The sequence below is a fragment of the Psychrobacter sp. M9-54-1 genome (assembly GCF_016613355.1).
Taxonomy (GTDB): Bacteria; Pseudomonadota; Gammaproteobacteria; order Pseudomonadales; family Moraxellaceae; genus Psychrobacter; species Psychrobacter faecalis.
Window position 1 is genome coordinate 1 of record NZ_JADGFW010000017.1, and the last position, 57,671, is coordinate 57,671.

Genomic DNA, 57,671 nt, shown 5'->3' on the forward strand with positions numbered 1-57,671 from the left:
ATGTGAGAGTAGGTCATCGTCAGCTCTCTATTCTAAGAAGAGTCATCCTTAACCGGGTGGCTCTTTTTTTTATTCTAATTTCTTTGTGACCTACTATGCAGAAAATCCCCCCTAAGGGATTTTCTCTTGCGCTCGGGTCAAAGCACTGCTTTGACTATTTCCTCGCTCAGGTCATCGTCAGCTCTCTATTTCTAAAAAACCCCCTTTGATAACGCAGAGGGGGCTTTTTTTTATGCTTGGTTTTTAGTTTTATAATTTATATATATTATGCTAATTTGATTCTCACAAATTGTTAGTTAGCTAAAGTTAAGTTGACTCTTGTATTTTATGCTATAAAGTATAAGTTATGGATAGACTTTACATATACAAATGATTGAATAATATAGAGTGAGATTTCATGCTATTTAAAACAATTCAAATCGATAATATCGGTCCTATATTAAATTTATCAGTTGAACTACCTAAAAAAAATGGTAAACCTAAGCCTTTAGTTATAGTAGGTGAAAACGGTTCAGGTAAAAGTATACTTCTATCCCATCTAGTTAATTCACTAATACTTGCAAAGCAAGAAGTTTATACAGATGTTGAAGTTGATAAAGGGAAGCTCTTTAAATATAGGAGCCCAAACTATATCAAGTCTGGGTATTACTATTCATTTTCAGAGGTAGAATTTGAACAGAAAGAAAAAGTGCAAGAATGGCAACTTCTTCTTTCAAGAGGTGATTTTGAAGAAACTTTAGGGTTTACACCTCTAAACCAAGATTGGAATTTGATACCTATTGAAGAAGGTTCACACTTAGAAGTATCCTTTATAAATAACTCTTCGAAAATTAAAAATATCTTTGAATCTCAGTGTTGTCTTTATTTCCCAGTTAATCGATTTGAAGAACCAGCATGGCTAAATCTAGAAAACCTTCGATCAAAAGCAAATTATAGCGATTTAAAAAGAATCTCAGGCTATTCAAACAGAGATATCATATGTACTTCACCACTTAAAAATAATATTAATTGGTTGCTTGATATAATTTTTGATAGTCAAGCATTTGAAATGTACTTTGAAGATACTAATTTTCTTCCCATAGGGACGAATGGTTCTACAATACCTGTTTTTAAAGGATTTAAAGGTAGAAGCTCAAATATTTATGAAGCTGTATTAGAAGTAATACGTTTAATACTAAACGTTCAAGACAATATTCGCTTAGGGGCAGGAACAAGACATAATCGACAAATTTCTGTTATGAAGAATGACAAAGTTTGGGTACCAAACTTATTTCAGCTTTCTACTGGTGAGGTTCAGCTGATAAACTTATTTATCTCAATTATTAGAGACTATGATCTTTCTAATGGAGAATTCAATAGTCTGAATGATGTGAAAGGAATAGTTATTATAGATGAAATAGATGCTCATCTTCACGTAACTCACCAAAAAAATGTTTTACCTAAATTGATTAAGTCTCTCCCTAATATTCAGTTTATTATTACCTCGCATGCTCCGCTTTTTCTTATTGGTATGGAGTCAGAGTTTGGTGAGGATGGATTTGAAATTTTGAATATGCCAAATGGTGAAAAGCTCTTAGCTAGCGATTTTTCAGAATTTGTAGCTGCTTATGATGCTTTTAAAGTAACAACTATTCATAGACAAGAGATATCCAGCGAAATTCAGCAATCTACCAAACCTATTGTTTTTGTTGAAGGCGATTATGATATCAAATATTTAAATAAAGCTGCACACTTGCTTGATAAGAACTCTATCTTAGAACGTATCCAATTGAAAGACGGAGATGGATTTGGTAATTTAGACAAGATATGGAAGAGTTATAATAACTCTATGTCAGAAGTAGTACCCAATAAAATAATACTCCTTTATGATTGTGATACTAGGAAGCAAGAGGCTCATAAAAACTTAATTTACAAGCGTGTGATACCTCCTATTCAAGATAACCCTATACAAATAGGAATAGAAAACCTATTTCCTGAACATACCATCAACAGAGTCGAAAGAGAAAAGCCTCAGTACATCGATATAACTCAAGCATCGTCAACTAGAATTCGAGGAGAACAGATAGCAATTCCTGAATCACGAGCAGTTAATAAAGATGAGAAAGGGAATATGTGCAATTGGCTTTGTGAATATGGGACTGCTGATGATTTTCTAAATTTTGAAACTGCATTCGATATTATAGAAGAAGTACTTGCAAACTCCTAAAACAGGTTGCTGCTAACGCATGATTTACTCCTGCATATATAGATAACAGTATCCGAGGAAAGTGAATAAGTCGTAGTTTAATAGAGATTAAACCCTTACTTTCTCTTACCAAAAAAAGCCCATATTAGCGAACTAATACGGGCTTTAACATTCAATAGAGTAGTTAACAAACTAGTCTAACCACTAAGCACCTTCACCAAATTTACCACTTTGGAAGTCAGTAACTGCTTGCATGATTTCTTGCTGACTGTTCATGACAAAGGGACCGTATTGCACAATCGGTTCGCGTAGTGGGCGACCAGTGATTAAGATTACTTTGGTATCCTCACTACTATCGGCTGTGATTGTAACACCATCGGTATCTTTATCATTTTTCAAGATAGCCATATTTTTAGTCGGTACGGTTTCGCCTTCGATTTCTACTTTACCACGATAGACAAAGGCAAACGCATTGTGATCGGCTGGAATCGCTTGGCTAAAGCTCGCTCCTGCTGGGAGATGAATATCCAAATAAGTCGGCTCAGTAATGTCGCGGGTGACTGCACCTTCTACGTCGTGTGATGTACCCGCAATGACCGTAACGTTTACGCCATCTTCAGTTGTGTATTTAGGCAAGTCCTCACTTTGGAAGTCTTTATACCAAGGGTCATTCATTTTATCTTTGGCAGGTAGATTAAGCCACAGCTGAAAGCCTTCCATCGCGCCGTCTTCTTGTTCCGGTAGCTCTGAATGAATAACACCGCTAGCCGCCGTCATCCACTGCACGCCGCCGTTTTGTAATAACCCTTCATTACCCGCGCTATCACGATGGCGCATACGGCCTGTAATCATATAAGTAATGGTTTCAAAGCCGCGATGCGGGTGATTGGGGAAACCGGCAACATAGTGGTCTGGATTATCGCTTTTAAAGTTGTCTAACATCAAATACGGGTCAAGACGCTCTTGTAGCTGCTGGGTCAGTACCCGTGTCAGCTTAACCCCAGCACCGTCTTGGGTATCTACGCCAGCGTAAAGGTGTTCAATTTGGCGCGAGTTTTTCACTGTGTCTTTTATATCAGGCGTGACAGTATGATTCATTATATTATCCTTAAAAAGCATTTGATTTATCAATATTCATTTACTTATATATAGTGATAATAAAATAAATTTCAATAGGATACTATGTAGTTTTTTTACATTACTACCTTGTAATATTAAGTATATATTAACCTTTCATTTTTGTTAAAATAATCTTCCTGGCTCTATTGACTCATCAAAATCAAAGCCCAATTGCTCGCCTTTACGCTGTCGTAGCTGCTCGATACGTTGCCTACGCCCTGCTATAAGCCTTAGTACTTCGCGGCGCTGTTCGGTCGTCATCTCATGCCATAGCTGGCGCTCAGGACGGCTACGCAGGCAGCCAAAGCAGTAGCCCTTTTTATTGCTTTGGCAAACACCAATGCATGGATTGGCAATCTCGAACAGTTCAAACTGCTGATTCATGGCGGCTCCATCGCTATTACGTTATTCCTTTAACTTGCCCGATTGCTTGTCTCGTCTCACCGTAAATACTAGTATGGCGCAAATAGCGAATAATACTGTGCCATTTTATCGTTACTGTTTTTGTGGCGTCAGTGCTATGCTAAGTTTTGCACCGCCCTATATAGCAATCATAACAAAACCAATCAGTGAGATTCTACGTGAATATTATTTATATCCATGGCTTAGACAGTGATGCCAACTCAACAAAAGGCAGATTATTGGAGGATTATTGCCAAAAGTATCATCCCGATATCAAGGTATTACGACCAGATTTGAACAAGACCCCTGAGCAAGTTTTTAAGCAAATACTCTCGTTAATTGAACGTTTAGACGGTCAAAATAAAAAGGCGCAAGATAAGCCAAATAAATTTTTTCCTACCGTACTGGTCGGTAGCTCCTTAGGCGGTTATTTTTCTACGGTGGTTAGCAATCATACCGGTTACCCAGCGCTATTATTAAATCCCAGCATCCAGCCGCATATTACTTTGCAGCGGTTTGCCAAAGATTTTGCGCTAAAAAACAATATCAAAGACGAGGATTTGGGCAAGCAGGTTATTCATTCGACAGCGGGCGGTTGGAATATTACTCAAACAGATTTGCAATGGTTTGCAGCGCACCAACTATCAACCGTTAATTATCCTAATAAAATTGCTGTCCTCATCAAAGAAGGTGACGAGCTGCTCAATCCTGAACTGTCTAAACAGTTTTATCAAACACAAGGCGCAAGCGTAACGATGCAAGTGGGCGGCGATCATCGCTTTAGTGACTTCAATGAGCAATTACCTACGATAATTGAGATGTTGCAGAAACTCGTATGGATTTAAATAGACGACATTATCTGACGTAAGCAAATGAGTATTGACCTTAAGGCTACTATTTTTCGTTATAATGGGTTAATAGAATTAATCGTACATGAATAATTAAGGATGCATTTGTGAGTCAATATAATGCGCAATCGTTAGAAGTTTTAGAAGGGCTGGAGCCTGTCCGTCGTCGTCCTGGAATGTATACCGACACCACGCGCCCCAATCATTTAGCCCAAGAGGTCATTGATAACTCAGTCGACGAAGCGTTGGCGGGCTATGCAAAGACCATCAAGGTACAGCTGCATAGTGATGGCTCGCTATCGGTCGAAGATGATGGCCGCGGTATGCCAACTGATATACATCCTGAATTTGGCCAATCAGGGATTGAGCTGATTTTGACCCGTCTACATGCGGGTGGTAAGTTTTCAACTTCCAACTATGAGGTATCGGGTGGTCTGCATGGTGTGGGTATCTCTGTCGTTAACGCACTTTCAACGCGAGTTGAAGTAACGGTTTGGCGCGATAGTACGCAGTTCGAGATGGCCTTTGAGAATGGCGCAGCGGTGACCTCTTTAACCGAAACAGTAAGCCCCAATAAACGTAAGCGTGGCACTAGAGTTAAGTTTTGGGCCGATGGTAGTTTTTTTGATACGCCAAAGTTTAATGTTAAGCAGCTGAAACACAATCTAAAAGCCAAAGCGGTATTAGCCGCTGGTCTGACGATTGAGTTTGTCGATGATATCAATAATGAAAAAGTGGTTTGGCAATTTACCGATGGGGTGGTTGAGTATCTAAACGAGCAGCTAGATGGTTTAGAAACCTTACCAGAAGCACCATTTTATTATAATCATGAAGCAAAAGCTGGTGAGCGTGCGGCTATCACCTTTGCTTTGTCTTGGTTGCCGGATGGTGGCACGCCGATTCAAGAAAGCTATGTCAATCTTATCCCAACCGCGCAGGGCGGTACGCATGTTAATGGCTTACGTACCGGTATTTTAGAGGCCCTACGTGAGTTTTGCGATATTCATAATCTACTGCCTCGTAATGTTAAATTAACGGCCGAAGATGTCTGGGACGGCGTCAATTATATCTTGTCGCTGAAGTTTTCTGAACCGCAGTTTTCTGGTCAAACCAAAGAGCGGCTTTCTAGTCGTGAAGCGGCGGGCGCGGTGCAAACATTGGCAAAAGATGCTTTTAGTTTGTGGCTCAATCAACATGCCGAGATGGGCACACAGATTGCAGAATTGGCGATTAATAAAGCGGGTCGCCGCCTAAAATCAGCCAAAAAAGTGGCGCGTAAAAAAATCACTCAAGGGCCAGCACTACCTGGTAAATTAGCGGACTGCCGCGGTGATTTACGGGATGGCGCAGAGCTGTTTTTGGTCGAAGGGGACTCGGCAGGCGGTAGTGCCAAGCAAGCGCGCGACCGTCATTATCAAGCGATATTGCCATTGCGCGGTAAGATTTTAAATACGTGGGAAGTGTCGTCAGATACGGTATTATCAAGCCAAGAGATTCATGATATTGCCATTGCCATTGGGGTTGATCCAGCGTCGGATGATTTATCTGAGCTGCGCTATGACAAGATATGTATTTTGGCAGATGCTGACTCTGATGGTCTCCATATTGCCACGCTTATTTGTGCCCTGTTTGTTAAGCATTTTCCCGCTTTAGTCGATGCAGGTCATTTATTTGTCGCGATGCCGCCGCTGTACCGCGTTGATGTCGGTAAAGAAGTACATTATGCGTTAGACGAATCTGAGCTTGAGCACATATTGGCCAATGTACCGGGCAATAAAAAAGCCCAAATTACGCGCTTTAAAGGTTTGGGTGAAATGAGTGCCGAACAGCTGCGCGAGACCACCATGAACCGCGATACCCGCCGATTGGTACAGCTAGATATGGACGATATGATATTGACCAATAGTGTCATGGATATGCTGCTCGCTAAAAAACGCGCGTCTGATCGTAAGTCATGGCTTGAGCATAAAGGTAATTTAGCAGTTATCTGATATCAGCAGTGCGTGATGTATCGATATTACTTTTCACTCACTATATATAAGTAGATAAAAAACTAAGCTGGCAGGCGGTAAAAATCTATAAAATTCAATGTAGTAGCAGACGCTTAATGGTATTATAGAGGTATCTTTTACTATATGGTGCCGTCATGACATCAAAATTTTTTAAGCGTTCTAAAGCGGCTGCTTCTAAACCTACGCGCTCAAAAGTACTACCAAGTTTGAGCAAAAAGCAGTTAGGTGATTTAGTACCAAAACGTGGTAATAAGTTTGCGCCAAAAATTGGCTCGGCATTGTTAAAAGCAGCAGGTTGGCGTACCGTTGGCGAGATTCCAAATATCCCGCAGGCGGTGGTTTTGGCGCTGCCGCATACCTCCAACGTCGATGGTATTTATGCGATACCAAGCTTATTTGCTCTAGATTTAAAAATTAGCATCATGGGTAAGCATACGCTGTTTAAAGTGCCGGTGTTTGCACAGCTGTTAAAGTGGATTGGCGTCATTCCTATTGACCGTGGTAATAAAGGTTCGGTGCTGCAGGCGAGTATTGATAAATTTAAAACTGGCAAACCGCTATTTTTAGGCTTAGCGCCAGAAGGTACACGCCAATATACCAAAGACTGGAAGACTGGCTTTTATTATTTGGCATTAGGTGCCGGCGTGCCGATTTTACCCGTAGCGATGGACTATAAAACCAAAGAAATACGCTTTATGTCGCTCGTCTATCCGACAGGAGATATCGACGTCGATTTGCCAAAAATATATGCGCAGTATCGCGGCGTTGTACCGCGTTATCCTGAGCGATTATCGCAACCGCTACAGGATATCAATCATTTAGCTGAGTAACGCTTTTGTGATTTTTAATAACGATTGCAACCAAAAGCCTCTGATAGCCCAACTATCAGAGGCTTTTTTAATGTTAAACATTTAAGTTTGCTATTAAGTGGTTCTAGTAGGTGATTGGCTACTAAAAATGTGGTTGTCCATTAGAGGCACTGATTCCACCATCAACGGGCAAATTAACACCGGTAATCATAGCGGCGTTGTCACTGGCTAAAAAAGTAATGGTAGCGGCGATATCTTCTGGTTTCGCCATCCGCTTAAGTGGGCAGCGGTCTAAGAATTTATCAGTTTTGCTGTCGTTATCTTGAATAGCGGTGGTCATCTCGGTTGCCGTTACGCTTGGATTGACGGCGTTGACACGTACGCCATCGGCACCGTGGTCTAGCGCGAGCGTACGCGTTAGGTTGCTGATACCGGCTTTGGCCGCATTATAAGCCGCCATATTCCAATCGCCACCGACGCCAGAAAGCGACGAGACATTGACTATATTGCCTTTACTTGCAATCAAATGCGGCATGGCAGCCTGACAGACATAAAAAGTGCCATTTAAATTGACATCAATCGCCAATTTCCAATCTTCAGAAGACAGCTCAGTAATTTTGCCTTGCATGGCTTTGCCGGCATTGTTTACCAAGACATCAATTTTGCCAAATTTATCGACGACTCTTTTCATCATTTCTTGTACTTGAGCCTCTACGCTGATATCACAGACGATGGTCAAAAAATTGTCGGTATGAATCCAAGTGCGATCTTGTGGGAACGCTTTTGCTGTTTCCTCTAGGGTGGCAGCGGTGCGTCCAACTAACACCACATTGGCGCCTTCTTGAGCAAAACGAATGGCGGTTGCGCGGCCGATACCTGAACCTGCGCCTGTGACGATGACGGTTTTTTCTTTAAAGCGTTTCATGATGTTCAGTCCTTGTTATTATACGAGTGTTATTATATAAATAAAAATATTAAGCAAGCCCACAAGTGCTGTGGCAATTGATAGCTCAGCAACCGAGGCGTAAACGTGCTAGCTTTTGTGTCATCATAACAACTCACTGCGATGAATGCGACTAGGTATAATGGCGTTTATGTTGTTTAAGTTGTCGTCAAAAGTTATGACAGGGTGTAAATTGCCATATTTATTTTATAAGAAAAGGTTGCGGCTGTGTCCAATTTGACTAGGGTGAGGTCTGATAAAAGCTATCTTGGCGATGAGTTGGCTTGTTACCTGCAATCTGAGGTATCGACGCTTGTATTGCCTGATTTGCAAGCGCTTGCGACTGGCTATAACGGCCAATATAAGGCGCAAAAATTTGACTATCAATTGCCACTAGGTAGGTTGCAACTAATAGAGTTGGTGGTCTATTTGCCTAAGGATATTGTCGCAGGACATATTGAAAACGTACGTAAAACGGCTATTGAATCGATTTCGGCATGGCGCAACGACTATTTAACTAGGTACAAAGATAAGATAGAAGCGACGACCTATGCTGCGGTTTTTGATATTCAATTTAGAAACATTTATCAGAATACAAAAGAACGTTTACAGCATGAGTTTAGAGACGGTTTAAGTTCAGAAATACATGCAAGCGAACCGCCATTGCAGCTGTTTGGCTGGCATGATTGGCAATTGATATTAAGGGCGCTACATACGCCATGCGAGCTATGGCGTTTTTTACAATATCGTTTAGAGCAGACGCAATACAGTGCTAGTAGCCATGTATCTAATCTTAAAACTGAAGAGTTGATGATTAATGGTTTCCTAAATGACCCTGCCGTATTTGCGCAAGCTATCGCTATAGACAACGCGCTGATTAAATATAAGATGCAAGATAAGCCAAATTCCGCCTTGATTGCGATGGCACTAGCGCAAAAAAGTCAGAGTACCACCAGCCAAATGTATCAACAACGTATGGCGCAAGCGGCTGTGTTATGGTCGCAAATGATTAGCCAAATGTTAAAGCGGTATAGCGATAATGGGCAAAAAAAGAATAAGCAAGATTTCTCGGCAATAAATCTTGCTTATTGGCAGCAGCAAATACTCGATGAGTCTTTATTTTCACGGCATGAGCTGATTCGTACCTTGTATCGCCATCCCAAACAACAACAGCAATTACGAGAACAAGGCTATGTCGTCCATCATCATTCTTATGAGTCTTTAGGTCGGCATTATATGCTGATATTTTATGGGCAAGATGTCAAAGGGCAACATAGTAAACAAACCATACAGCCAAACCTTGCGAAAATCGCTTTGGATGTGGCCACGCGCTTACCGATAGCGGAGCTGCATCACGTGATTGTACTCGGTATAGATTTCATTGATGAGGCGAATGAGACCTTTATCGATATTGATTTATGGATACAGCCAGTTGCTGCCATGAGCCAACGCGAGCGCCAGCTGACCAAACAAATACAGCAGCTGCAACAGCAAAATCTAAACCGATAGTGGGAGCAGAACCAAACATAAAATGCGCTTTGTTCTAGCTATAGTTAAAATATCCTAAAAACGCTAAGGTATTGCTGATATCAATTTTTTGTAGCCTCTGTCTGCGCAGGCACAGCAAGCAAGAAAAATTAATATCAGCAGTGAATGATGTATCGATATTGCTTTTCACTCACCATACCTCGTTAGAAATATTTATAAACGCGTATAAAAAAAGACAGCCTAGGCTGTCTTTTTTGTACTTAAAATATAATCACTGCTTATTTATTATTGGTATCGTCGTATAAACCGCTACCAGGCAAGATGTTATTGTTAGCAATATCATCATCAGTGATACTACCGTCATTAACGTTGTTGTTTACACCTGCATTGTTTACACTAGGATTGTTTACGTTAGTATTGGCAGTGTTGTTGATGTCAGAAGTATTGATAGTGTCCGTATTCACTCGTGTTGTATCAACGATATCGGTATGAATATCAGGAGTTGATGTAGTCGCAGGCTTAGCCGTTGGCGTATTCTCACGTACTGACGCGGCAACTTTATCTTGCGTCGATGAGTTTGGCGTCAGAGCAGATTTCGCTTTTGCTTCGTCACGTTCTCTGTCCATCTTATCTTGCATTTTACGGAGGAAGCGAGCAGCTGCTTCTTGACCGCCAAGACCAAATGATAGGGCAAATGCAACCGCAACCGCACCTAAGGTTAGACCGAATGCTAAGTTAACGATAGAATCAGCGATACCCATCGCTTTTAGACCCATCGCCAATACTAGGCCCATGATTAAGACACGTACAATGTTTGCTAAGAACTGCGAACCTTGTTCAGAGCGCTCAACGACCCCAGCGATGATATTGGCAAGCCAAAAACCAATAAACAGAATGATTGCGCCCAAAATAATATTGGCACCAAAAGCAATAAACATAGCGATGATGGCTGAGATAGGCTCGAAACCTAATAGATCAGCGGCGGCAATCGCAGCAAATAGCATGGCAAAGAAGATAATTGCATAACTGACAAGATCAGAAATCTTCTTATCACCCATGGTTTCTTGCAGACCAACTTTCGCAGGTAATTGGTTGATTTGAGTATTTTCGATCAAACCTTTGATGATGTTAGCGACCATACGTACTACATAGAAGGTCACGATTAAAATCGCTGCTGCCATAAATATATTTGGCAACGCTTCCATGATTTTGTTCAACATATTGGTTGCAGGGCGCGCAATCACATCGATTTTTAGCGCATTTAAAGCGGCAATAATCGTTGGGATGATAACCACTAAAAACGCTAATGAACCTGCGATATTAGGCAAGCTGTTTTGTTCGCTTAGACCTGCTTTTGATGCAAGCTTCTGTACATCGAAAGTAGAAACTAAGTTGGTCACAATGCCGCGTACGACTTTGGCGATGATATAACCCACCACAAAGACCACACCAGCAATAAGAATATTAGGAATAAAGCTAAAGATTTTATCAACCATATTGGTCAATGGCGCAAATAAACCATCAAGCTCTAACTGACCAAGTACCATGGTCAATACAACCAACAGGATGAACCAGTAAACCATATCAGCAATGGTGCTGCTCATTGGTTTTACGCCAGCTTTAGCACTTAAACGCTCATCCATCGAGGTTTTTGCTAATGCTGCGTTAATGGCAGTACGCGCAACGGTCGCAATGACCCAACCAATCACACCAACAGCAATCGCGGCGATAAGGTTTGGAATAAAGGTCAAGACTTGATTGACCATGTTGGCAAATGGGGTCGAAATAGAGTTTAGATTAAGTTGATTTAAAGCGCCTGAAATAGCGATGATGAAAATAAACCAAAAGACGATTTTTGAGATAATGCCTTCTAAATCGTAGCTTTTACCGGTTGAAGAATTCATGCGTTGGTTAAGATTTACTTTTGACAACACACCACGCACAAGGGCAGCGATACCCAGTGCCACAAGCCAACCAATGATAAAAATTAAAATAGCGCCGATGATGGAACCAATAGGGCCACCCAGATAACCGTTGAACGATGTATACATTGGATTCATCCTGTCCTCCTTTAATGATCATGCACCCGTGGTCCAACAATCTTTGCTATATAATATAAGCCTGATTATTGGTAGCGAATACATACCTAATTATTAATATTTTTAATTGATATTATTCAAGAAGCGTTTTTTATAAGACCCTAACTAACATTCTGTGCAGATTGTTAACAAAATCTACGTTCTGTTACTTCTTACCTTAACCAATTTAGCTTAGCTGATGTAATGCAGTATTTAAAGACAGAAAGCTTAACGGCTTACTATAGTTGTGTGATAAGTTGTTAATTTGGCGGCGAATATTAACATAGACTGTACATTTGACCGATAATTTCAAGGGAATCGTAGCTCCTAAAACTAAGATTTGCTATGATAGAAGAATGTGACATCTCGCCACTATCCCTACAATTTGAGAGTATTCTATGAAAAAAATTACTACCTTAAGCATTAGTGCCCTTGCTAGTGCGATGTTATTGGTTACCGGCTGTAACGCTAGTAATGGTAATAAAGAAAGCGCCAGCAAAAGCGTTTCAGTGACCGAAAAAAGCCCAGCCAATGAAAAAGTGGGTTATAGCTTGGGTTATATGATGGCAGAAGGTAATAAAGAAGCGGTTGGCGATCTGAATCTTGATACCTTTGAAAAAGGCTTTCGTGATGGCTATGAAGGTAAAGAATCAGCATTGACGCAAGAACAAATGCAAGAAGTATTGATGACTTATCAAAAAGAACAAGAAGAGAAATTCGTCAAAGAAATGGAAGGTAAAGCTGAAGATAACAAAACCAAAGGTGCGGCATTCTTAGCAGAAAATGGTAAAAAAGAAGGCGTGAAAACCACCGCTTCTGGCTTACAATATAAAGTATTGACGGCGGGTACTGGCAAGTCGCCAAAAGCGACTGACGTGGTCGAAGTCAACTACGAAGGCAAATTGCTTGATGGTACGGTATTTGATAGCTCGTATGAGCGCGGTGAGCCAATTGAATTCCCACTTAACCAAGTCATCGCTGGCTGGACAGAAGGTCTACAGTTGATGAAAGAGGGCGGTAAGTACGAGTTTTATATTCCATCTGACATCGCTTATGGCGAAGCGGGTAACGCAGGTATCGAGCCTAATAGCACGCTTATCTTTACTGTTGAGCTATTAAAAGTAAAATAAGGCGTTAGCAGATTTTTCACCCTTTGAATTTAAAGCGGTTAAAGACAATAAAAAAGCCCTCATCATATATGAGGGCTTTTTCATGCGAGGTAGTTAAAGGTTATCAATTGGTTAATGAATGAAGGGCTAGCTAACCAATTAACTCGCGGCTTATAAAGTTATTTTGAATTATAAAGTCTTTTGGAACACTTTAGAATTACGACCATTATTATATTTTTCACGGCGCGCCTCCGGTAAAGCAGCAGCATCAACTTCCGCAAAACCTTGCTCGACAAACCAATGTGCAGTACGAGTGGTTAAGACAAATAATTTGTGCAAACCATGGCTACGCGCTTGTTGCTCCAAAAACGCCAGCAGGTCAGCACCGCGGTTGCCACTACGATATTCAGGATGAACCGCCACACAAGCGACTTCGGCTGAATCTGCATCCAGTGGATAAAGCGCGGCACAACCCAAAATCATACCATCACGCTCAATGACGCTATAGTGGTCAATTTCTTGTTCTAAGCGCTCGCGCGAGCGGCTTACCAAAATACCTTGTTGTTCTAGCGGGGTTAGTAGTTCAAGCAGTCCAACCACATCGTCGATATCAGCACGGCGAATCTCTTCATACGGGTCATGACTGATCAAGGTGCCAGAACCATCACGGGTAAATAGCTCTTCGAGAAGCGCGCCATCTTTGGCATAAGAGATGATATGGGTGCGATGCACGCCTTGACGGCAGGCATTGCTAGCACAGCTTAAGAAGTAATTAATCTCACAATTTAAATCACGATCGCGTAAAAAGCGGTCGACTTCATTTGGAATCATCTCACGCAACAAGCGGTCGTCATGATTGATGCCGGCTTCTTCGCCTAAGAATATCAGCTTATCAGCACCGAGCGCCACAGCCGCACTAAGCGCTACATCTTCCGCCAATAAGTTGAAAACTTCACCCGTTGCTGAATAACCCATCGAGCCTAAAATCACAATATGGTCATGTAACAGGTTATTTTTAATGGCTTCGACATCGATTGAGCGCACCTCACCAGTCATCTGATAATCAACGCCGTCACGTATTCCATAAGGCCGGGCGGTGACAAAGTTGCCCGAAACCGCGTCAATACGCGAGCCGTACATGGGTGAGTTTGCTAAGCCCATCGACAGTTGGGCTTCGATTTGCAAACGAATTGCACCAACCGCTTGTAAGATAGCGGGCATAGCAACGCGCGGGGTCACGCGAATATCTTTATGTAAGGGAGAAGTAATCTGCGCATCTTTGAGGTTTTTTTCGATTTGTGGTCGCGCGCCGTGTACCAGTACCAGTTTGATACCCAAGCTATGCAATAAAGCAAAGTCATGAATCAAGGTACTAAAATTGGGATGATTGACCGCCTCACCGCCAAACATAATCACGAAAGTCTTACCGCGATGGGTATTAATGTAAGGGGCAGAGTTGCGGAACCAGTGTACGTATTCAGGATTAATTTGTGGCATGGCGCTAGTAGTCATAATGGGTGCAATAGTTGTTAGAATAAGAAAAAGAGCGTGACAGCAAAAGCGTGTCGCTAATGAATTACCATAGCAAAAAACACCGTTATGAGCTATCTTTTATTTTAGCCACTTTAATGAATCTTGGTAGCAAATAGATGATATACACAACCTCAACACGGGATTGGTGTACCGTCAAACACTTTTTGTTATGCTAAGCGCTATTGCTTTAGCACCAGCTTACGCAGATAATTGATAAAAATAACCATGTTGTTGACCGATGCTTTATTAACAAATTGTTTTACCGCTATACTGTTTTACCGATACATTAACTAGGGATAATGAATGTCATGAAGAAAAGTAACCATTTTGCAAACCCATTCAGTGCGTGGAGCGGCCACCGCTTATTTCATGTTGTCGCTGGTACGCTCGTTGGCGTGATGGCAGTGACGCAGGCTTCAGCAATGTTGCCAACGCCAGAGCAAGCCGTTGATAATTCAGTGGCAATCCAGTCGAATGCCAACCCAGTCAGCACTTCAACGGCGCAAGCGGTCAATAGTAAAATCACCGCCTCATTGATTAGTGTTGATGCAAATGGTCAGGAAGTACTGGTTCCAGTCAATGCCAATACGCGCCTGCAGTCAGGGAATGTCTTAGAATATCAAGGCTACTTTACCAATACCAATGCTGATCGCGTACGTAAAATGACCGTCACTATGAGTATTCCTGAGCAAGTAGAATTGCTACGTGCCGTTTCTCCTGACTTCCCTTATGGTAGTGCTGACGGCAACACCTTTGCCCGTATGCCATTACGCGGTAAGGTTGATAATCAATTGCAAGAAATTCCGTTAAAATACTATAAAGCGGTACGTTGGGATTTAGAAGGCGTTGGTTTGAATGATACCGTCGTGGTTAAATATCGTGCACGCGTTAAATAAGTCTGTTTTTTGATATTTATCTAATGCCTGCCGAATCGAAAAGCACCACAGTCTAAGGTCTAGGCTGTGGTGCTTTTTTTATAAACAACTTACTAACTCAGATTTGGTAAAATGGCTTTTACCAGCTGAAGGTGCTTTTGAAATTAAAGCGTGGCATATTTACTTGGCAGCTTTTCTACAAGACCTTTTTCTTGCTGGGCTTTGTCTTTTATAAGCTGTTTAATGGCAGCAATCTGCGGGGTGGTGGCTTGCATACCAGCTGTCATTAGCGCGCGTCGTTGGCTGGTATCTAGCGAGCTAATATGACCGATATCGGGGATAATAATAATATCAGCGCGCTCACGTTCACGGCGCATTGCTGTCGAACGCTTGGTGCTTGCTTGGCTAACACTCGTAACATTGGTTGCGTTAGAAAAATTGGTGACAATATTGCTTTCAAGAAAACCCCAAAAACTACTTAATGAATTGATAGTCGGTATCTTATTATTAGCAGGACTATTAGCATTCGCCGCTGTCACATCAACGGCGATGATAATATCGGCCCCTAAATCACGGGCGGTGTCGACTGGTACTAAGCTGATCACGCCACCATCGACATATTTTTTACCAATCTTTTCAGGAATGCGCGGCGCGATAAAAATATTGGGTACGCTGCAAGATGCTTGCACCGCAAGTCCGGCATCGCCACTGCTAAAAACGGCCTTTTTTAGCGTGTGTTTTTCGGCAGCGACGGCGGCAAAAGATATTGGAAAATTTTCTATAGCACGTCCGCCAACTTTTGCATTAATAAAGTTTTTAAGCTTAATGCCTTCGATAAAGCCTTGATTGGATAAGGTGAAGTCTGTCAATTCGCTATCAGAAGTATTTAACGCCATTTGTTCAAGCTGTTTGGCGTTATAACCACTGGCATATAAGCTGCCAATCAGACTGCCAATACTGGTGCCGATCACTAGCGTTGGCGTGATACCGTTTTCTTCTAAGGCTTTAATCACGCCAATATGGGCAAAGCCCTTGGCACCGCCGCCGCCTAAGACTAATGCGACCTTTGGCTGCTTGTTTAAAGGTGCGACGGTTTCAATAACTGGCGGCAAACTTTGGCAAGCACTAATAAACACGCCCAATATGCCAAGCATACTAAATCGCAGCAAGCGTGCTAAATGACGATAGCCATTATAATGAGTAGATAAAAACATACGCGAAAATCACCATAGAGCAATAAAGAGGTATACGATAAGCCATTCATCAGTCGCTTACTGAGAAATCAGCTAGACGCCATATCGTTAAATAGCTTAGCATAGGCAAGTCGCTTGTCAGTTATAATCATCTTGATTAAATATTTTATAGAGGTTGATGATTATAGCTTTTATAAGACCAAATATACGTTAAATCATAACCATCATTAGGATTATTGATGCCAACATCGGTTAGCCGCACTCCTACCTTGAACTCAGCAGACGCTATAAGGCCTGAGATGCCCGTTTCCGCGCTTGATATGCCGGTGACGGCACTGGCGGGCGTGGGGCCAAAAGTGGCGGAGCAGTTGTCCCAGTTAGGTATCGAGCGCATTTTTGATTTGCTGTTGCATCTACCGCGTGATTATGAAGATCGTAGCCGATTGGTATCGATAGCTGATGTGGCGCATGGGCAAGCCGCTTTGATTACTGGGCGGGTGGTGCATGTCGATACCAAGCGCAGTGGTATGACCGTGGTGGTCGATGATGATACTGGCACGATATCGCTGCGTTTTTTTAAGGTCTATCGTGGCCTTGCGCAAACGATGAGTATTGGCACGCAGCTACAATTATTTGGCGAAGTAAAGGTCAGTCGTTACGGTAAGCAGATACATCATCCTGAATATCAAGTGATCAGTAGCAATGAAGCCATCGTCAATACAGGGTTACAGCCGATTTATCCAAGCGTGAAAGGCTTACATCAAAATAAGCTGCGCACGCTCATTAAGCTTGCGCTGCAAACGGTGCGCACCCAAGGTCTACCCATGACCTTGTTTACGCCTGCCGACTTTGGGGTGGTTGCGGATTTACCGTTAGCGCCTTTTGAGCCTGCTAAATTGGCAATGGCAGAAGATGATTTTCCAGACGATATATTCTCAACCCTTGCGCGTCGTGTGCCTGACAATTCAATAAGCAATATTGGCAACACAACTGCAGTTAATGACATGGCTAATCAAAACGTTTATAACCTAACGATATTTGAAGCCTTGGTATTGCTGCATACGCCGCCGACTTATACCGATGCAGGACGACAATATCAGCTGCTTACGCAACTAAGCGCCCGCACTCATGCTGCCTGTCAGCGTTTAATCATTGAAGAATTAACCGCGCATCAACTGAGCCTATTATACCGCCGTCAGCAATTGCAACAGCATAAAGCGCCCAAATGTACGATGAATAGCCCGCTTGCCGATAAGCTATTTGCCGCATTGCCGTTTGATTTAACTGGCGCGCAGCAACGCGTCATGAAAGACATCACGGCAGATATGGCGACTTCTATTCCGATGCTCCGACTGGTACAAGGAGATGTTGGCGCAGGCAAAACCTTGGTTGCCGCAGGAGCGGCGGGCTATGCGCTCGATAGTGGCTGGCAAGTGGCGGTCATGGCACCAACAGAAATCTTAGCAGAACAGCATTTGGTCAATTTTAAAAACTGGTTTGAGCCGTTAGGGGTCGGCGTTGGTTGGCTGGCTGGTAAACAAACCGCCAAGCAGCGCCGTGAAGCGTTAGAAGCGGTGGCAGAAAATACGGTACAAATAGTAGTTGGTACGCATGCCTTATTTCAAGAGCAGGTGCAATTTGCTAAATTGGGCTTGGTCATTATTGATGAACAGCACCGCTTTGGCGTTGAGCAGCGTATGGCCCTGACCAATAAGGGCGTGGCCAATAGCACGCCGCATCAGCTCATTATGACGGCAACCCCGATTCCGCGTACGCTGGCGATGAGCGTTTATGGCGATATGGACACCTCTATCATTGATGAGCTACCTCCGGGGCGTACGCCAATTACCACGGTGACGATTGACCGTAACCGTCGCGACGAAGTGATTGAGCGTATTGCGGTGAATTGTGAAGCGGGTAGACAGGCGTATTGGGTTTGCTCATTGGTAGAAGAATCAAGCGTGCTTGATGCGCAAGCAGCAGAAGCCACTTATGAAGATTTAAATGAGCGCTTAGATATTCGCATTGGCTTGGTACATGGCAAAATGAAGTCTGCTGACAAGCAAGCCATCATGCAAGAGTTTAAAGCGGGCAACTTAGATTTATTGATTGCGACAACAGTCATCGAAGTTGGGGTTGATGTACCTAATGCCTCACTCATGGTGATTGAGAATGCTGAACGTTTGGGATTATCGCAACTACATCAGTTGCGCGGGCGGGTTGGGCGTGGTTCGACCAAAAGCTTCTGCGTACTGTTATACCAAAAGCCGCTGTCGGAGACGGGTACGGAGCGCTTAAATGTGCTGCGTGACAGTACCGACGGTTTTGTGATTGCGCAAAAAGACTTAGAGCTACGCGGCCCCGGTGAGCTGTTGGGCAAACGTCAAACCGGTAACGTCGGCTATTATTTGGCCGACCTTATCCGCGATGAGCAACTATTTGCCATTGCGCAGCGCCTAGCGAAACATCTTATCTCTGACCCAACACGTAAAGCGGACGTCAGCCAACTTATCCATCGCTGGATGCCAGAAGCCAGTCGGTATACCAATGCTTAATAATTAACGCTTGCTTAGTAACTGAGCCAATTCTCTGTCATCAACTCTCCTAAAAAAGCCATTATTTTGTTAAAGATAATGGCTTTTTTTTATGGGCTTTATAAGTTATTTATTAGGCTTAATTAACACTCTATTTTTATTTTCATCAACTAATATTGACTCGGCTGTTCTCTAAACTTTCTTGATATGACGATTGAGGTATGGCAGTTTACGGCAGTGAAGCGTAACTATGCGCTTTATCTCTTTACTAGAATTCTGCTGTAGATGTATTTTTTGGTGAAAATAAACCTCTAAAAACAGCACATTTCTAGTCGTTTTACCGATTCTAACAGGACGTTAGGATAGGAGTTTGATTGGCTTAATTTTGCCAGCTTTGTCTGATTTGCTTCGTCATTACTGTGCCATTCATGCTTTTAATTAACGGCCTGAATTTTTTACAAGGATGTATCATGAACAAGATGTTAACCCTCGCTTGCGCTATCGCCGCACCATTATTATTCAGCCAATCCGCTGTTGCCGAGTTTGATTATTTCAAAACCGATGGTAGTTTCAAACGCTTTTCTGTTTCGGCTGGTTGGTTGCACGCTTCTCCGCAAGGCAAAGCCAATCCAATGCAAACTACAACCGCTGCCAAAGATGGTACGGTTGCCGATAATGGCAGTGTAAAAGTAAAAACGGTGCGAGAGGTATTGGTGAAAGATCAAGACCGTTTCGGCTTCATAGATGGCACATTAAAGGGTTTAGGAGCGGAAACGGATTTGTCCGACGTTACGATATTAGGTGACGTTTCTGGTACGACCAAAATTAATGGCTTAGAGAGTTGGACCAGTGCTGGTACTGGACTTGAGGCCGATGATGTCGATACGTTTGGTCTGTTATTTAACTATTATATGAATGATCATTGGTCGATTGAGATCAAAGCGGGCATACCGCCCAAAGTCGATATTTTAGGGCAAGGGCAAGTATATGCACCGCTCTCGGGCAAAGTCAGTCCTAGCGGTATTGCAGGCGGATTATTGGGCGATTTTGATATTTCCAAAAATATTCCCATTACTGATTTAACCCAAGGCGGCGGGGTATCTTCAAGCGCTCGCGCGTGGCTGCCAGCAGCTGGGGTGCAATATCAATTTGGCAAATCTGGGGTCAATAAATTTCGCCCCTATGTCGGCGCAGGGGTGATGTATGCTTATTTTAATGATATCGAGCTCAATGACGGTATTCGTAACGATTTAGAAATGGCTGGTCATCAAATCCAAAATATTAAGGATGGGAAAGCGGGCGCTGCATTAGAAAATGTAAAATCGGGTCAGGGCATGAGCGTAGATGTTGAAGCAGACAGCGCCTTTGCACCTATCGTGACGCTTGGCGCGACTTATGACTTTAATGACAAATGGTTTGGCGTTGGCTCTGTATCCTATGCAAAACTCGATAGTGATACGACCATCACCGTTCAAAACGATAGTGGTGAAGAGTTGATTCGAGCGAAAACCAACCTTGATATCGATCCGTATATTACCTATCTTGGCGTTGGCTATCGTTTTTAATAAACGAGTTAAGAAACATTAAGTTAGTAGCATCTTGATAAATATAGCGCACATTCTTAGGGATGTGCGTTGTGCTTTTTAAAAGTTAAAAAAGAAGTTTGATTTAGACAAATTTATCAAGCAGTCGTTTTACTTAGTTATCATTTTTATCCGCTTCGCTTTGCCAGTTTTACGCCCATCCTACTATTAATAGAAGCAGACTTACGAAGCTAAAACACGATATATAAAAATAAGATGATGACTTAATATATGTTATCCTCAATAAATTTATAGACTATTGTAATCATAAATAGCCCCTTTTTTAGCTATAATTTTCTAACTTTATACCCTTTCTAATTGCCTGTATTGACAGAGAGTTATCATGAGCGATGTTGAAGACAACAAGCTGCCAGTTGAGTCTGAGCTACCACCTTACCGCCAAGCGGACGCACGTGCGCCCAAATCATCATCGAAATATCCTTGGTGGTTATTGCCAGTATTAGCCGTAGTCCTTGTGATTGGGGTTTTGGTCGGTAAGTATTGGGGCGGCGATAAAGATGCGAGTGTTGATTCACCAGCGGCTAACAAGGCACAAAGCGCAAATGCCGACCCAAAAGAGAGTAGCAATCAACAGGCAGTGCTTTCGGTCGAAACGGTGATGCCAAGCCAAGACAGTATTGGCAATACCTTAAGCGCTGACGGCACCATCAGTGCCAAAGATGTTGCCAATGTCAGCCCTAAAGTAAATGGTGTGGCTATCGAGCAGGTGTTGGTTGAAGAAGGCGATCGGGTCAAAGCGGGGCAAGTCCTGGCGATATTTGATACCGATGCTATGCAGCAGCAAGTCTTGCAGGCGGAAGCCGATGTTGCCGAAGCCGAAGCAACGCTTGCCAATGCAACTGCCGATGCCGCTCGTGTCCTACCGCTGATTGAGATTGATGCCATTAGTAGGCAAGAAGCGGATCGCTATCGTACCTCAAAGCTACAGGCAGAGGCGGCCTTGCAAGCGTCGAAAGCGCGTCTTAGTACCCAACGCTTGAGTGTGAAAAACGCCAACGTGGTTGCGCCGGTCAGCGGTGTCATCAGTGAAAAAATGGCGGAAGTCGGTATGGTTGCTGGTGGTGAGCCATTATTTACCATTATTAAAGGCGGTATTTTAGAGTGGCGTGCTGATATCGATCCTAAGCTGCTAGGCGAAGTGAGTGTCGGTACGCCAGTGCGCGTCAGCTTGCCAGCCGGCGATTCGGTTATGGGTAAGGTTAATCGTATTGCGCCAACGGCTGATGATAATCGCCAAATCACCATTTATGCTAGCCTTGCGCCAAACTCAAAAGTACGCGCGGGCATGTACCAAACGGGCGAGTTTTTATTGGGTAGTACCAGCGCGCAAACGGTGCCCAATAGCGCTATCGTCAGTAATGACGGTTATGATTACGTGATGCTAGTGACCAATATTAAGAGCCAAGACGGTCAAAACATTGGCCGTATCAAGCAACAACGCGTGAGTTTGGGTGAGCGCTTTGGTGACAATGTGGCACTAACGAAGCCACTATCAGCAGACAGCCAACTGGTAAAGCAGGGCGGTAGCTTTTTAAATGATGGCGACTTGGTACGTATCGTTGATGGTTTAAATACCGCCAATGATAAATCAGGCAGCCAAACTGGAAAAGTTGCAAACACTGCAAACACTGCAAACACTGCAAACACTGCAAGTACGAGCACAGCCACGCAGGCACGCTCATGAGTTTAAATGTCTCCGCTTACTCGATTAGAAATCCTTTAGTTGCCATCTTACTGTTTGTGCTGCTGACCTTGGGCGGCATCTACGGTTTTATGCAAATGAAGGTGCAGCAATTCCCTGATATTGACCTGCCAGCGGTGGTAGTCACCGTCACTTTGCCGGGTGCCGCGCCATCGCAGCTCGAAAACGACATTGCCAAAAAGATAGAAAATAAGCTCACCAGTATTGAGGGCGTTAAGCATATTCGTACCACCCTACAAACGGGTGCCGCGACCATGGTCACCGAGTTTGTCCTAGAAAAAGACATACAAGAAGCAGTCGACGATGTACGTTCGGCGGTCGGTGAGGTACGTGGCGATTTGCCAGCTGCGGCCAATGATCCAATCATTACCAAAGTCTCAACGGCCGGGTTTCCCGTCGTCACTTACTCTGTTGCCTCTGACAATATGAACGTCGAGGACTTATCTTGGTTCGTCGATGATACGGTCACCAAGCGTTTATCCGATATTCCAGGGGTCAGTACCGTTAGCCGCATCGGTGGTTTGCAACGTGAAATCACCGTTGCCGCCGACCCAATTGCGTTGAGCGGTTTGAAATATCCTATCGCCCAGTTATCAGAACAAATCACCGGTATTCAACAAGACAGCTCAGGCGGTGAAGCGGAAGTAGGCAAGACCACCCAGACCATTCGGGTACTTGGTGCGGTTGAACGTGCCAGTGATTTAAACAATTTACAAGTCGCGGTGCCGACGGGTGGTACGCAAGCGCTTGGACGTATGGCGCAAATCACCGATGGCGCTGCTGACCCAAGCTCGATTGCTAAGCTTGATGGGCAAACAGTGGTGGCATTTAATATCACCCGTTCGCGCGGTGCCAGTGAGGTTGAAGTGATGGAGCTGGTTGACGCCGAGCTTGCCAAGCTGTCAGCCGATGTCGGCAATATCGATATTGAAAAAGTCTATGATCGTGCTACGCCAATCGCTGAGGATTATCAAGCGTCGTTACGCATGCTAATAGAAGGCGGTTTACTTGCAGTCGTCGTGGTGTTTTTATTTTTACGCAATATCCGCGCGACCTTTGTGGCAGCCGTGGCGTTGCCGTTGTCGGTTATTCCTACTTTTTTAGGGATGTACTTATTTGGCTTTAGCTTAAATATTATTTCCTTATTAGCATTGTCATTGGTCATCGGGGTCTTGGTCGATGATGCGATTGTAGAAGTTGAAAACATTATCCGTCATTTACGCATGGGCAAGACGCCTTATGAAGCGGCGATGGAAGCAGCTGATGAGATTGGTTTAGCCGTTGTCGCGACTACTTTTACCCTAATTGCGGTGTTTTTACCGACAGCTTTTATGGGCGGGATTGTTGGGCAGTTTTTCCGCCAATTTGGTTGGACTGCCGCCTTATCGATATTTGCGTCGTTAATGGTCGCGCGCCTAATCACCCCGATGATGGCTGCTTATATATTGCGCCCAGAAAAAAAACACGTTGAAAAACAAAGCGCGCTCATGGATTGGTATCTAAAAGTGGTCTCATGGACGCTGCATCATCGCTGGCTGACGATGGGGGCGACGCTAATATTATTTGTAGCATCACTTGCTTTGGTGAAATTACTACCAACGTCCTTTATTCCTGATAATGATATTGACCAAACGCGGGTTGAGATTGAGCTAACCCCAGATGTGGCGCTAGAAGATACCGAACGTGTGGCGGCGATGGCTAGTGAGCGTATATTGGCCATGCCTGATGTGACCCATATTTTTACCTCGGTAGGCGAAGCGCAAGCGGCAATGGAGGCCAGCTCAGGCGGCAAAGCTGAAAATATCGCAGGCTTAGATATTGTACTGGCTCCGCGCGCAGAGCGTGCCTCTAAGCAAGAGATTGAACGGCAAATAAGCAGCATGCTCTCAGAAGTACCCGGCGCACGCTTTACCGTTGGTTTATCGAGTGGCGGTGAGACCGGTTATAATTTTTCTTTGACCAGTACCGACCCGCGCTTGCTCGAACAAACCGCTCAGCAAATAATGGCAGAGATTCGCGCGTTACCTAGTGCTGGTGCTGTCACTAGTGATCGCAGTCTACCGCGCCAAGAGCTGACGGTGACACCAGACAGACTAGCGATGGCGGATAAAGGCGTGACCACGCAAGATATCGCCACCACCTTACGTGTGGCGACTGTTGGTGACTATGAGCAGCGGTTATCTAAGCTCAATCTCGATACACGCCAGATTCCTATCGTAGTGCGCCTACCAGATGTTGCCAAACAAAACGTCAGCCAATTAGAAGGCTTATATGTGCCAAGCGCCTTACCGCCGGGCCAAGGCGTGCGAGTAGGTGAGGTTGCATCGTTAAACTTTGGTACCGGACCTGCACAAATCAGCCGCCTTGATCGTGAGCGGGCGATTAGTATCACCGTGCAGCCTGCTAATGGTGAGCTTGGCGACTTGGTGCAAGCGGTAAAGGCCATACCCAGTATGCAGCAACTGCCAGCTTCTATTACTATTATCGATCAAGGACAAGCTGAAAACATGGCCGAGTTATTTAGCGGCTTTGTGATTGCGATGTCGGTCGGTGTGGTCTGTATCTTAGGTGTACTGATTTTATTATTTGGGCGGATATTGCAGCCATTTACCATTTTGATGGCTCTACCGTTGTCTATCGGTGGCGCTTTTGTCGGCTTAGTGATTACCAAAAGTAGTCTGTCGATGCCATCGATGATTGGTTTTATCATGCTGATGGGCATCGCCACCAAAAACTCTATCTTGTTGGTCGATTACGCATTGATTGCTCAGCGCCGAGGTTTGGCGCGTTTTGATGCCATTATCGATTCTTGTCGTAAGCGTGCGCGGCCAATTATTATGACCACCATTGCGATGGGCGCTGGCATGTTGCCATTGGTCTTTGGTTGGGGAGATGCCGATCCTACCTTCCGTCGTCCGATGGCTGCCGCGGTATTGGGTGGTTTGGCCACCTCAACCCTATTAAGCCTCGTAGTCATTCCCGTGGTTTATACCTTGATGGACGACTTATCAGGGTGGTTTGGCAAATGGTTGATACCGCATGGTAAAGAGAAGGAAAGCGTCGTTATTGGAAAATAATTTGTACTAGTAAAGCTTTTGGGTCAATTACAAAGGAAGGGGTTGATCTAAGGTTTTGTATCCTGTTAATCATAAGGACTAGGATTACTATCGACTTTCCAGAATATTGCCAAAACTTAAGGCATAGCCCAAATTAAAGCCATGCTGACTACAACATATCTAGAAACCTAACCGCAAGCATGGCTGTTAATATAAAAATTAGAGCGCTCACGCATAATGCCTGCCAGAGAAATTTTTTATCATCCATAATTAACTACCCTACATTTTTTTATATGAATATAAAACGTTAATTATTTTCTAATGCAAAAAAATCACTCAAAATATCATTATTCATAAAACCTTCTGCCACGCTCCTAGTTATCAAGTCCTATTCCATAACCTTGCCTCATCAACGTGAATTTAACTCATCTTAAATTTAAATAGTATCATTTTTATTCATGATCGCGTTCGGGTATGATTTATCTCATATACAAATTTGGTTTTATCTCACACAATGAGAATAGGGTAGCGGATTATCATGAGTAAACAATTTACATATTCGATCTCGAGCATTCGTTTTGATGAAAACTATCATCCGGCAGATAGCACGCGTCTGACCACGAACTTTGCCAATTTGGCGCGCGGTGAGCAGCGTGAAGAAAATCTGCGTAAAACACTAAGAATGATTAATAATCGTTTTAACGCTTTGGCGCATTGGGATAACCCAACCGCCGACCGTTACTCTGTTGAAGTTGATATTATTTCAGCAGATTTAGATATTGAAGGTAATGGCGATACTTTTCCGGTCATCGAAACGCTAAAAACCACGATCGTCGACCATAAAGACAATACCCGTATCGACGGTATGATTGGTAATAGCTTTTCCTCTTATGTACGCGATTATGACTTTAGCGTTGTCCTATTAGAGCATTTCGATAAAAACCCGTCATCGCCACCGCCGGCAGATTTTGGTGACTTACATGGCAAACTGTTTCAGTATTTATTGAATTCAGAAGCCTATCAAGCTGAGTTTAATAAACAGCCGGTGATTTGCCTAAGTGTATCGACCAGTAAAACCTATCATCGTACGATTAACCAGCATCCGGTGTTAGGGGTTGAATACCGACAAGACGAATATTCTTTAACTGACGATTATTTTCATAAAATGGGCTTAACCGTGCGCTATTTTATGCCTGCTGGTAGTGTTGCGCCTTTAGCGTTTTATTTTGCCGGTGACTTGCTGACTGATTACACTGACCTTGAGCTCATCAGTGCGATTGCAACTATGGAAACCTTCCAAAAGATTTACCGTCCTGAAATCTATAATGCCAACTCGACGGCGGGACAGGTATATCAGCCCAGTTTAAAATATCAAGATTATTCACTGACGCAAATCGTCTATGACCGCGAAGAGCGTAGCCAAATGGCAGTGAAGCAAGGTAAGTTTACGGAAGAACAATTTATCAAGCCTTACCAAGCTATTCTTGAAGAGTGGGCGGCAAGCTATGATGTGAATGAGAATGTGGCAGACGCATGTGCGGATAAAGAATACGCCGCCTAACTATTTTCAACCTAGATGCGTTCAACCTAGATGCGTTCAATTTAGCCGAAATGAGAACACCAAAAAATAAGAAGACAAATCCTATGACACTATTATTATCGACACAAAGATTATTACCAACCTCAACCGCTGGCAGCTTGCCAAAACCGTCTTGGCTAGCTGAACCGGAAAAAATTTGGTCACCTTGGGCTTTAGAGGGCGAGCAACTGCTCGAAGCCAAACAAGATGCGCTACGGGTGTCATTACAAGAGCAATTGCAGGCAGGGATTGATATTGTCAGTGATGGCGAGCAGACACGTCAGCATTTTGTGACTACCTTTATTGAACATCTTGATGGTGTCGATTTCGAAAAGCGTGAAACGGTTAAAATTCGCAATCGTTATGAGGCAAGTGTTCCGTCAGTTGTGGGTAGCGTAAGTCGTCAAAAAGCTGTGTTTGTTGACGATGCTAAATTTTTACGCTCGCAAACCGATCAACCTATCAAATGGGCGTTGCCCGGCCCAATGACGATGATTGATACCTTATATGATGGTCATTATAAAAGCCGTGAAAAACTGGCTTGGGAATTTGCTAAAATTCTCAATCAAGAAGCAAAAGACTTGGAAGCGGCTGGTGTCGATATTATCCAATTTGATGAGCCAGCGTTTAATGTGTTCTTCGATGACGTCAACGACTGGGGTATTGCCACTTTAGAGCGTGCTATTGAAGGTCTAAAATGTGAAACGGCGGTGCATATTTGCTACGGCTACGGTATCAAAGCCAATACCGATTGGAAAAAAACTTTAGGGACAGAGTGGCGTCAATATGAACAAGCCTTTCCAAAACTGCAGCAGTCAAATATTGATATCGTCTCTTTGGAGTGTCAAAACTCGCATGTACCGATGGATTTGATTGAACTGATTCGCGGTAAAAAGGTAATGGTCGGCGCCATTGATGTGGCAACCAATAATATCGAAACACCGGAAGAAGTAGCAGATACGTTACGTAAAGCGCTGCAGTTTGTCGATGCAGATAAGCTTTATCCTTCGACCAACTGCGGCATGGCACCGTTATCTCGTCAAGTGGCACGTGGTAAATTGCAAGCCTTGAGCGCAGGTGTAGCTATTGTACGTAAAGAGCTTAGCGTTTAGCATTTCTTAACAAAGCTTACCTTGTTTAAACCCATGAGTGGCCTCAGTTATCAATGTACTTAAAGATTAAAGTACTTAAAGATTAAAATTTAGGAGTTAAGTCATGATTGAAGCAACTGATTTTAGAGATGCCATGTCTCTATTACCGACAGCGGTCAATGTGATCACCACAAAAGGTGACTCTGGCTGTCATGGGTTTACCGCTTCTGCGGTCTGTAGCGTGACCGACACACCGCCAACCTTGCTTGTCTGCATGAATCAGAGCTCGCGCTCACACGAACATTTTCTTGAAAACAAAACGTTAAGTGTCAATGTCTTAGGTACGCAGCACGAACCCATATCTAATGCCTTTGCCTCCAAACTATGCTCAGAAGAGCGTTTTTGTCACGGTGCTTGGACGACATTAACCACAGGCGCCCCTGTTTTAGAGGATGCGCTGGTCAGTTTTGATTGTGAAATTGATGACATTCAACAAGTCGGCACACACAGTATTTTTATGTGCCGCGTGGTCGCCATCAAACAAGGCGAGAGTGATGAAAGTTTGGTGTATTTCAATCGCTCGTACCATCAAGTTGGTCAAACAGAAATTGTTTAATCTACCTTTAAAGCCCTTGTTGTTTAACTAAAACTATAGCTAACTGAGAAGTAACTATCCTGTGGAAATACTCATTTTTTTAATAATAGGCGCGCTAGCAGGATTTGCTGCCGGGCTTTTTGGTGTGGGCGGTGGCACAATTATCGTGCCTTTATTGTTTGTCGTTTTTACCCAAATGGATTACAGCCCTGACAGCATTATGCATTTAGCATTAGGGACGTCATTGGCGACTATTATTGTCACCTCTATCAGCTCGCTTATGGCACACAATAAAAAAGGCGCGGTGATGTGGCCGGTGTTTAAAAATCTGGCACCCGGATTGGCGCTAGGTTGCTTCTTAGGCGCAGGAATCGCAGGGCAGATATCTGGGTTGTATCTTCAGCTGATTGTTGGGGTTTTTTTACTGTGGGTTGCTTATAAGATGTTTTTTGCCGGTAAAAAACCTGTTGCTAATCATTCTAGTGGCGCTAATGATGTCAGTAGCGTCAACTATGCCAATACAGCACTACCGTCAAAACCTAAGCAATTAGCAGCAGGCAGTGTTATCGGTATCGCTTCTGCTATCTTTGGTATTGGCGGTGGTAGCTTAACCGTGCCTTATCTCACCCGTTATAACGTGGTGATGCAAAAAGCGGTTGGGACTTCAGCGGCGTGCGGGTTGCCGATTGCTATAGCCGGTGCATTAGGGTTTATGTTTTTTGGCATGCAGCAGCAAGTCGATGTGCCTAATACCATTGGCTTTGTACATATTTATGCCTTTTTAGGCATTAGTATTATGAGCTTTTTTACCGCAAAATTAGGCGCGAAAGTCGCGCATATATTATCGCCAGAATTGTTAAAAAAATGCTTTGCGATATTATTAACGGTGGTGGGATTTTATTTTCTATATAAAGGGCTGGTCTAAATATATATTTGTATAATGGGGCGTATTCTCTTTAGAATGAGGATGCGCCCTAATCATATTATTTTGGCTAATTAGGTTCAATAAAGATAATTATGTTCAATAAACTTAAAGCATTGATTCTACTTTCAGCCTTTCTAACAGTAATTGCCTGTTCGGATAATAATTCGGTTTTAGCTCATGATGAAAAGGTTACCACAGCTAGCAATCACGAACGTGATACGCAGGAGATGTATCGTAAGATCGATACGTTAAAAAGAGAGCTGCCAAGCGTAATTGATGAAGTTACTACGTTAGAAAAGATTGATTTTGATGGAACAACGGTTACTTTCGGTTATCGGCTAAAGATATCTGATTATAATGCTTCTGAAAGAAAAGAGCTTGAAACGGAAATGCGCGATGAACGTACTGGGTTAGCCTGTGCAGAAGCAGAGGTTATGCAAGGGATAAATAAGGGATTTGATTATCAGTATAGCTATTACGATTTAGATGATAGTAAGGTGGCCAGTTTTGATGTCACCAAAGACATTTGCGACAACTTAAATAAGGCTGACTCTGAAATTGAAATAGGGACATAATCAATTCTGGGTTACTTTGCTGCTGAATATAATATATATACTGAGATATATCCAAATTATTGAAATTTTTTATGTCCATTATAAAAAAATGCTTTGCTATCTATATGGTACTAGACAGCAAAGTATTTAGTGTTATACAATATTAAGATAAAAAAATATTTTAAAATCAAACACTTATCTTACTCGACCGTGACTGATTTTGCGAGATTACGTGGCTGATCAACATCCGTACCACGCATCACCGCGACATGATACGACAACAACTGCACCGGTACGCTATAAACGATAGGGGCAAGCGTCTCGCAAACCTCAGGGACATAAACCACGTGCATTCTATCTTCTGCGACCATCTTGCTTTCTTCACTGGCAAATACAAACAGCTCACCGTGACGCGCATGTACCTCTTGCATGTTTGCTTTTAGCTTATCAAACATACTGTCTTTTGGCGCGAGCACCACGATAGGCATGTCTTTATCGACCAACGCTAATGGGCCATGTTTTAGCTCACCGGCGGCGTAGCCTTCTGCGTGAATATAAGAGATTTCTTTTAGCTTCAATGCGCCTTCTAAGGCGATTGGGAATTGTAAACCGCGACCTAAAAATAAGCAGCTTTTCTTATATTCAAAGTGCTCACTCATGACTTTGATAGGCGCATCGAGTTGTAAGCTGGCATGTAGTTGCCCGCGTAGCGCTTGTAATTTGCCCAGCAAGGTGGTTAATTTTTCACCTGTCATACGCGTTTGTACAACACCCACTTTTAATACCAGTAACATCAACGCGGCAAGCTGAGTGGTAAAGGCTTTGGTAGAAGCAACGCCAATCTCAGGGCCGGCAAGCGTTGGTAAAAAGATATCGGTTTCACGTACCAAAGATGAGGTCGGTACATTACATAAAGCCAAGCTGACGAGGCCTGCTGGCGTATGTTTTTGGATATCGCGTAGCGCCGATAAGGTATCCGCCGTTTCGCCTGATTGCGAGATGCAAATGACCAAGGTGTCATCGACGACCACTGGATTGCGGTAGCGGAACTCACTAGCAACCTCAACCGAACACGGCACACGGGTTAGACTTTCAAACCAATATTTCGCGACCAAACCTGAATGATAGCTGGTGCCACAAGCGATGACTTGAACATTCTTGATACCTTTTAACTGCGCTTCATGACGCTGCAAAAAGTCATCACGCAGCTTAGACGGCTCATCAAAGTCTAACGCCATCTCAATCGTACGGGCAACCGCATCTGGCTGCTCATAGATTTCTTTGAGCATATAATGTTTGAACTCGCCTTTATCAGCATTATGCTGGGCGGCATCAATCTCGTGTATCTGGCGTTTTACTTTTACGCCGTCTGCATAAACTTCAATACTATTACGGGTTAATTTGGCGATATCGCCTTCTTCTAGGTACATAAAGCGATTGGTCACAGGCAAAAGCGCCAATTGATCAGAGGCAATAAAGTTCTCACCGATACCTACACCGATGACCAAAGGCGAACCTAGACGCACGGTAATCAGCTCGTCTGGGCAATCAATGTGCAAAATGCCAAGGGCAAACGCGCCATGTAATAAAGGAATAACGGCACGCACAGCTTCCAGTAAATCAGGCGTATTTTTGTAGATATCATTGATTAAATGGGCGACGACTTCGGTATCAGTTTGCGAGGTAAACTCGTAGCCTTTAGCAATCAGCTCTTCTTTTAGCTCAGCATAGTTCTCAACGATACCATTATGGACCACGGCAATTTTACCAGATACGTGCGGATGAGCGTTGCGCTGCGCAGGTTCGCCATGCGTGGCCCAGCGCGTATGTGCAATACCGATATGACCATCGAAAAATTCAGGATTGACGGCGACGGCATCGACCAGCGCTTGTACTTTGCCCACTTGGCGCTCACGATGCAGCTCGCCATCACGGATAACCGTCAGACCAGCAGAGTCATAACCACGGTATTCTAGGCGTTTAAGGCCTTCAAGTAAGATATTGGCAATATTCCGCTCAGCAACTGCTCCAACGATTCCGCACATAATTATTCCTTAAATTTTATGTTCTCATACCATGTGATTTTGAAAGATACTGATACATGGACAATCATTAATCTATAAATATAAATAAGCAGCACCACAAATCATTGTCGTACTGCTTTAGTGGTCTTACCATCATTTTTATCAAGTTAACTATCAGCGCCGCCTTTATTTTTTAGTCGGACGCTGAAAGTCATCTTTCTGGGTTTGGCGCGCACGTCCAAAGGCTAAGGCGTTATCATCGACGTTTTTGGTAATCACTGAGCCTGCCGCAACCGTAGCGGTATCACCAATAGTAACTGGCGCAACCAAGCTGGCGTTAGAGCCGATAAAGGCATTGTCTTCGATGATGGTTTGCGATTTATTGACGCCGTCGTAATTACAGGTAATCACGCCCGCACCGATATTGACATTTGTTCCAACCGTCGCATCACCCACATAACTTAAGTGATTGACCTTGCTACCTTGGCCGATAATCGATTTTTTAATCTCGACAAAATTGCCTACTTTACTGTTATTAGACAAAACAGTATCAGGGCGCAAGTGGGCGAAAGGTCCAATATCGACGCCGTTTCCAATTTGAGCACTGTCAATGACGCAGTACGGCTTTAGGTGACAGGCATTGCCAATGTGCGCATTTTTAATCACACAGCCAGCTTCGATATAAACGTTGTCACCTAAGACACAATCACCCTCAAACACAACGCCCACATCGACGAATACATCTTGGCCTGCGATCAAGCTGCCACGAATATCAACGCGCGTCGGATCGGCAAACTGGACGCCAGCTTCTTGCAGGTCAGCAACCAACTTACCTTGCCACGTACGCTCCAAGCTGGCAAGCTGTTGGCGGTTATTGACGCCTTCAATCTCAAAGCTATGTTCAGGCTCGATGGCGACAATATTGATGCCTTCAGCAACCGCCATCTTAACAATATCGGTGAGATAGTATTCTTGCTGCGCATTGTCGTTAGACAGCTTTGGCAGATATTTATGCAATAATGCATTATCAACGCAGTAAATACCGCTATTAATCTCTTGGATCTTCTGTTCATCGGCGTTGGCATCTTTTTGCTCAACGATGGCTTCAATATTGCCGTCTTTATCGCGTTTGATACGACCAAGACCAAATGGGTTGTCTACTGTTAGCGTCAACATCGACATACCATCAGTATTGGCAGATTTTAAAGCTGTTAACGTCTGGCAGCTGACCAATGGCACATCACCATATAAAATCAGACTTTGGCCTTCTTTTGGTAATTCAGATAGGGTGACTTTTACTGCATGGCCCGTACCTAACTGCTCAGTCTGGGCAACCCACGTAATCGGCAAATGCGCATATTGCTCATTAATGTCTGCTTGGACTTGTTCGCCGCCAAAACCATGTACAATAATAGTGTCATCAACGGTCAATTGATGACAAGTATCAAGCACATGACCCAATAATGACTTGCCAGCCAGTGTCTGTAGCACTTTTGGCTTGGCTGATTGCATACGCGTGCCTTTACCAGCCGCGAGGATAATTACCGAAAGAGGAGCTGTCATAGTATTCCTAAAAAATAGCCTACAAATGTAACAAAATATAATTCTGAATTATAACGCAAATTACGACTTAACTAAAACGCTATGTCGTGACATCTTTGTAAACTGATTATGACATTAGCTGTCTATAGATATAAATTAAACAGCAGGCGTTCAGAAAATCTAACCGCTAAATAGGTGAGCGATATAAAAGGCGATAAAGTAGAATTATTTATGGTAAAAACATTTATTTGAGGTTTAAAGGACAAACTTAAGATTAAAAGCTAAAAGAGAAGATAAAGGTATAAATAATCACCCAAACGGCTGCCGCCATCACTCCCGCAATAATATCGTCGAGCATAATACCCAGACCGCCCGCGACTTTTTTATCTGCCCAGCCAATCGGCGGCGGCTTAATAATGTCAAAAAAGCGAAATAGTATAAAGGCAATAATGATGGCTAAGATAGTAGGTATTTGAGTGAAATTTTGCCAAAAACTGCCGTTGGCGATACCCATATAAGATAGCGGCAGGAGGGTAAGCCACATACCAGCCCACTCATCCCAAACGATGTGCGGGTTATCGTGGCCGCCCATCAGCTCTGAGGTACGACCGCATATCGCATTACCAAGCAAACAAGCTAAAATGGTAATCATCAAAAACGGCACAAAGCCTAGGCTTAATAATGGTATCGCAACGATTAAAGCGCCAACCGTACCCCAAGTGCCGGGTGCACGGCGCGGCAGACCGCTACCTAGACCGATACCAAGCCAATAAACCAAACGATCAAACGCGCTGGCATTGGCGGGTAGAGGCGGGCAATCATTGGCTTGTCGGATATCAGGCTTAGATAGGTTGTGATCAATCATGGGTTAACCTGCAAAATGTTGGTAACCCGTCAGATTGGGCCAAGTAGGAAATGGGGCGGGATGCGTCGGTGTGACTGGCTGTCCTTGATAAAAAATCTCGGGTCGTACATTTTTAGCAGTATCTGCCTTGTTTGCGGCTATGACTTCACCGATACAGGTCACAGGCGTGTCGCTATTATTATCAATCGGTGGCTCGATATGGGCAGGCAAGGTAAAAGCCAGCTCATAATCATCGCCGCCCGCCAACTGACATAATAAGCGTTCAGATAGACCAACGCTTGATAATGCTTTACTGGTAGGCAGATGCTCAAGGTGGATGCACATACCAACGGCGCTTTGCTCACAGATATGCCCAAGGTCTTGATACAGACCATCAGAGATATCTATCATCGAAGTTGCGCCAATTGTTGCCACTGCTGCCCCTAAGGCAATACGCGGCGTTGGCATATGCAGCCGATGGGCAAGCTCAATACCGATAGCAGTATTAGGATGCTGTAGCGCATAAGCAGCATCGCCAAGCGACCCTGAGACATAGATTTTATCGCCGACTTGCGCGCCCGAGCGGTAAACAGCTGGTGTGGACGTATCAAGTAAGCCTTGTGCGCTGACACTAAGAACTAGATTGTCGCTGCGCGTGGTATCACCGCCAATAAGCGTGATACCAAATAGCTGGCAGGCGTGAAATAAACCTTTGGCAAATTCAGTCAGCCATTGCTCATTCGCCAAATGCTCAGGTAAGGCCAAGGCCAATAGAATGCTATGCGGCGTTGCGCCCATCGCAGCAATGTCTGAGACATTCACTGCGACCGCTTTATAGCCGATTTGAAAGGCTAATTCGTTTACGTCATTCCAATCAGCGCTAAAGTGCCGCCCTTGAACGAGGGTATCAATACAGCTAACCAAGTGTGCACCTGCAGGCAAGCTCATTACCGCCGCATCATCACCAATGCCTTTTTCGATATTGTGTGCTTCGGCAGTGCTGGACAATGACGGTGCAGCTTGTATTTGCGCAAATATACGCTCAATCAGCTCAAATTCGTTCATGGCTAGTCTTTATTGTTTTCATCAGGAGTAATAAGATTTGAATCATGTAAGCCTACGTCAGCTGCGTCACTATTCTCATCATTGCTAACACCATTAGTAGCCCCATTTTTTTCTAAAGAGTTTTCTTCTAAAGCGCTTTCTTCTGCAGATTTGTCATTAACGATATTATTTGGCGTTTCATTTTTTGCGGCGTCGTTTTTCTTATTGATCTTATAGTCCATAATATTTGCTAGAGCTTTACTCGCGCTATTGCGTTTAACACTGGCATTATTGGCACTGATACGTGGTTTGTTCGAAGCAGTTGACGTACTATCGATATCAGATTCCGCTGTGCTTTCACTGACTTCTTCAACAGCAGTAGATTGAGCTTCAGTCTGCTTAGCATTTGCTTGAGTCGCCGCTTTCTGTGAGGTGCGTAGATTGGCTTTGCTATCGGCATTGACTTCAAGCGCGCGCAATTCAATCGCCATTTTATCAAGGACAGCATTAATTAATTTATGGGCGTCAGTAGCGCCAAAGTGATTGTTTAGCTTCATCGCTTCATCAAGCACGACTTTGTAGGGAATCTCTAAGCGGTTTTGTAGCTCATACGCCCCAATCAATAAAATAGCATGTTCAACAGTGTCCAATTTATCAATGTCACGATCAAGATGCTGACTGATTAGCGCATCGAGAGCGTCAATCTGCTCTGGAATATCGCGCATCATTTCATGATAGTAGCCAATATGAACGGTATGCATGGCGTTGCTCGCGCGCGTACGGGCAGCGATATCATGCGGCGCATTGTCCTTCCAGCCAAGCTTACCGTCTTTATCAAAACGGCGGTCGGTGACCAACCACTCATATAGGCCTTGCATTGCAAAGCGTCGAGCCTTACGCACAGCGGTGTGGCTAGTCTTATAAGTCGTTTCACTCATATCAAAGGTTTGCTCACCCGCACTACTGCTCGCGATACGAGTAGCTTCAGCTTGTGCATCATTGGCTTGGGCGGTTTGTGCAGCGTTAATGGCGCGCTTGAGTTGGTCAGTCATAGGGGGTCAATACCTAAATTTTAAATAACTATCATTTTAAACATCTATCTTGGCGCAAATAACAGGCTTGGCAAAGACAGCAAGTTGTAAGAAATAGTATAAAAGTTGTTAAATAGTAGACGACTGGCAGGCTGTGACAGTCGGATATTAAAACGGTGTTTTATAGAACTGTTTATAGTGCTTTTTACTATCATATTGGCACTGCGGTCTATATCAAAGGTGATATAAGCCGCAGTGCCATTTAAATGACAAATAACCGTTTATAAAATGAAGACTTAATTACGCGTCATCACTATTATCATAGTCATCAGCAATATCTAGCTGTGATAGAACCGCTAGCATCTCAAGCACCACCATCGCCGCTTCTGAGCCTTTGTTACCGGCTTTGGTACCAGAGCGCTCAATCGCTTGCTCGATGCTGTCAGTGGTTAATACACCATTAGCAACAGGGATATTATAATCAATTGCAACGCTGCTTAAACCTTTGGCAGATTCGCTAGCGACAAAATCAAAATGCGGCGTGCTACCACGGATAATCGCGCCTAATGCAATGATGGCATCAAAGCGATCAGATTCAGCGGCGCGCTGAGCAACGAGTGGCAACTCAAACGCACCCGGTACGCGAATCACGGTAATGTTGCTACCCAATACGCCATGACGCAGTAGGGCATCGATTGCACCATCTACCAATGACTCAACGACAAAACCGTTAAAACGACCGACGACGATACCAATGCGCGCATCTTCGTTTTGATGTAAATTGCCATCGATATGGGTAATATCATTGCGCTGCTGTTGTAAATTTGACATAAGAAAATCCTTTGAGTAAGTAGCGTTTAAAACAAAATTTTTATGTAAAATCTCGATTGTTTTCAATAGTTAACTGACAAAAATAAATAAGTAGCGCTATGATAGCATTTTTTGCACAGGCATTGATATTTTAGCAATCTTAAAGACGCATCTGTATGCCTTGCGCGGCCATATATGCTTTGGCCTCTTGCACGGTATATTCGCCAAAGTGAAAAATACTGGCCGCAAGTACGGCATCGACGCCGCCTTCTAATACACCTTCGGCCAAATGTTGCAAGTTACCAACGCCGCCCGAAGCAATGACGGGCACATTTACGCAGCTGGTAATTTGCTGCATTAGAGCCAAATCATAGCCTTTTTTGGTACCATCACCATCCATTGAGGTCACCAATAATTCGCCAGCGCCGAGAGCAGCCATTTTACTTGCCCAAGCAACCGCATCAATACGGGTTGGCTTACGCCCACCGTGGGTAAAGATTTCCCAACGCGGCACACTAACACCATCAACCATTATATCTGCAACGCGTTTGGCATCGATAGCCACCACGATACATTGATTACCAAATTTCTGCGCCGCCTCCCCAACAAACTCAGGCGTAAATACTGCCGCAGAGTTAATCGCTACTTTATCCGCACCTGCATTGAGCAAATTACGAATATCAGCGATTTTACGCACACCGCCACCAACTGTGAGCGGTACAAACACGGTTTCAGCCATACGCTCAACGGTATGATAAGTGGTATCGCGCTCATCATTGGTCGCCGTAATGTCTAAAAAAGTAATCTCATCGGCGCCTTGCTCGTTATAGCGCTTAGCGACTTCGACAGGGTCGCCGGCGTCTTTGATATCGACAAATTGTACGCCTTTGACCACACGGCCATTATCCACATCCAAACAAGGAATGATACGCTTTGCTAACATGCCGCCTCACTTATTTATTAAATTAATGTAATAAAGTCTACATAATATTTTATTACTGCATTCTAACAAAATTAGAAAGTCTATTTCGTGATAATCTATCTTAATGTATTTATTTTAGAGTCTCACCAGTGAAGATTTTACTAGATTTTGATGGAGTAATGATTACAACGCCAACTTGGCAAAAAGTCGACCATTTAGAAGATGGTTTTATGGTATTTAACGAATCTTGCGTTGAAAATTTAGCAAGAGTTATAGCTATTACTCAAGCAGATATTGTCCTTACCACTACTCATCGTATTCATTATAACGAAAAAGAGTGGCAGCAAATTTTCTATAATCGAGGAATAATCACAGATAGAATCAGTAAAGTGAATCAAGCACGCACTTTTACTGATTTATCAATTCGATGTTTAGAGGTTTTAGAATGGGTAGCTGCTAATCCAAATGAAAATTATGTAATTATTGATGATGATAAGTCGTTACGAGACTTGCCTATTGAAATAAAATCTCGTTGGGTTGAAACTCAGTTTCATCAAGGATTGACGGAGGATTGTAGCAAGCAGGCTCTTAATATTTTACTAGGTGATGATTAGGTTTAAAATTGAGGATTTAATCAGTCTAACTTGCTAGATGCCGTCCAATAAATTTTCGGTATAATGAAACATTAAAATGTCACGCTAATTTGAATAAACCAATTAAAGAGAAGCTTATGTCCGTCTATACCCAGTTAACCGATGATCAGTTTGCCGCTTTTTGCCAGCGTTTTGGCGTGTCATTTGCGCGTGCCATTCCGATTACCCAAGGTATCAAAAACTCTAACTGGTTTATTCAGACGACTGACGATGTAGATGGCGCGCTCTCTTATGTGTTTACCTTATTTGAAGAGCGTCCACCAGAAGACATCGAAAAAATGGCGGTTATCCTTAATCAACTGGATGGTAAATTGCCAGTAGCGGCGCCATTAGCATTGCTTGATTTAGGCGCTGATAGCGCAGAAAAAGGCTATGTCATACGCTATGATAATAAAGCGATTACGCTAGTGCCTTGTTTGGCTGGCGCGCATCCACAGCAAACCACGCAAGCGATGTGTTATGAGATTGGCGCCGCTTTAGCCATGCTGCATGAGACCTTACAAGCACTGCAACCTGCGGAAGAATATGGCGTGCCTTTATACCCATGGGCGGAAGTACGCGACCGTGAAATGCAGTTTATGCCCGGTGACGAAGCCAAGCTCATGAGCGATATTTGGCGCGCTTACTCAGATTTGCCGCTGGCGACGTTGCCAAAAGGCTTATGCCATTTAGACATGTTCGCTGATAATACCTTATGGGACTTATCGTTAAGTAATAGCCAAAAAGGCGCAGCGCGTTTAACGGGATTGTTAGACTTTACCGAAGTCAGCGTCGAGCATTATGTGATGGATATTGCCATTACCATTAATGATTTTTGTACGACTTGGGGCGATGCCGAGCAGGGCGAAACCGTCAATTTTGACCGCAGTAAAATGGCGGCTTTTTTGCAAGGCTATGAATCCAAACGTCAGCTTGGCGAAGATGAAAAACGTGCCTTACCAGTGATGCTCGCAAAAGCAGCCGTTATCTTTTGGTTATTACGTTTAAACGTTATCCACTATAACCGTACTGAAGGTCGGACTGGCGATAACATCATGGTCAAAAACCCTGACCTGATGAAACGCTTAGCGGCTTATCATTGGTCACATGTCGAAAAAGAACAAAATACGGTGTTTGTTTTAGAACACGCGCTTTATAAAGATGATAATAAAGATAATGATATCGAAGACTTTAAATTAATCGGCGTATTTGCTACTGAGCAACAAGCGCAAGCCGCTATCAACCAATTAAAATCACAACCTGGTTTTAAAGAGTACCCAAATGGTTTCCATATTGATGCTTATCCGCTAAATCAAATTAACTGGTCATCAGGTTTTGACTTCTATTAAGTTCATCTGTATTAACAAGATATTTAACTGTTTAAAAGGAATTTACTATGACCGATCAAGTTGATAACTGGCACAAACTGGCACGCTACGATACCAATATGCAAGGCGAGCTGCATGCCAATCTGCTGCGTAATAACGGTATTACGGTGTCTCTACAACCGCTGAGTGCCATGCCCGGTATGAATTCTGGGATTGTGCTGTGGATACAGGATACTGATTTGGCGCATGCGCAGCGTATCTTGGCGAATATTGACACCGATGGGGCCACGCCTTATGAGATGTTTGATGAAGTGTCAGAAGCTACTCTAAACCCTACTTTAAATCCTGCAAAAGACGACAACAACGGCGGTGAAGTATAAATGTGTCAACTCTTAGGAATGAACTGTAATACCCCAACCGATATTGGTTTTAGCTTTGCAGGGTTTCGCCGTCGCGGCGGCATGACCGACAGTCATGAAGATGGCTTTGGTATTGCGTTTTTTGAGCGCAGTGAATGCGCCAATAATGATAAAACCGCCAATGCTTCGACTGGTTTGCGACTGTTTCATGACAATCATCCGAGCCATCTATCGCCCGTGGCTGATTTGGTGAATAATTATCCGATTAAAGCCATGAACGTCATCGCCCACATTCGTAAAGCGACCCAAGGGCAGAATTGCTTGGCCAATACCCATCCTTTCGTCCGCGAAGTCTGGGGCGAGCAGTGGGTTTTTGCCCATAACGGACAGATGAATAGCGAATTTATCAAACGCTGTCAGCGCCTGCAAGACAATGGTAATGCCTCACATTGTCAGCCAGTCGGTAATACCGATTCTGAAATGGCGTTTTGTTATCTCGTTAATCGTCTAAAGAGCAGCTTTAAAACCCGCCCCGATGACCAAACACTGTTTAACTTTTTGACTACCCAATGTCGTTATCTATCCGCAAACGGTTTGTTTAATTGCCTGATATCAAATGGTCAATGGCAATTGGCGTATGCGGGCAGTTTATTGTTTTATCTCACGCGCAAAGCACCATTTGGCGAAGCAAAATTAGCAGATGATGATTTGGCCATTAACTTTAGTGATGTGACCACAGACACCGATAAAGTCACGATTCTAGTTACTGTGCCATTGACTGAAAATGAAAAATGGCAACAGTTGGCGGTCAATGAATGCTTAATATTCCAAGATGGCGATGTCATTTATAAAGACAGCCCAAGTCAGCGTAAGTTTTTGACGATTGAGGAAGGGATTGCGGTAGCACGCGCGGTTGGAGCGAGTGTTTAGGATGGCTAGCTTGTATTTTTAAATTGGTTGTTCCACTATGAAATTAATAGTTTAATAAAAATTAGGTGAAGCCATGTTAGGCAATGACATTCAAATAAAGCAGCTGGTAGGCGTAGGCAATGTGCATCTTAATTTTTTGCCTGAGCAACGGGTGTATTGCCTAATCGGTGAAAATGGCATTGGTAAAACGAAGTGTTTGGAGGCTTTGTTTAAAGCATACTTTTCAACTAATAAGTTATTATTTGATTTGTATTTTAAAGGGAATCATTCATTTGAATATGTTGATAAGGAAGAAAATAAATTCAAAAGTATATTTACATTTGGCGATACTAAAATTTGTTTATATCCTGAACCCAAAGAAGTTACTATAAAAAATAGTGCTGTGTTCTTTCCTCAACATGAATTGCCTCTAGTATATGTGGATACATTCGAACGTACTAGTCATCATAATAATCAGGTGGGGATTAGAAGAATTAATGAGCTATTCTTAAGAAGAAAGTATTACTTAGATGATTTGAATGAAATTGCTTACAATAATTCTAAGTATATTAGTTTTAAAGATAGAAGTAATTTGCATGAATGGATCATTCAACGTGCACAATCAGCTAACCCTTATCAAGCTAAAGAAGACAATCGTGAAATTGAGATTACGACACTGCTTTGTCTGTTAAACAAAATTGATGAAAGGTTTCATCCAGATTATCTCGAAATCACAGGTGACGATAGGGTATCTTTCAAAGTTGCTGATAAGAAGACAGAACTCTCAGAACTTTCTAGCGGTTTTGCTTCAATCCTCAAAATTATGCAATCTATCATTGCAGGCTATAGCTATTTTACTAACGAAACTAACATTGCCCATGTAAAAGGCGTGGTATTTATCGATGAAATCGAAAGTCATCTGCATACCAAATGGCAGGCAACTATCGTCCCTACTTTAAAACGTCTTTTTCCTAATACAATATTCTATATTACTACTCACTCCGCTATAGTCCTGAGCCAATTACAACATGGTGAAGCCTATGAGCTATATCGTGATAAAGAAGATGGGGTTGTCAAAACAGAGTTGATAGAACATCCGGTGGTGTTCTAAAAAGTATGCTGGCGATAGAAGTCAATAAGAAATCTATGCTAAGTTCTCTGATTCTATAGGGCTTTCAAGGCTTCAAAAATTGTTCAAGTTTTAATCAGCATACTTTTTGACACACCACCGAACATCCTAATAATGCAGCGTTTGTAGATTTATTGAAAGATGCCTTTGATATTGATATTAATCAGCTCAAGTTAGCGCGACATAATGCGCCAAATCAGAAAAATGCCAAAAAGATGCTGTCTGAGCTACTAGAAAAAAGAATAAATGAGCTCAAAGAAGGAACGCAATTATAATGAATATACCCCACTCTCAACTTATTTTTCTAAGGTATTGGTTTACTTAGTTTTTAAAATTTCAGTTAAAACAATTAGAATTTTAAATTCTATAAAAATCAAAAGCCTACGATAAGTTGAGATTGGCGTAATGAATATAGAAATTGCGAAGTTACTGGACTCAAACTTTTTGACTTACGTATTAGAGGGTAAAAACATTGATGAAAATGATGTCGATCTTCTTGAACGACTGACGGATTTATTAGCGCTCGTCAATGATGATACTGTCGAGCTGGTCATTACACCATTGCTGCGATATGAGTTTTTAAGGAAGTTTGGTTGGCAGCATGAAAATGAAGATTTTAATAAATTTAGAGCAGCCGTTGAAGAGTTTACTTGGCTAGATATCAGTAAAGATGTCACAGACTTGGCAACTGATTTGTATCGGTTAGATAAGTTTGAAGCTGAGAGTAAAGGTATAGCTAAAAATTTAGAAAAGCGTAAGTTTGATGTCTTTCATTTTGCAACTGCTAAGATTAATGGTATTGAGTTGCTATCTAACGATAAGCACATAGATCAAATGGAAGGTTTATACGAACGTTATAAAACTTATAAATTAATATCTTAAAAAAGCGCCACAACAGCGCTTAAATTTCTCACCCGAGCCACAAATACAGCGCTGTTTTTGTGTAACGGACATAGAAACAGTTGGGTCGAGGAAGTACCAACGCGCATCGTTGTTCGCTTTGTCTATTACTTTTACAAAGGCAGATAGCTCATGATGCGCCTGTATGCCGTCATCTTTATTATCAGAGATATTAAAGTAAGCTTTAAACTCAACTTTCGCATGGCGTTTACCCAACTTCGGCATGTGCGCTACGATTTCTAATCCTGCCCAGTTCGTCTCTTTTGCCCAACTTTCAATCGCCTTAATATCAAGCACATTTTGCTGCGCGGGTAGCGTCGTCGCTACGATATATTCTGGTTTAACCAAGACAAAAGCGCTATAGCGCGTGCGCATTAAACGCTCTGCAGTATCTGCTTTATTGTCCTCTGAATCAAAAAGCCCATCGTGATAGGGCTGACAGCATTCTTTATAAAGTAGTGGTGAGCTGATAGCGCTTGACGACGGGTTGATTTGGCAAGGGCAGATTGGTAGGGAAAGTGACATTATTTACTCGCGCTATTTTTCATTTTTTAACGGTTCTATAGCTTTCAATTGAGCCAGTTTTTGATCAATTCTGGCCATAGGCCGAGTTTTAGTTTTGCCCAAGGCGCGGGGTCGCGCAGCTGCTGCCAAAACTCAGCAAATGGCGGCGCAAAATATACCAAGAGCGCAAGGATGACGTATAGCAGCAGATACCACCATTTGTCTTTATGCTGATAAAACTTCATCGCTGTACCCGATGAGCGCTTCATTTTCATATTGGACAAATTCACACTATATAACTCATCCAATGTCAAATGCACCATGGCGCCGCCGAATAAAAATAAGCCATAAAACCAGCTAACCGTCAACGGTAAGTTTAAAATGTCGTAGCTGATATAGGTCATCCCAAGCCCCATTATCGCCATATAGGGTACCGAATGAATGACGCCGCGATGCACGGTCATGTTGGTAAAAATAGAAAATACCACATAACGCATAAAGCCGTAGCCTGCCAGCCACAAAGCCATCAGCGCCAATAAACTCAGCTCACTACGCCAATGCATGACCAGACCAAAGGCAAAGATAAACGAGGTAATATTAAACCCAAGCTTAATCGGCGTCGAATTATCAGAATCCAAATCAGGCAACAGTCCTCCGATGGTACCGAGAGCCGCGCACATCAAAAACCCTGAATCATCAATCAAGCCCGCTTTATAAACCGCAAGACTCATCGTACCACTTGCCATGAATGCAACATTTAAGTGGGTGTTAAAATTTGCCATAAAAACTCATCAATAAATAGCGCGCGAAATCTGTATTTCGAGCGGCTTGTCTAGCCGTAAAAAAGCGCTCCATGATACCATAGCCACGCCAGTCGTCTAATAGAGATAGTCAATATGACCGCCACCGATTTACCTGCCAAGCCTTATCGAAATACTACTTCTAATGCATTTATTAATAAACCATCTGCATGCGCCAGCACGCGTGATGACAGCTTTGCTGCTATTGATTGGCAAGCGCCATGGCTGTGTCACTTAAAGCAATTGGGCTATATTAGTGAAGTTATTACTCAGATGAGTGCTTCCAGAGATGACTCTGTTCAGACAGATAAAATAAAAAACACACCTGATATCATCGCTAAGGTTTTGAATAGCGCATTACAGAAGCACGCTGATGACCTACTTCAGCCATTACCGCAAATCAAACCTGCGCTAAACAACCAAGCGCACACCTTACAATTCGTTTCGCAAAAGGCGCTGCTAGCAGGCGAAGCGTACGAGAATTTTATCGGCACTACCGGTAATATTCCGACCCGTGATAATTTGCATGATTTATTTAACGGTAGCATTTGGCTCACCTTTCCTAAGACCAAAGCGTTGCTCAATTATTATCATATGCTTGAAATCGATCAGCAGGGGATTGGTGCTAGTCGCGGCCGTGTCCGCGATACCATTACCGTTTTTGATGAAAATGGCGCAATATTGGTGACAGCTGAGTCTAGTATCGGTGAGGCGTTGGTTGATTTCGATTGGCAGGAAAGTTTGGTTGCACCGCGTGACAAATGGGATAACCCAAAGCAACTTAATAAACAAGCTCAAGCAGCAGTTTATATTTTTGGTCATGCACTGTTAGAGAAGCTACTGCACCCACGCAAGGCATTGTGCGCCCATAGTATCGTGATAAATGTCACGCAAGATTTTTTTGCCTTATCGCTATCTGAGCGCATTAATCTTCTGGATCAAAAAGTGGCCGATTATATGGATGCGTTATTATCAGAGCCAGATGTGTCCCCGCGCAAACTGTCGCCATTGCCCATTTTGGGCGTGCCATACTATTGGGCAGAAAATGCCAATTCGAGCTTTTATGATGATAGCCACGTCTTTCGGAGCGGTCGTCGTAGTCAAAGTTAAAAGATATGGGCACACCTTGTCCGGTAAACGTTGAATTTTAACTGCTAAAGCATTGTCGTGGTTACGATTGTGCCACGATTCAACACCATCTAGTCGTTAACAAAGTGCTGCTTATTTGTTATGGTAAAAGGACGTTACAGTTAAACGCTAAACAGATGCATATATCTTTTGTTAACGGCGATTTTGTTCACCTCACCGTTATCAATAAACATTTATTCAAATAAAAGCACCGTTAACTATTGTACTTAGCACTTGTTAAAAACGAGCGCTTATTAAAAAATAGGTGTCGCCATTCGATTTAAGCACATTCATTTAAATTAAGAAGAAATAAGCCACCAGTTATCAGCATAAATTGCCATGCATTCACAGTCGTATTAATGGCATAAGGATTTATGCTTAGGATCTATAACAACGATAAGGAAGCTACCATGAGTGATATTTTTAATGTAAAAGATACGATTGAAGTCGCTGGCAAGGAGCACGTTTATTATAGCTTGCCAAAGCTGACTGACACTTACGAGAACATCAGCAAATTGCCATTTTGCATGAAAATCGTCTTAGAAAACCTACTGCGTAATGAAGACGACGGTCAATCTGTCGACAAAAACCATATCGAAGCCGTTGCCAATTGGGACGCTGGCGCAGAAGCGTCAAAAGAAATCGCCTTTATGCCAGCGCGTGTGGTCCTGCAGGATTTCACTGGTGTACCATCAGTGGTGGATTTGGCAGCGATGCGTGATGCGGTCGTCGAGCTTGGCGGTCGTGCTGAGCAGATTAACCCTTTTATTCCAAGTGAGTTGGTGGTTGACCACTCTGTACAGGTCGACGCTTATGGCCGCGAAGATGCGCTAGATTTAAACGAGAAAATTGAGTTTAAGCGTAATAACGAGCGTTATGAGTTTTTGCATTGGGGCAAAAACGCCTTTAAAAACTTTGTCGTTGTGCCCCCAGCAACCGGTATTGTGCATCAGGTTAACTTAGAATATTTAGCGCGTGTAGTAATGGCTGCTGAAGTCGATGGTGAGCTGACCGCGTATCCAGATACGGTATTTGGTACAGACAGTCACACGACGATGATTAATGGTATTGGCGTACTCGGTTGGGGTGTTGGTGGTATCGAAGCGGAAGCGGCGATGCTTGGTCAGCCATCCTCAATGCTCATTCCACAAGTGGTCGGTTTTGAGCTCAAAGGCAAATTGACCGAAGGCGTGACTGCGACGGATTTGGTACTACGCGTGGTTGAAATGTTACGTGCTCACGGTGTGGTTGGTAAGTTTGTCGAATTTTACGGCGAAGGTTTACACAGTATGCCACTCGCTGACCGTGCAACCATTGCTAATATGTCACCAGAATACGGTGCGACTTGCGGTATTTTCCCGATTGACCAAATGGCGATTGATTATCTGCGTCTGTCAGGTCGTGAAGAAAGCCAGATTGAGCTGGTTGAAAAATATGCCAAAGCACAAGGTTTATGGCATGATGCCGATACGCCAGCGGCGACGTATTCAAGTAAGCTTGAGCTGGACTTATCATCGGTGAAACCAGCCCTTGCCGGTCCGAACTTGCCACAGCAGCGTATCAATTTATCTGATATGCATGAAAAATTTGGCGAAACTTTAGAGAAAATGACTAAAGATCGCAAGTCAGAAATCGATGGTAAAGTGCGCTTTGATCAAGAAGGTGCGCAGCAAGAGCAAGCCGATAGACTGTATGCCAAGCCTAATGTCTTCTCTGACGTTAATATCGATGATAAGAGCCACAAACTGCGTGATGGTTCAGTGGTTATCGCCGCGATTACCTCTTGTACCAACACCTCAAACCCTGCGGTGATGATTGGCGCTGGTTTGGTGGCGAAAAAAGCCGCTGCCAAAGGTTTAAAAGCCAAGCCTTGGGTAAAAACCTCATTGGCACCAGGCTCAAAAGTCGTTACCGATTATCTTGAAAAAACCAAACTGATGGATGAGCTAGAGAAAACAGGCTTCTATTTGGTTGGTTATGGTTGTACCACCTGTATCGGTAACTCAGGTCCGCTCTTAGAGTCGATTGAACAAGGTATCAAAGAAAACGACTTGGTTGCCGCTGCGGTGTTATCGGGTAACCGTAACTTTGAAGGGCGTATTCACTCGCACGTCAAGGCCAGTTACTTGGCGTCGCCACCGCTGGTGGTTGCTTATGCGTTGGCAGGGACGGTTGATATTGACTTGACCACGCATCCGCTAGGCCAAGACCAAGACGGCAACGATGTGTTCTTAAAAGACATTTGGCCAACGTCCGATGAAATTAATGAACTAATTGCCAATAATATCGACGCCGATATGTTCCGTAAAAACTACGGCGAAGTGTTTGACGGTAGTGCCGCATGGAACGCCATCAGCTCAGCCGATAGTCAGCTGTATCCATGGAGCGAAAAGTCTACTTATATCAAAAACCCACCGTTCTTTGATGGCATGACCATGGAGCCAGAAGGTATCCCTGATATCGAAGGCGCGCGTATCTTGGGTCTATTTGGCGATTCAATAACCACTGACCATATCTCGCCAGCTGGTAATATCGATGCTAATTCTCCTGCGGGTAAGTACTTGCAAGAGCGTGGTGTGATGCCAGCCGACTTTAATAGTTATGGCTCACGCCGTGGTAACGATGCGGTCATGACCCGCGGTACTTTTGCCAATATCCGTATCAAAAACCAGATGATGGGCGGTAAAGAAGGCGGCTACACTTACTACTTTAAAGGCGACAACGCCACGCTTCAAGACGGCGAAGAAATGGCCATCTATGACGCGGCGATGAAGTATAAAGAAGATAAACGCCCACTTGTGGTACTTGGCGGTGCAGAGTATGGTTCTGGTTCTAGCCGTGACTGGGCCGCGAAGGGTACGATTTTGCTCGGCGTAAAAGCGGTATTGACCAGCTCGTTTGAGCGTATTCACCGCTCAAACTTAGTTGGTATGGGCGTGTTGCCATTAACCTTTAAAGATGATGAAAACGCCGATACTTATCACCTAGACGGTTCTGAAGTGCTAAGTATCACAGGCCTTGATAATGGTGAGAGTAAAACCGCAACAGTGACGGCGACCCGTGCTGATGGTTCAACTGAAACCTTTGAGGTAAACGTCATGCTACAGACGCCAAAAGAGCGCGAATACGTGCGTCATGGCGGCGTATTGCACTATGTACTACGTCAATTAGCAGCTGAAAGTAAAAACGCAGCGTAATATTTAATTAAAGTGAGAATAAGAAAAGCCCGGTCGTGATGATTGGGCTTTTTTATGCGCAATACTTTTTAATTCGTTATTTTTACCTTTAACCCTTCTCAGTCAATAGCTTAATACCTAAGCCAATAAACACCACTCCACTAATTTTATTTAAAATAGATTCGATAGCTGGATTCTCTCGCAGCTTTTCACTGAATTTTGACGCCAGTAATGCCAAACATAAACACCACATAAAACCAGTGACGGCAAAGGTTAGTCCCAAAAGTAAAAAGGACAAGGTGCTATTCGCATAGTTAGGATTGATAAATTGCGGAAAGAAAGCCAAAAAGAATAGCGCGACTTTTGGATTAAAGGTATTGGTGAGCATACCTTGCTTATATATTTGCCAATAATCTAAAGTCTTAGCAGAAGAAGGTTTTCCGTTTTCTTGTAAACTCGCGCCTATCAAAGGCTGCTGTTTACTCATAAGCATTTTGACGCCTAGATAGCACAAATAGCTAGCACCTATATATTTAACAATCATAAATGCGGTAGGAGAGTTGGCCAGTAAAACGGATAAGCCCAGCGCCGCCAATAATGTATGTATTAAAATCCCTGAGATAATACCAAGCACGGAATAAAACCCCGCCGTTTGCCCCTGTGAAATACTGCGGGTGATGATATACATGCTATCGCTGCCAGGGGTCAGGTTTAGTAAAATGGCTGCCACGATAAACCCTAGGTAATTCTCAATACCAAACATTGCAAATCTCTTTGTTTTAATAAACCTAATTATCCATGTGTAATGTAATAAAACTTTTATATATTTTATAAAATTATTACAGAGTAGCTAGCATTGGCTGGGTTAGCAATAGAGTAAATCACTCAATAAATACTAATTTTAGAAAGCATAATACACATTCTACACTCAAGCTCTGTGAAATGGATAAAATGTAAATATATTATGAAAATCGCAAAAATTGCAGTTTGAACTCTGATAATATATCAGAAGCAAATAAAACTTTTGTTGATAACAAGGATTTGAGATGAGAAGTTTGGCTTATACCGTTGCTTTATCTGTTTTTGCTACGACTGCTGGGATAAGTGCCGCGCATGCTGAGAGAGTTTGCAAAGTAACAGATCCGACTGAAACACCGTTAAATATCCGCGATGAACCAAATGGTAAGATTATCAATAAACTACGTAACGATCGTGAAGTTTATATCACAGAAACCACTTACGATAATAAAGACCGTCCTTGGGTGTATCTAGAAGGGTACTACCAAGGAGAATACAGACAATGGGGTTGGGCGATTAGAGAATTTGTCTCTTGCTATGATCGTTGATATAGTAACTTCAGCTTATCCAAACCATAATAAACTGACTATAACAAAACTAACAGACGTAAAAAATCCCAGTCACCGTATGATGACTGGGATTTTTTATTGTGCGCTTATTAGTCTAATCTGATGCTTAAAGGTGCTAAGCAAAAGTGCTAATAAGTGACGCCGAATAGTGGCGTCCCCAGGGGGATTCGAACCCCCGTTACCGCCGTGAAAGGGCGGTGTCCTAGGCCTCTAGACGATGGGGACGCATAGAGTGTCATAACCACTATTTTACAATAGCATTACAACGGTACTTCACAATATCAGAGTGCTTATCTATTAATAGAACAAGCCTTGCCTAGGTGCTGATATCGTCCTACTAGCGAGTATTTATCAAAGTGTCAGTAAACTGAACGTTGCGATAAATAGTATGGTGGAGCTAAACGGAGTCGAACCGTTGACCCCTTGCATGCCATGCAAGTGCTCTACCAACTGAGCTATAGCCCCTCGCTAAGAGTGTGCGTATTTTAGGTAAGACCAGCAGTCTTGTCAACCGCTATTTTAAAAATAATGCATAAATTTGCAAAAAAAGTTAGTAAAAGTATTTAAATGGCTAATTATGGGCATTTAAGTACGGAGATTAATATAAAAAAAGGGTCAGTATTAGCCTGACCCTTTTTTATTAATTATCCATTCTACTCTTAATTAACCAGTACAAGGTTATTTAGCAGCCAAACTATTCAGCCGCCAAGAAGTCTGGCAACTCTGCCGCTTGTTTCTCAAGTTTTTTCAGTTTCTTTTTGCCAAGGCCACCCAGTACATCAACCGCATGGCGTAAACGGGTCAGGGTCATATCAGCGCCGATAATCGCCATAGAGTTCATGACTGGCGTCGATGAGGTGCTACCAGCGATAGCGATAAAGAACGGCGCCATAAAGTCACGCATTTTAATATCAAGATGAGCAGCAAGGCCTTTTAGCGTGGCATAAATATTTTCTTCCGTCCACGTCGGCAAGGTTTCTAGCTGCCAAAGCGCCAGTTGTAGCATCTCGGTAATTTGTTCAGGCGTCAGCGACTTATGGGTAAAGCTTTCAGCGGTGATAGCAGGCAGGTTTTGAAAATAAAAGCCGCCCCAGTTAACCGCATCAGACAGCAGTTCAATACGTGGTTGAATTGCGGCGGCAATCGCGGTTAGTTTATCGCTGTCACTTGCCCAGTCGAGGATTTTGTTTTTAAGCTCTTCAGGGCTAAGCGCACGTAGCCATTCCGCATTTAGCCAGTTGAGTTTTTCGATATCGAAAATAGGGCCACCAAGCGACACACGCTGAATATCAAAGCTGGCAATCATCTCATCCAAGGTGAACTTTTCCGCTTCGTCAGGCATTGAGTAGCCCATACGGCCAAGGTAGTTGAGCAAGGCTTCAGGTAGCACGCCAGCATCACGATAGTAAGTGATAGAGGTTGGGTTTTTACGTTTTGACAGCTTTGATTTATCAGGGTTACGCAGTAGCGGCATATGGCAAAGAACGGGCATCTCCCAACCAAAATACTCATAAAGCAGCTGATGCTTCGGTGCCGAGTTGAGCCATTCTTCACCGCGCATAACATGACTGATTTCCATCAAATGGTCGTCGACGACGTTGGCGAGATGATAAGTTGGCATGCCATCAGTTTTTAGCAGCACTTGCATATCGACTTGCGTCCAAGGAATCTCAACCGTACCGCGTAGCATGTCATGTATCTGGCAGGCGCCTTCGGTTGGCACACGCATACGAATAACGTAAGGCTTGTCTTCAGCGACCAATTGCGCGGTTTTTTCTGGCGCTAAATGTGCGCAGCGACCGTCATAGCGCGGCGTTTCGCCATTGGCCATTTGCTCAGCGCGCATGGTATCAAGCTCTTCAGGGGTACAAAAACAGCGGAACGCATGGTCATTTTCTATCAGCTGCTCGGCATGTTTTTTATAAATATCACTACGTTCACTCTGACGATAAGGTGCGTGCGGACCGCCGATATCTGGTCCTTCCGCCCAGTCAAGACCGACCCAACGCAGCGCATCCAAAATCATTTGTTCAGATTGCTCGGTTGAGCGTGTTTGATCGGTGTCCTCAATACGCAAAATAAACTCGCCGCCATGGGCTTTGGCAAAGGCTAAATTAAATAGGGCGATATAAGCGGTGCCGACATGCGGAAAACCAGTTGGAGATGGCGCAATACGCGTACGAATAGAGCGCTTGCTATCAAGGTTGGCTTGGGATGATGTTTGGGTCATAAAAATCTCAGAATATGCTGGTGAATGAATAAAATGGCGAGAAAAGTTAAAGTTCAAGGCGAATAGAGAAATTGAGTCAAAATACGGGTGAAACAGTCGCCGTCACGGTAGAAAAATAGCGTAAAATATAGCGCTAGTATAACAGAGAGCTGAGATATTTTTAACGAAAAGCCTCTCTAGCGCTTGACTCGCCGTATATCCTTGCGATAATAATGCTAGGTGAGTCATAACTTGTTTATTTTCATCTGATTTTTTACTATTACTGGCCAAAAAGGTCATCATCTACTGAGTCGTTTGTGTCCATATCGAATCCAAAGTCAAAAAACACGTTAAATTCTAAAGAACCCCCTTCTTCAGTCATTGATAGTTCTGAGTCAGAGGTCAATTCGTCTATTGTTGAAAACGATTCTGCTCAAGAGCTCGTCATACAGCAAGCGGGTTCTAATGAATTAAGTTTTGTCCATGACGCCGTGCTACTACAAGAAACGGTGTCGGCGGTATTGGGTGTCAAAACGCTGCCCAAACAAACAGATGACAGCCGTCAAAACAGCTTACAAAAAAGTGGCATTTATGTGGATGCAACTTTTGGGCGCGGTGGGCATAGCCGCCTGCTATTAAGTCAGCTTGCTGATGATGCAACCTTAATTGTGTTTGATAAAGACCCAACAGCGATTAGCGTTGCGCAAGAATTGGCAAAATCTGATAGCCGCGTCAAAGTGGTGCATGATAGCTTTGCAACCTTGACCGATAGCCTAGCGGCGATGGGTATCACGAAAGTGGACGGTCTGATGGCGGATTTGGGTATTTCCTCGCCGCAGATTGATGACGGTAGGCGTGGTTTTAGTTTTATGCGTGATGGTGCGGTCGATATGCGCATGGATACCAGTCGCGGGCAGTCGGTTGCCGAGTGGCTCGAGACAGTCGACGATGAAACCTTGGCCGATGTGCTTTATGAGTTTGGCGAAGAGCGTCACAGCCGCCGTATTGCCCGTGCGATTAAGCAGATGGACAGCTATGAGTCCACGCTTGCGCTGGCAGAAGTGATAAAAGCAGCGCATCCAAATTGGCAGCGTGGTAAGCACCCAGCGACGCAAAGTTTTCAGGCCATGCGTATTTTTATCAATAATGAGCTTGGCGATGTCGATGACTTTTTGGAACAAAGTATTCCGATTTTAAAGTCGGGCGGTCAGCTGGCAGTGATTAGCTTTCATTCGTTAGAAGATCGCCGTATCAAGCAATTTTTGCAGCGCCATAGTAAAGGTCAGTATCCAGAAGATGAAAGCTTACCGATGCCGCCCAAGCGTCCGCGTTATTTTAGTAAGCCAAAACGCGTCGGTCCCAGTCAGGCTGAAATAAGCAATAATCCGCGCGCGCGTAGTGCGTGGCTGCGTATGGCGACTCGTAGCGATACGGATTATAAAGCAGATGATAATTCTTAAGCTAAGTCTTAAAACTTGCTATTCAGTTATGTGGGTAAAATATGACTGAATGTTTTAATGATTACGCGGCTGTTAAAAAGCTGTAAACATTCTCTGCTAGGCTCAGCAGTTACTTTTTGCTTGGTTATGTGTTTTTTGATAGTTATTTTTATTGATGGTGCTGATGGCTCATGAGGGTGTGTTCACTCGCAAATCTTAGCGCTTTTTTTATTTTGAAGTTCACTTTTTTGAGATCGTCATGGCAATATCTGACAAACCTGTAAACCGCCGCGCCGCAATGCCTCCTAATCCTGATGTTGGCGAATTATTCGTGCGCCGATTTAACGTGGTCAGTATTTACGTGGTCATATTAGTGTTACTGGCGGCGGCTATTATCTGGAGCGGCATCAAGACGGCAGAAGGCGTGCAGCAATATCATCAGGATTATAAAACCTTGCAAGACATGAAAAAACAAGAGCGCAAGCTACAGGTAGAACATCAGCGTTTGCTTATCGAGCAGCAAACCTTTAGTGCGACCCCGCAAATTGCCAGTCGCGCCGTTGCTGAATTGGGGATGTTTTCGCCAACCCTTAAAGATAAGCTGATTATTCAGCCGGGAGCGGCAGTTGCCGTCGCGCCAGTGCTCGAGGACGATGGCACAGATGCTGCCGCTGCTAATGAAACAGATTTTTTTGAGGCGGATGCTAACGCTGCGGAGGCAGGACGATGACTGATAAAAAGCCCACCGCCAAAAACGATAAAGCTGCCAAGAATAACAGTAAAAAACTCGCCAGCGGCAAAGTCACTAAGCCGCTACGCCGTGCCAGTGTTGCCAAATCTGGACAAACAAGCGGCAAAGCTGACAATAAAGCGGCCGATAACCGCAAAGCTAAGCTATTTAGCCGCCTAAAAAAGAACGAAGTGCAGGGCGCTTATACCAGTGTAAAAACCCAAAAAAGCAAAAGAGCCTTTTTGGGTAAAGCCTCTGGGGCGTCGTCGCGCGGCGGTGTCGAGCAAGATAAAAACCGCTTTCGTACCATTTGGGCAATATCGTTAGTGATTTTAGGCTTATTAATTGGCCGTGCTTATTATATACAAGTCGCCAATGCGCAGTTTTATCAAGATAAAGGCAATGAGCTGATTACTAGCGTGCGTACGCAAAAATCCTATCGCGGTATGATTACCGATCGTAATGATTTGCCTTTAGCTGTCAGTGCGCCGCTTGCGACCGTGTCGTTTAGCCCGCACGATTATGCGCGCGAATATTATGAGCTGAAGCGTATTATCTTGACCAACCCTGATAGTCCTCAGCTTGTCGCGCGTATGCAAAAGCGTTTAGATAATATGGATTTAACCACGCTTGCAGCAGCGGCCAATATCTCAGTTACTGAGCTGAAAAAAGTCACGGCTATCGATGACAGTATTGATGTCACCGATGAAGAAGCGGTGAAAGCGGCGCTACCATCGGGCGCAGGTTCACATTATCTGCCGCTTCTTAATAAAGTCACGCCTGAGATCGCCCAAAGTGTCAGCTCGCTTGATTTTCCGGGTGTCTATGAGAAAAACTTCTTTCAGCGCTATTATCCGCAGCCGCAACCAAACTCACAGTTGTTAGGGTTCATGGGGCAAAACGCCAATGATCCTGAAGGCGGTTATGAAGGCCGTGCTGGTATTGAGCGTCAGTATGAAACGGAGCTAGCGGGTGAAGACGGTAAGGTGCTGGTATTAAAAGATGCCAAGCAAAATAGCTTAAAAGAAATCAAGCAAGTCGAGCCAGAAGTACCGGGTAAAGATGTCGCTTTAACGATTGATTCGCGCTTACAGTATCTGCTCTATAAAGAGCTTGAAAAAGCCGGTCGCTTACAAAAAGCGCGCTGGTCGACTGGTATGATTGTTGATGTACAAACGGGCGAAGTGCTAGCGCTATCGACGTGGCCATCCTTTAACTCTAATAATCTCAATGAGATGACGGGTGAAAACCAGCGTAACCGTGCGCTGCTCGACGTCTTTGAGCCGGGTTCGGTCATGAAGCCATTTACCGTGGCAGCAGCATTGGATTCAGGTAAATATACCACCACGTCTTTGATTGATACCAATCCTGGCTCTATTCGTGTGCGCGGTTATACCATTCGCGACCACAATAATCTGGGACGCATTACGCTTGCGACATTACTACAAAAATCTAGTAACGTCGCCTCAACCAAGATTGCGTTATCCTTGCCGCCTGATGCCATTACCAATATGCAAAGACAGTTTGGCTTTGGGGCAAAAACTCCGCTGCAATTCCCCGGCGAGGGCAGTGGTCTTGTCGTTACGCCAAAAGAAAAAGAAACGTCAAGACGAGCAACGGTCAGTTATGGTTATGGCCTACAAGTCACCTTAGCTCAGGTCGCACAGGCGTATTCGGCGCTTGCCGCTGGTGGGGTAATGCACCCATTAACCTTAATTAAAGACGACAAAAAACAGCCTAGCAAACGTATCATGGCGCACGAACAAGCCATGTCTATCGTACAGATGCTAGAAAGTGTCACCGAGCCGGGCGGTACCGCCAAAGCCGCGGCTATTGATGGCTATCGTGTGGCGGGTAAAACAGGTACCTCACGCCGTATTAACCCCAAAGGTGGTTACTATAGCGACCAGTACCGAAACGTCTTTGCCGGTATGGCGCCCGCGTCCAATCCTAAGCTGGTCGGGGTGATGCTTATCGAGGACCCGCGTGGTCAGATTTATGCTGGCTTAACGGTAGCCCCTGTCTTTCATAATGTTATGAAAGAGGCGCTACGTTTATATAATGTGCCGTTAGATAAACCATTGAAAACTGAAGAGCCGTAGCTAAAAAAGTAAGTTCTATGGCTAAGTTTTATGACCAAGTTTTATGACTAATTTTCATGATTAAGCTCCATGTTTCAGCTGTTAACTATTTGATGCGTTTTAACCGTTTAGGATTTGCCAATGTCTCTGTCTACCTCGCCGCTAAGCAGCACCCCAGTCACCTTGCAGCAGCTGATTGCAGCCAGCGGCAACGACAGCAATGTTAACAATCAAAGTCATGGCCCAGGTCACAGCCACAGTTTAGCGCAAACATTGACGGCGGTGGTGGCTGAGCAGGAGTCAACAAATTCAATAGAGTCGGTTGCTCATATTCCCTTTGAGCAATTTTGCTTAGACAGCCGCCGGTTAGCGGCCAACGATGTCTTTGTCTTATTAAAAAGCCATACGCCAAATTGTCAAAAAAGTCGTGACTACCTGTATCAAGCCGCTGAGCGGGCGGCTTTTATCCTATCAGAAATTGATCCAATTGCTTTATTATCGAAAGCCAATGTACCGCCGCATGCCAATA

At 43.6% G+C, this 57,671-nt stretch carries 46 protein-coding genes and 2 tRNA genes (1 of these 48 running past the window's edge); 29 read left to right on the plus strand and 19 right to left on the minus strand.

What is annotated here, in order from left to right; translation table 11 throughout:
• Positions 1 to 397: 397 nt before the first annotated feature.
• The gene (locus tag IQ457_RS07440; RefSeq protein ID WP_200662676.1) at positions 398 to 2,206 is read left to right on the plus strand and encodes an AAA family ATPase; all 1,809 of its coding nucleotides are present in this window, start codon (positions 398 to 400) and stop codon (positions 2,204 to 2,206) included.
• 183 nt (positions 2,207 to 2,389) lie between these two features.
• On the opposite strand, the gene IQ457_RS07445 is transcribed toward IQ457_RS07440, so the two are convergent.
• Together IQ457_RS07445 and IQ457_RS07450 are read right to left on the minus strand one after the other, a co-directional pair.
• Positions 2,390 to 3,283, minus strand: coding sequence for a pirin family protein (locus IQ457_RS07445; protein WP_200662677.1), 894 nt, complete (start codon positions 3,281 to 3,283; stop codon positions 2,390 to 2,392).
• Positions 3,284 to 3,427: 144 nt separating this feature from the next.
• Positions 3,428 to 3,688, minus strand: a complete 261-nt coding sequence (locus tag IQ457_RS07450; protein WP_200662678.1) for a DUF1289 domain-containing protein — start codon at positions 3,686 to 3,688, stop codon at positions 3,428 to 3,430.
• A gap of 197 nt (positions 3,689 to 3,885) precedes the next feature.
• Here IQ457_RS07450 and IQ457_RS07455 point away from each other — a divergent pair, with 197 nt between their 5' ends.
• From IQ457_RS07455 to IQ457_RS07465, 3 genes are all read left to right on the plus strand, one after another.
• Complete coding sequence (locus IQ457_RS07455; protein WP_200662679.1) at positions 3,886 to 4,551, plus strand: YqiA/YcfP family alpha/beta fold hydrolase; 666 nt, start codon at positions 3,886 to 3,888, stop codon at positions 4,549 to 4,551.
• A gap of 110 nt (positions 4,552 to 4,661) precedes the next feature.
• Positions 4,662 to 6,545 carry a DNA topoisomerase IV subunit B gene (parE, locus tag IQ457_RS07460; protein WP_102077426.1) on the plus strand — a complete coding sequence of 628 codons (1,884 nt, stop codon included), beginning with the start codon at positions 4,662 to 4,664 and terminating at the stop codon, positions 6,543 to 6,545.
• A gap of 155 nt (positions 6,546 to 6,700) precedes the next feature.
• Positions 6,701 to 7,396 carry a lysophospholipid acyltransferase family protein gene (locus IQ457_RS07465; RefSeq protein WP_200662680.1) on the plus strand — a complete coding sequence of 232 codons (696 nt, stop codon included), beginning with the start codon at positions 6,701 to 6,703 and terminating at the stop codon, positions 7,394 to 7,396.
• Between the two features lie 121 nt (positions 7,397 to 7,517).
• Here the strand turns inward: IQ457_RS07465 and IQ457_RS07470 are convergent, their stop codons facing one another.
• Positions 7,518 to 8,300: an SDR family NAD(P)-dependent oxidoreductase gene (locus IQ457_RS07470; protein WP_200662681.1), complete on the minus strand. Its 783-nt coding sequence runs from the start codon at positions 8,298 to 8,300 to the stop codon at positions 7,518 to 7,520.
• A 246-nt stretch (positions 8,301 to 8,546) separates the two neighbouring features.
• Between IQ457_RS07470 and IQ457_RS07475 the strand changes: the two genes are divergently transcribed.
• On the plus strand, positions 8,547 to 9,827 hold the full coding sequence (locus tag IQ457_RS07475) for a hypothetical protein (RefSeq protein WP_200662682.1): 1,281 nt from the start codon (positions 8,547 to 8,549) through the stop codon (positions 9,825 to 9,827).
• A 257-nt stretch (positions 9,828 to 10,084) separates the two neighbouring features.
• Here the strand turns inward: IQ457_RS07475 and IQ457_RS07480 are convergent, their stop codons facing one another.
• Positions 10,085 to 11,866 (minus strand): mechanosensitive ion channel, encoded by a 1,782-nt coding sequence (locus IQ457_RS07480; protein WP_200662683.1) that lies wholly within the window; start codon positions 11,864 to 11,866, stop codon positions 10,085 to 10,087.
• Positions 11,867 to 12,282: 416 nt separating this feature from the next.
• Here IQ457_RS07480 and IQ457_RS07485 point away from each other — a divergent pair, with 416 nt between their 5' ends.
• Positions 12,283 to 13,014 carry an FKBP-type peptidyl-prolyl cis-trans isomerase gene (locus IQ457_RS07485; RefSeq protein WP_200662684.1) on the plus strand — a complete coding sequence of 244 codons (732 nt, stop codon included), beginning with the start codon at positions 12,283 to 12,285 and terminating at the stop codon, positions 13,012 to 13,014.
• Between the two features lie 168 nt (positions 13,015 to 13,182).
• Here IQ457_RS07485 and argA read toward each other — a convergent pair whose 3' ends face one another.
• Positions 13,183 to 14,505 (minus strand): amino-acid N-acetyltransferase, encoded by a 1,323-nt coding sequence (gene argA / locus IQ457_RS07490; RefSeq protein WP_200662685.1) that lies wholly within the window; start codon positions 14,503 to 14,505, stop codon positions 13,183 to 13,185.
• Between the two features lie 329 nt (positions 14,506 to 14,834).
• Between argA and IQ457_RS07495 the strand changes: the two genes are divergently transcribed.
• Entirely contained in the window at positions 14,835 to 15,422 is a 588-nt protein-coding gene (locus IQ457_RS07495; protein WP_144298015.1) for a hypothetical protein, read from the plus strand.
• A 143-nt stretch (positions 15,423 to 15,565) separates the two neighbouring features.
• Here the strand turns inward: IQ457_RS07495 and IQ457_RS07500 are convergent, their stop codons facing one another.
• On the minus strand, positions 15,566 to 16,615 hold the full coding sequence (locus IQ457_RS07500) for a patatin-like phospholipase family protein (protein ID WP_200662686.1): 1,050 nt from the start codon (positions 16,613 to 16,615) through the stop codon (positions 15,566 to 15,568).
• A gap of 218 nt (positions 16,616 to 16,833) precedes the next feature.
• Between IQ457_RS07500 and recG the strand changes: the two genes are divergently transcribed.
• From recG to IQ457_RS07545, 9 genes are all read left to right on the plus strand, one after another.
• Positions 16,834 to 19,149 (plus strand): ATP-dependent DNA helicase RecG, encoded by a 2,316-nt coding sequence (recG, locus tag IQ457_RS07505; protein ID WP_242465385.1) that lies wholly within the window; start codon positions 16,834 to 16,836, stop codon positions 19,147 to 19,149.
• Positions 19,150 to 19,598: 449 nt separating this feature from the next.
• Positions 19,599 to 20,693, plus strand: coding sequence for an OmpW/AlkL family protein (locus IQ457_RS07510; RefSeq protein WP_200662687.1), 1,095 nt, complete (start codon positions 19,599 to 19,601; stop codon positions 20,691 to 20,693).
• A 361-nt stretch (positions 20,694 to 21,054) separates the two neighbouring features.
• The gene (locus IQ457_RS07515) at positions 21,055 to 22,416 is read left to right on the plus strand and encodes an efflux RND transporter periplasmic adaptor subunit (protein ID WP_200662688.1); all 1,362 of its coding nucleotides are present in this window, start codon (positions 21,055 to 21,057) and stop codon (positions 22,414 to 22,416) included.
• Positions 22,413 to 25,511, plus strand: coding sequence for an efflux RND transporter permease subunit (locus IQ457_RS07520; RefSeq protein WP_200662689.1), 3,099 nt, complete (start codon positions 22,413 to 22,415; stop codon positions 25,509 to 25,511). Before IQ457_RS07515 ends, IQ457_RS07520 begins: the two co-directional genes overlap by 4 nt.
• A gap of 517 nt (positions 25,512 to 26,028) precedes the next feature.
• Entirely contained in the window at positions 26,029 to 27,051 is a 1,023-nt protein-coding gene (locus tag IQ457_RS07525; RefSeq protein ID WP_200662690.1) for a DUF1852 domain-containing protein, read from the plus strand.
• 83 nt (positions 27,052 to 27,134) lie between these two features.
• Positions 27,135 to 28,181: a methionine synthase gene (locus IQ457_RS07530; protein ID WP_200662691.1), complete on the plus strand. Its 1,047-nt coding sequence runs from the start codon at positions 27,135 to 27,137 to the stop codon at positions 28,179 to 28,181.
• Between the two features lie 103 nt (positions 28,182 to 28,284).
• Positions 28,285 to 28,776, plus strand: coding sequence for a flavin reductase (locus IQ457_RS07535; protein ID WP_200662692.1), 492 nt, complete (start codon positions 28,285 to 28,287; stop codon positions 28,774 to 28,776).
• A gap of 61 nt (positions 28,777 to 28,837) precedes the next feature.
• Positions 28,838 to 29,680 carry a TSUP family transporter gene (locus IQ457_RS07540; RefSeq protein ID WP_200662693.1) on the plus strand — a complete coding sequence of 281 codons (843 nt, stop codon included), beginning with the start codon at positions 28,838 to 28,840 and terminating at the stop codon, positions 29,678 to 29,680.
• A 92-nt stretch (positions 29,681 to 29,772) separates the two neighbouring features.
• Entirely contained in the window at positions 29,773 to 30,255 is a 483-nt protein-coding gene (locus IQ457_RS07545) for a hypothetical protein (RefSeq protein WP_200662694.1), read from the plus strand.
• 179 nt (positions 30,256 to 30,434) lie between these two features.
• Here the strand turns inward: IQ457_RS07545 and glmS are convergent, their stop codons facing one another.
• The 7 genes from glmS to hisF form a co-directional block, all read right to left on the minus strand.
• The gene (gene glmS / locus IQ457_RS07550) at positions 30,435 to 32,279 is read right to left on the minus strand and encodes a glutamine--fructose-6-phosphate transaminase (isomerizing) (RefSeq protein WP_200662695.1); all 1,845 of its coding nucleotides are present in this window, start codon (positions 32,277 to 32,279) and stop codon (positions 30,435 to 30,437) included.
• 165 nt (positions 32,280 to 32,444) lie between these two features.
• Positions 32,445 to 33,821 carry a bifunctional UDP-N-acetylglucosamine diphosphorylase/glucosamine-1-phosphate N-acetyltransferase GlmU gene (gene glmU, locus IQ457_RS07555; protein ID WP_200662696.1) on the minus strand — a complete coding sequence of 459 codons (1,377 nt, stop codon included), beginning with the start codon at positions 33,819 to 33,821 and terminating at the stop codon, positions 32,445 to 32,447.
• Between the two features lie 253 nt (positions 33,822 to 34,074).
• Entirely contained in the window at positions 34,075 to 34,665 is a 591-nt protein-coding gene (locus tag IQ457_RS07560) for a phosphatidylglycerophosphatase A family protein (protein ID WP_109592018.1), read from the minus strand.
• A 3-nt stretch (positions 34,666 to 34,668) separates the two neighbouring features.
• Positions 34,669 to 35,709 carry a thiamine-phosphate kinase gene (gene thiL, locus IQ457_RS07565; RefSeq protein WP_200662697.1) on the minus strand — a complete coding sequence of 347 codons (1,041 nt, stop codon included), beginning with the start codon at positions 35,707 to 35,709 and terminating at the stop codon, positions 34,669 to 34,671.
• Between the two features lie 2 nt (positions 35,710 to 35,711).
• Positions 35,712 to 36,740 carry a transcription antitermination factor NusB gene (gene nusB / locus IQ457_RS07570; RefSeq protein WP_200662698.1) on the minus strand — a complete coding sequence of 343 codons (1,029 nt, stop codon included), beginning with the start codon at positions 36,738 to 36,740 and terminating at the stop codon, positions 35,712 to 35,714.
• Positions 36,741 to 37,019: 279 nt separating this feature from the next.
• The gene (gene ribH / locus IQ457_RS07575; RefSeq protein ID WP_068407989.1) at positions 37,020 to 37,550 is read right to left on the minus strand and encodes a 6,7-dimethyl-8-ribityllumazine synthase; all 531 of its coding nucleotides are present in this window, start codon (positions 37,548 to 37,550) and stop codon (positions 37,020 to 37,022) included.
• Between the two features lie 139 nt (positions 37,551 to 37,689).
• A complete protein-coding gene (gene hisF, locus IQ457_RS07580; protein ID WP_200662699.1) occupies positions 37,690 to 38,472 on the minus strand; it encodes an imidazole glycerol phosphate synthase subunit HisF in 783 nt (260 codons plus the stop codon).
• A 128-nt stretch (positions 38,473 to 38,600) separates the two neighbouring features.
• Between hisF and IQ457_RS07585 the strand changes: the two genes are divergently transcribed.
• The 6 genes from IQ457_RS07585 to IQ457_RS07610 all read left to right on the plus strand — a co-directional run bounded on the left by IQ457_RS07585 (position 38,601) and on the right by IQ457_RS07610 (position 43,690).
• Positions 38,601 to 39,065, plus strand: a complete 465-nt coding sequence (locus IQ457_RS07585; protein WP_200662700.1) for an HAD domain-containing protein — start codon at positions 38,601 to 38,603, stop codon at positions 39,063 to 39,065.
• 116 nt (positions 39,066 to 39,181) lie between these two features.
• Positions 39,182 to 40,432, plus strand: a complete 1,251-nt coding sequence (locus IQ457_RS07590) for a homoserine kinase (RefSeq protein ID WP_200662701.1) — start codon at positions 39,182 to 39,184, stop codon at positions 40,430 to 40,432.
• A gap of 47 nt (positions 40,433 to 40,479) precedes the next feature.
• On the plus strand, positions 40,480 to 40,791 hold the full coding sequence (locus tag IQ457_RS07595; protein ID WP_242465386.1) for a hypothetical protein: 312 nt from the start codon (positions 40,480 to 40,482) through the stop codon (positions 40,789 to 40,791).
• On the plus strand, positions 40,792 to 41,700 hold the full coding sequence (locus tag IQ457_RS07600; protein ID WP_200662702.1) for a class II glutamine amidotransferase: 909 nt from the start codon (positions 40,792 to 40,794) through the stop codon (positions 41,698 to 41,700).
• Positions 41,701 to 41,773: 73 nt separating this feature from the next.
• Complete coding sequence (locus tag IQ457_RS07605) at positions 41,774 to 42,790, plus strand: AAA family ATPase (RefSeq protein WP_200662703.1); 1,017 nt, start codon at positions 41,774 to 41,776, stop codon at positions 42,788 to 42,790.
• 423 nt (positions 42,791 to 43,213) lie between these two features.
• Positions 43,214 to 43,690, plus strand: coding sequence for a type II toxin-antitoxin system VapC family toxin (locus IQ457_RS07610; RefSeq protein ID WP_200662704.1), 477 nt, complete (start codon positions 43,214 to 43,216; stop codon positions 43,688 to 43,690).
• On the opposite strand, the gene IQ457_RS07615 is transcribed toward IQ457_RS07610, so the two are convergent.
• A complete protein-coding gene (locus tag IQ457_RS07615; protein WP_200662705.1) occupies positions 43,679 to 44,233 on the minus strand; it encodes a YchJ family protein in 555 nt (184 codons plus the stop codon). The two genes, IQ457_RS07610 and IQ457_RS07615, sit on opposite strands and share 12 nt — an antisense overlap.
• A 44-nt stretch (positions 44,234 to 44,277) precedes the next feature.
• On the minus strand, positions 44,278 to 44,994 hold the full coding sequence (locus IQ457_RS07620; protein WP_200662706.1) for a metal-dependent hydrolase: 717 nt from the start codon (positions 44,992 to 44,994) through the stop codon (positions 44,278 to 44,280).
• Positions 44,995 to 45,108: 114 nt separating this feature from the next.
• Here IQ457_RS07620 and IQ457_RS07625 point away from each other — a divergent pair, with 114 nt between their 5' ends.
• Positions 45,109 to 46,122, plus strand: a complete 1,014-nt coding sequence (locus IQ457_RS07625; RefSeq protein ID WP_200662707.1) for a DUF3025 domain-containing protein — start codon at positions 45,109 to 45,111, stop codon at positions 46,120 to 46,122.
• 428 nt (positions 46,123 to 46,550) lie between these two features.
• Entirely contained in the window at positions 46,551 to 49,337 is a 2,787-nt protein-coding gene (gene acnA, locus IQ457_RS07630; RefSeq protein WP_200662708.1) for an aconitate hydratase AcnA, read from the plus strand.
• Between the two features lie 88 nt (positions 49,338 to 49,425).
• Here acnA and IQ457_RS07635 read toward each other — a convergent pair whose 3' ends face one another.
• Entirely contained in the window at positions 49,426 to 50,079 is a 654-nt protein-coding gene (locus tag IQ457_RS07635; protein WP_200662709.1) for a LysE family translocator, read from the minus strand.
• Between the two features lie 283 nt (positions 50,080 to 50,362).
• On the opposite strand from IQ457_RS07635, the gene IQ457_RS07640 reads away from it, so the two are divergent.
• On the plus strand, positions 50,363 to 50,662 hold the full coding sequence (locus IQ457_RS07640; RefSeq protein WP_200662710.1) for a hypothetical protein: 300 nt from the start codon (positions 50,363 to 50,365) through the stop codon (positions 50,660 to 50,662).
• A gap of 170 nt (positions 50,663 to 50,832) precedes the next feature.
• Here IQ457_RS07640 and IQ457_RS07645 read toward each other — a convergent pair.
• The 3 genes from IQ457_RS07645 to gltX form a co-directional block, all read right to left on the minus strand.
• A tRNA-Glu gene (locus IQ457_RS07645) sits at positions 50,833 to 50,908 on the minus strand.
• 164 nt (positions 50,909 to 51,072) lie between these two features.
• Positions 51,073 to 51,148, minus strand: a tRNA-Ala gene (locus IQ457_RS07650).
• A gap of 229 nt (positions 51,149 to 51,377) precedes the next feature.
• Positions 51,378 to 52,913, minus strand: coding sequence for a glutamate--tRNA ligase (gene gltX, locus IQ457_RS07655; RefSeq protein ID WP_200662711.1), 1,536 nt, complete (start codon positions 52,911 to 52,913; stop codon positions 51,378 to 51,380).
• A 425-nt stretch (positions 52,914 to 53,338) separates the two neighbouring features.
• On the opposite strand from gltX, the gene rsmH reads away from it, so the two are divergent.
• The 4 genes from rsmH to IQ457_RS07675 all read left to right on the plus strand — a co-directional run.
• Complete coding sequence (rsmH, locus tag IQ457_RS07660; RefSeq protein WP_223808576.1) at positions 53,339 to 54,352, plus strand: 16S rRNA (cytosine(1402)-N(4))-methyltransferase RsmH; 1,014 nt, start codon at positions 53,339 to 53,341, stop codon at positions 54,350 to 54,352.
• A gap of 238 nt (positions 54,353 to 54,590) precedes the next feature.
• Positions 54,591 to 55,061 carry a cell division protein FtsL gene (ftsL, locus tag IQ457_RS07665; RefSeq protein WP_200662713.1) on the plus strand — a complete coding sequence of 157 codons (471 nt, stop codon included), beginning with the start codon at positions 54,591 to 54,593 and terminating at the stop codon, positions 55,059 to 55,061.
• The gene (locus tag IQ457_RS07670) at positions 55,058 to 57,163 is read left to right on the plus strand and encodes a peptidoglycan D,D-transpeptidase FtsI family protein (protein WP_200662714.1); all 2,106 of its coding nucleotides are present in this window, start codon (positions 55,058 to 55,060) and stop codon (positions 57,161 to 57,163) included. The genes ftsL and IQ457_RS07670 overlap by 4 nt, the downstream gene beginning before the upstream one ends.
• A gap of 120 nt (positions 57,164 to 57,283) precedes the next feature.
• A protein-coding gene (locus IQ457_RS07675; RefSeq protein WP_200662715.1) for a UDP-N-acetylmuramoyl-L-alanyl-D-glutamate--2,6-diaminopimelate ligase crosses the window boundary here: on the plus strand, positions 57,284 to 57,671 show its start. Its footprint extends 1,376 nt past the window's final position; the window shows 388 of its 1,764 coding nt (coding positions 1–388); its start codon is at positions 57,284 to 57,286; its stop codon lies beyond the right edge, outside the window.

Excerpts from the sequence above, each read along its gene's own strand:
- IQ457_RS07440 (WP_200662676.1), top strand. The coding sequence starts at position 398 with ATGCTATTTAAAACAATTCAAATCGATAATATCGGTCCTATATTAAAT.
- IQ457_RS07445 (WP_200662677.1), bottom strand. The coding sequence starts at position 3,283 with ATGAATCATACTGTCACGCCTGATATAAAAGACACAGTGAAAAACTCG.
- IQ457_RS07450 (WP_200662678.1), bottom strand. The coding sequence starts at position 3,688 with ATGAATCAGCAGTTTGAACTGTTCGAGATTGCCAATCCATGCATTGGT.
- IQ457_RS07465 (WP_200662680.1), top strand. The coding sequence starts at position 6,701 with ATGACATCAAAATTTTTTAAGCGTTCTAAAGCGGCTGCTTCTAAACCT.
- IQ457_RS07470 (WP_200662681.1), bottom strand. The coding sequence starts at position 8,300 with ATGAAACGCTTTAAAGAAAAAACCGTCATCGTCACAGGCGCAGGTTCA.
- IQ457_RS07480 (WP_200662683.1), bottom strand. The coding sequence starts at position 11,866 with ATGAATCCAATGTATACATCGTTCAACGGTTATCTGGGTGGCCCTATT.
- IQ457_RS07485 (WP_200662684.1), top strand. The coding sequence starts at position 12,283 with ATGAAAAAAATTACTACCTTAAGCATTAGTGCCCTTGCTAGTGCGATG.
- argA (WP_200662685.1), bottom strand. The coding sequence starts at position 14,505 with ATGACTACTAGCGCCATGCCACAAATTAATCCTGAATACGTACACTGG.
- IQ457_RS07495 (WP_144298015.1), top strand. The coding sequence starts at position 14,835 with ATGAAGAAAAGTAACCATTTTGCAAACCCATTCAGTGCGTGGAGCGGC.
- IQ457_RS07500 (WP_200662686.1), bottom strand. The coding sequence starts at position 16,615 with ATGTTTTTATCTACTCATTATAATGGCTATCGTCATTTAGCACGCTTG.
- recG (WP_242465385.1), top strand. The coding sequence starts at position 16,834 with ATGCCAACATCGGTTAGCCGCACTCCTACCTTGAACTCAGCAGACGCT.
- IQ457_RS07510 (WP_200662687.1), top strand. The coding sequence starts at position 19,599 with ATGAACAAGATGTTAACCCTCGCTTGCGCTATCGCCGCACCATTATTA.
- IQ457_RS07515 (WP_200662688.1), top strand. The coding sequence starts at position 21,055 with ATGAGCGATGTTGAAGACAACAAGCTGCCAGTTGAGTCTGAGCTACCA.
- IQ457_RS07520 (WP_200662689.1), top strand. The coding sequence starts at position 22,413 with ATGAGTTTAAATGTCTCCGCTTACTCGATTAGAAATCCTTTAGTTGCC.
- IQ457_RS07525 (WP_200662690.1), top strand. The coding sequence starts at position 26,029 with ATGAGTAAACAATTTACATATTCGATCTCGAGCATTCGTTTTGATGAA.
- IQ457_RS07530 (WP_200662691.1), top strand. The coding sequence starts at position 27,135 with ATGACACTATTATTATCGACACAAAGATTATTACCAACCTCAACCGCT.
- IQ457_RS07535 (WP_200662692.1), top strand. The coding sequence starts at position 28,285 with ATGATTGAAGCAACTGATTTTAGAGATGCCATGTCTCTATTACCGACA.
- IQ457_RS07545 (WP_200662694.1), top strand. The coding sequence starts at position 29,773 with ATGTTCAATAAACTTAAAGCATTGATTCTACTTTCAGCCTTTCTAACA.
- glmS (WP_200662695.1), bottom strand. The coding sequence starts at position 32,279 with ATGTGCGGAATCGTTGGAGCAGTTGCTGAGCGGAATATTGCCAATATC.
- glmU (WP_200662696.1), bottom strand. The coding sequence starts at position 33,821 with ATGACAGCTCCTCTTTCGGTAATTATCCTCGCGGCTGGTAAAGGCACG.
- IQ457_RS07560 (WP_109592018.1), bottom strand. The coding sequence starts at position 34,665 with ATGATTGATCACAACCTATCTAAGCCTGATATCCGACAAGCCAATGAT.
- thiL (WP_200662697.1), bottom strand. The coding sequence starts at position 35,709 with ATGAACGAATTTGAGCTGATTGAGCGTATATTTGCGCAAATACAAGCT.
- nusB (WP_200662698.1), bottom strand. The coding sequence starts at position 36,740 with ATGACTGACCAACTCAAGCGCGCCATTAACGCTGCACAAACCGCCCAA.
- ribH (WP_068407989.1), bottom strand. The coding sequence starts at position 37,550 with ATGTCAAATTTACAACAGCAGCGCAATGATATTACCCATATCGATGGC.
- hisF (WP_200662699.1), bottom strand. The coding sequence starts at position 38,472 with ATGTTAGCAAAGCGTATCATTCCTTGTTTGGATGTGGATAATGGCCGT.
- IQ457_RS07590 (WP_200662701.1), top strand. The coding sequence starts at position 39,182 with ATGTCCGTCTATACCCAGTTAACCGATGATCAGTTTGCCGCTTTTTGC.
- IQ457_RS07595 (WP_242465386.1), top strand. The coding sequence starts at position 40,480 with ATGACCGATCAAGTTGATAACTGGCACAAACTGGCACGCTACGATACC.
- IQ457_RS07600 (WP_200662702.1), top strand. The coding sequence starts at position 40,792 with ATGTGTCAACTCTTAGGAATGAACTGTAATACCCCAACCGATATTGGT.
- IQ457_RS07605 (WP_200662703.1), top strand. The coding sequence starts at position 41,774 with ATGTTAGGCAATGACATTCAAATAAAGCAGCTGGTAGGCGTAGGCAAT.
- IQ457_RS07610 (WP_200662704.1), top strand. The coding sequence starts at position 43,214 with ATGAATATAGAAATTGCGAAGTTACTGGACTCAAACTTTTTGACTTAC.
- IQ457_RS07615 (WP_200662705.1), bottom strand. The coding sequence starts at position 44,233 with ATGTCACTTTCCCTACCAATCTGCCCTTGCCAAATCAACCCGTCGTCA.
- IQ457_RS07620 (WP_200662706.1), bottom strand. The coding sequence starts at position 44,994 with ATGGCAAATTTTAACACCCACTTAAATGTTGCATTCATGGCAAGTGGT.
- IQ457_RS07625 (WP_200662707.1), top strand. The coding sequence starts at position 45,109 with ATGACCGCCACCGATTTACCTGCCAAGCCTTATCGAAATACTACTTCT.
- acnA (WP_200662708.1), top strand. The coding sequence starts at position 46,551 with ATGAGTGATATTTTTAATGTAAAAGATACGATTGAAGTCGCTGGCAAG.
- IQ457_RS07635 (WP_200662709.1), bottom strand. The coding sequence starts at position 50,079 with ATGTTTGGTATTGAGAATTACCTAGGGTTTATCGTGGCAGCCATTTTA.
- IQ457_RS07640 (WP_200662710.1), top strand. The coding sequence starts at position 50,363 with ATGAGAAGTTTGGCTTATACCGTTGCTTTATCTGTTTTTGCTACGACT.
- gltX (WP_200662711.1), bottom strand. The coding sequence starts at position 52,913 with ATGACCCAAACATCATCCCAAGCCAACCTTGATAGCAAGCGCTCTATT.
- ftsL (WP_200662713.1), top strand. The coding sequence starts at position 54,591 with ATGGCAATATCTGACAAACCTGTAAACCGCCGCGCCGCAATGCCTCCT.
- IQ457_RS07670 (WP_200662714.1), top strand. The coding sequence starts at position 55,058 with ATGACTGATAAAAAGCCCACCGCCAAAAACGATAAAGCTGCCAAGAAT.